General features: G+C 73.8%; 48 protein-coding genes, 1 tRNA gene and 1 pseudogene (1 of these 50 running past the window's edge). 18 read left to right on the plus strand and 32 right to left on the minus strand.

What is annotated here, in order from left to right:
• Window positions 1–100: 100 nt before the first annotated feature.
• The 4 genes from ACZ619_RS06325 to ACZ619_RS06340 form a co-directional block, all read right to left on the minus strand.
• Window positions 101–763 (minus strand): hypothetical protein, encoded by a 663-nt coding sequence (locus ACZ619_RS06325; protein ID WP_469594836.1) that lies wholly within the window; start codon window positions 761–763, stop codon window positions 101–103.
• 56 nt (window positions 764–819) lie between these two features.
• Entirely contained in the window at window positions 820–1665 is an 846-nt protein-coding gene (locus tag ACZ619_RS06330) for a class II fructose-bisphosphate aldolase (protein WP_469594838.1), read from the minus strand.
• Window positions 1666–1685: 20 nt separating this feature from the next.
• A complete protein-coding gene (locus tag ACZ619_RS06335; RefSeq protein ID WP_469594840.1) occupies window positions 1686–2576 on the minus strand; it encodes an SIS domain-containing protein in 891 nt (296 codons plus the stop codon).
• A gap of 123 nt (window positions 2577–2699) precedes the next feature.
• Window positions 2700–3926, minus strand: a complete 1227-nt coding sequence (locus ACZ619_RS06340; protein WP_469594842.1) for a Gfo/Idh/MocA family protein — start codon at window positions 3924–3926, stop codon at window positions 2700–2702.
• A 357-nt stretch (window positions 3927–4283) separates the two neighbouring features.
• Here ACZ619_RS06340 and ACZ619_RS06345 point away from each other — a divergent pair, with 357 nt between their 5' ends.
• The 5 genes from ACZ619_RS06345 (at window position 4284) to melA (ending at window position 9933) form a co-directional block, all read left to right on the plus strand.
• A complete protein-coding gene (locus ACZ619_RS06345; protein ID WP_469595268.1) occupies window positions 4284–5630 on the plus strand; it encodes an extracellular solute-binding protein in 1347 nt (448 codons plus the stop codon).
• A gap of 12 nt (window positions 5631–5642) precedes the next feature.
• Window positions 5643–6581, plus strand: a complete 939-nt coding sequence (locus ACZ619_RS06350; protein WP_469594844.1) for a carbohydrate ABC transporter permease — start codon at window positions 5643–5645, stop codon at window positions 6579–6581.
• The gene (locus ACZ619_RS06355; protein ID WP_469594846.1) at window positions 6578–7468 is read left to right on the plus strand and encodes a carbohydrate ABC transporter permease; all 891 of its coding nucleotides are present in this window, start codon (window positions 6578–6580) and stop codon (window positions 7466–7468) included. The genes ACZ619_RS06350 and ACZ619_RS06355 overlap by 4 nt, the downstream gene beginning before the upstream one ends.
• Before the next feature lie 150 nt (window positions 7469–7618).
• Window positions 7619–8626: a carbohydrate kinase family protein gene (locus ACZ619_RS06360; RefSeq protein WP_469594848.1), complete on the plus strand. Its 1008-nt coding sequence runs from the start codon at window positions 7619–7621 to the stop codon at window positions 8624–8626.
• A complete protein-coding gene (gene melA / locus ACZ619_RS06365) occupies window positions 8623–9933 on the plus strand; it encodes an alpha-galactosidase (RefSeq protein ID WP_469594851.1) in 1311 nt (436 codons plus the stop codon). The genes ACZ619_RS06360 and melA overlap by 4 nt, the downstream gene beginning before the upstream one ends.
• 7 nt (window positions 9934–9940) lie before the next feature.
• Here melA and ACZ619_RS06370 read toward each other — a convergent pair whose 3' ends face one another.
• From ACZ619_RS06370 to ACZ619_RS06385, 4 genes are read right to left on the minus strand one after another with little or no spacing between them, the layout of a single operon-like run.
• Complete coding sequence (locus ACZ619_RS06370; protein WP_469594854.1) at window positions 9941–10945, minus strand: ABC transporter substrate-binding protein; 1005 nt, start codon at window positions 10943–10945, stop codon at window positions 9941–9943.
• Between the two features lie 16 nt (window positions 10946–10961).
• Window positions 10962–11774 (minus strand): ABC transporter ATP-binding protein, encoded by an 813-nt coding sequence (locus ACZ619_RS06375; protein ID WP_469594856.1) that lies wholly within the window; start codon window positions 11772–11774, stop codon window positions 10962–10964.
• The gene (locus tag ACZ619_RS06380; protein WP_469594859.1) at window positions 11771–13012 is read right to left on the minus strand and encodes a FecCD family ABC transporter permease; all 1242 of its coding nucleotides are present in this window, start codon (window positions 13010–13012) and stop codon (window positions 11771–11773) included. The genes ACZ619_RS06375 and ACZ619_RS06380 overlap by 4 nt, the downstream gene beginning before the upstream one ends.
• On the minus strand, window positions 13009–14025 hold the full coding sequence (locus ACZ619_RS06385; protein WP_469594862.1) for a FecCD family ABC transporter permease: 1017 nt from the start codon (window positions 14023–14025) through the stop codon (window positions 13009–13011). The genes ACZ619_RS06380 and ACZ619_RS06385 overlap by 4 nt, the downstream gene beginning before the upstream one ends.
• 27 nt (window positions 14026–14052) lie before the next feature.
• Here ACZ619_RS06385 and ACZ619_RS06390 point away from each other — a divergent pair, with 27 nt between their 5' ends.
• Window positions 14053–14871, plus strand: a complete 819-nt coding sequence (locus ACZ619_RS06390; RefSeq protein ID WP_469594864.1) for a siderophore-interacting protein — start codon at window positions 14053–14055, stop codon at window positions 14869–14871.
• Between the two features lie 8 nt (window positions 14872–14879).
• Here the strand turns inward: ACZ619_RS06390 and ACZ619_RS06395 are convergent, their stop codons facing one another.
• The 12 genes from ACZ619_RS06395 to ACZ619_RS06450 form a co-directional block, all read right to left on the minus strand.
• On the minus strand, window positions 14880–15728 hold the full coding sequence (locus ACZ619_RS06395) for an alpha/beta fold hydrolase (RefSeq protein WP_469594866.1): 849 nt from the start codon (window positions 15726–15728) through the stop codon (window positions 14880–14882).
• Window positions 15729–15853: 125 nt separating this feature from the next.
• Window positions 15854–16417, minus strand: coding sequence for a GPP34 family phosphoprotein (locus ACZ619_RS06400; protein WP_469594869.1), 564 nt, complete (start codon window positions 16415–16417; stop codon window positions 15854–15856).
• The gene (locus ACZ619_RS06405) at window positions 16414–17337 is read right to left on the minus strand and encodes a histidine kinase dimerization/phosphoacceptor domain-containing protein (RefSeq protein WP_469594871.1); all 924 of its coding nucleotides are present in this window, start codon (window positions 17335–17337) and stop codon (window positions 16414–16416) included. The genes ACZ619_RS06400 and ACZ619_RS06405 overlap by 4 nt, the downstream gene beginning before the upstream one ends.
• Window positions 17338–17395: 58 nt before the next feature.
• Window positions 17396–18553, minus strand: coding sequence for a vWA domain-containing protein (locus ACZ619_RS06410; RefSeq protein WP_469594873.1), 1158 nt, complete (start codon window positions 18551–18553; stop codon window positions 17396–17398).
• 41 nt (window positions 18554–18594) lie between these two features.
• Window positions 18595–19842: an AAA family ATPase gene (locus tag ACZ619_RS06415; RefSeq protein WP_469594875.1), complete on the minus strand. Its 1248-nt coding sequence runs from the start codon at window positions 19840–19842 to the stop codon at window positions 18595–18597.
• Window positions 19839–21722, minus strand: coding sequence for an ankyrin repeat domain-containing protein (locus ACZ619_RS06420; protein WP_469594877.1), 1884 nt, complete (start codon window positions 21720–21722; stop codon window positions 19839–19841). The genes ACZ619_RS06415 and ACZ619_RS06420 overlap by 4 nt, the downstream gene beginning before the upstream one ends.
• Window positions 21719–22852, minus strand: coding sequence for a leucine-rich repeat domain-containing protein (locus tag ACZ619_RS06425; protein ID WP_469594879.1), 1134 nt, complete (start codon window positions 22850–22852; stop codon window positions 21719–21721). The genes ACZ619_RS06420 and ACZ619_RS06425 overlap by 4 nt, the downstream gene beginning before the upstream one ends.
• Before the next feature lie 108 nt (window positions 22853–22960).
• A tRNA-Arg gene (locus ACZ619_RS06430) sits at window positions 22961–23033 on the minus strand.
• A gap of 51 nt (window positions 23034–23084) precedes the next feature.
• On the minus strand, window positions 23085–23675 hold the full coding sequence (locus ACZ619_RS06435) for a TetR/AcrR family transcriptional regulator (RefSeq protein ID WP_469594881.1): 591 nt from the start codon (window positions 23673–23675) through the stop codon (window positions 23085–23087).
• 16 nt (window positions 23676–23691) lie between these two features.
• The gene (locus tag ACZ619_RS06440; protein ID WP_469595271.1) at window positions 23692–25707 is read right to left on the minus strand and encodes a galactose-binding domain-containing protein; all 2016 of its coding nucleotides are present in this window, start codon (window positions 25705–25707) and stop codon (window positions 23692–23694) included.
• 196 nt (window positions 25708–25903) lie between these two features.
• The gene (locus tag ACZ619_RS06445; protein WP_469594883.1) at window positions 25904–27130 is read right to left on the minus strand and encodes an aminotransferase class V-fold PLP-dependent enzyme; all 1227 of its coding nucleotides are present in this window, start codon (window positions 27128–27130) and stop codon (window positions 25904–25906) included.
• Between the two features lie 98 nt (window positions 27131–27228).
• The gene (locus ACZ619_RS06450; protein ID WP_469594885.1) at window positions 27229–28707 is read right to left on the minus strand and encodes a glutamate-cysteine ligase family protein; all 1479 of its coding nucleotides are present in this window, start codon (window positions 28705–28707) and stop codon (window positions 27229–27231) included.
• Between the two features lie 278 nt (window positions 28708–28985).
• Between ACZ619_RS06450 and ACZ619_RS06455 the strand changes: the two genes are divergently transcribed.
• Window positions 28986–29393 (plus strand): PPOX class F420-dependent oxidoreductase, encoded by a 408-nt coding sequence (locus ACZ619_RS06455; protein WP_469594887.1) that lies wholly within the window; start codon window positions 28986–28988, stop codon window positions 29391–29393.
• Between the two features lie 62 nt (window positions 29394–29455).
• Window positions 29456–30352, plus strand: a complete 897-nt coding sequence (locus ACZ619_RS06460) for a class I SAM-dependent methyltransferase (protein WP_469594890.1) — start codon at window positions 29456–29458, stop codon at window positions 30350–30352.
• A 366-nt stretch (window positions 30353–30718) separates the two neighbouring features.
• On the opposite strand, the gene ACZ619_RS06465 is transcribed toward ACZ619_RS06460, so the two are convergent.
• Window positions 30719–32218, minus strand: a complete 1500-nt coding sequence (locus ACZ619_RS06465) for a PucR family transcriptional regulator (protein WP_469594892.1) — start codon at window positions 32216–32218, stop codon at window positions 30719–30721.
• 153 nt (window positions 32219–32371) lie between these two features.
• Between ACZ619_RS06465 and speB the strand changes: the two genes are divergently transcribed.
• The 5 genes from speB to ACZ619_RS06490 all read left to right on the plus strand — a co-directional run bounded on the left by speB (window position 32372) and on the right by ACZ619_RS06490 (window position 36267).
• Window positions 32372–33340: an agmatinase gene (gene speB / locus ACZ619_RS06470; protein WP_469594894.1), complete on the plus strand. Its 969-nt coding sequence runs from the start codon at window positions 32372–32374 to the stop codon at window positions 33338–33340.
• Window positions 33337–34902, plus strand: coding sequence for a purine-cytosine permease family protein (locus ACZ619_RS06475; RefSeq protein WP_469594896.1), 1566 nt, complete (start codon window positions 33337–33339; stop codon window positions 34900–34902). Before speB ends, ACZ619_RS06475 begins: the two co-directional genes overlap by 4 nt.
• A 4-nt stretch (window positions 34903–34906) precedes the next feature.
• Window positions 34907–35560, plus strand: coding sequence for a cyclase family protein (locus ACZ619_RS06480; protein ID WP_469594898.1), 654 nt, complete (start codon window positions 34907–34909; stop codon window positions 35558–35560).
• Entirely contained in the window at window positions 35557–35964 is a 408-nt protein-coding gene (locus ACZ619_RS06485) for a YybH family protein (protein ID WP_469594900.1), read from the plus strand. Before ACZ619_RS06480 ends, ACZ619_RS06485 begins: the two co-directional genes overlap by 4 nt.
• 168 nt (window positions 35965–36132) lie before the next feature.
• Window positions 36133–36267, plus strand: coding sequence for a hypothetical protein (locus ACZ619_RS06490; protein WP_469594901.1), 135 nt, complete (start codon window positions 36133–36135; stop codon window positions 36265–36267).
• Window positions 36268–36468: 201 nt separating this feature from the next.
• Here ACZ619_RS06490 and ACZ619_RS06495 read toward each other — a convergent pair whose 3' ends face one another.
• The 4 genes from ACZ619_RS06495 to ACZ619_RS06510 are packed head-to-tail and all read right to left on the minus strand — an operon-like array spanning window position 36469 to window position 42758.
• Window positions 36469–39537: an alpha-mannosidase gene (locus ACZ619_RS06495; RefSeq protein WP_469594903.1), complete on the minus strand. Its 3069-nt coding sequence runs from the start codon at window positions 39535–39537 to the stop codon at window positions 36469–36471.
• A 31-nt stretch (window positions 39538–39568) separates the two neighbouring features.
• On the minus strand, window positions 39569–40459 hold the full coding sequence (locus ACZ619_RS06500) for a carbohydrate ABC transporter permease (protein ID WP_469594905.1): 891 nt from the start codon (window positions 40457–40459) through the stop codon (window positions 39569–39571).
• Entirely contained in the window at window positions 40459–41376 is a 918-nt protein-coding gene (locus ACZ619_RS06505) for a carbohydrate ABC transporter permease (protein ID WP_469595273.1), read from the minus strand. Before ACZ619_RS06505 ends, ACZ619_RS06500 begins: the two co-directional genes overlap by 1 nt.
• 5 nt (window positions 41377–41381) lie before the next feature.
• Window positions 41382–42758, minus strand: a complete 1377-nt coding sequence (locus ACZ619_RS06510) for an extracellular solute-binding protein (RefSeq protein ID WP_469594908.1) — start codon at window positions 42756–42758, stop codon at window positions 41382–41384.
• Between the two features lie 373 nt (window positions 42759–43131).
• Between ACZ619_RS06510 and ACZ619_RS06515 the strand changes: the two genes are divergently transcribed.
• Complete coding sequence (locus ACZ619_RS06515; protein ID WP_469595276.1) at window positions 43132–44370, plus strand: ROK family transcriptional regulator; 1239 nt, start codon at window positions 43132–43134, stop codon at window positions 44368–44370.
• Window positions 44371–44451: 81 nt separating this feature from the next.
• Here ACZ619_RS06515 and ACZ619_RS06520 read toward each other — a convergent pair whose 3' ends face one another.
• Complete coding sequence (locus ACZ619_RS06520; RefSeq protein ID WP_469594910.1) at window positions 44452–46488, minus strand: ATP-binding protein; 2037 nt, start codon at window positions 46486–46488, stop codon at window positions 44452–44454.
• A 274-nt stretch (window positions 46489–46762) separates the two neighbouring features.
• Here ACZ619_RS06520 and ACZ619_RS06525 point away from each other — a divergent pair, with 274 nt between their 5' ends.
• Window positions 46763–47485 carry a LamG domain-containing protein gene (locus tag ACZ619_RS06525; protein ID WP_469594913.1) on the plus strand — a complete coding sequence of 241 codons (723 nt, stop codon included), beginning with the start codon at window positions 46763–46765 and terminating at the stop codon, window positions 47483–47485.
• A gap of 19 nt (window positions 47486–47504) precedes the next feature.
• Here ACZ619_RS06525 and ACZ619_RS06530 read toward each other — a convergent pair whose 3' ends face one another.
• Window positions 47505–48359: an oxygenase MpaB family protein gene (locus tag ACZ619_RS06530; protein WP_469594915.1), complete on the minus strand. Its 855-nt coding sequence runs from the start codon at window positions 48357–48359 to the stop codon at window positions 47505–47507.
• 124 nt (window positions 48360–48483) lie between these two features.
• Between ACZ619_RS06530 and ACZ619_RS06535 the strand changes: the two genes are divergently transcribed.
• Window positions 48484–48657, plus strand: a complete 174-nt coding sequence (locus ACZ619_RS06535) for a hypothetical protein (RefSeq protein WP_469594917.1) — start codon at window positions 48484–48486, stop codon at window positions 48655–48657.
• Window positions 48658–48665: 8 nt separating this feature from the next.
• On the opposite strand, the gene ACZ619_RS06540 is transcribed toward ACZ619_RS06535, so the two are convergent.
• Both ACZ619_RS06540 and ACZ619_RS06545 read right to left on the minus strand, forming a co-directional pair.
• Window positions 48666–49940 carry a glycoside hydrolase family 3 N-terminal domain-containing protein gene (locus tag ACZ619_RS06540; protein WP_469594920.1) on the minus strand — a complete coding sequence of 425 codons (1275 nt, stop codon included), beginning with the start codon at window positions 49938–49940 and terminating at the stop codon, window positions 48666–48668.
• 143 nt (window positions 49941–50083) lie between these two features.
• Window positions 50084–50695 (minus strand): CocE/NonD family hydrolase C-terminal non-catalytic domain-containing protein, encoded by a 612-nt coding sequence (locus ACZ619_RS06545; protein WP_469594922.1) that lies wholly within the window; start codon window positions 50693–50695, stop codon window positions 50084–50086.
• Between ACZ619_RS06545 and ACZ619_RS06550 the strand changes: the two are divergent.
• Window positions 50676–50831, plus strand: a pseudogene (locus tag ACZ619_RS06550) (hypothetical protein); the annotation flags it as partial. The gene ACZ619_RS06545 and the pseudogene ACZ619_RS06550 sit on opposite strands and share 20 nt — an antisense overlap.
• A 62-nt stretch (window positions 50832–50893) precedes the next feature.
• On the plus strand, window positions 50894–52000 hold the full coding sequence (locus ACZ619_RS06555) for an MFS transporter (protein WP_469594924.1): 1107 nt from the start codon (window positions 50894–50896) through the stop codon (window positions 51998–52000).
• Window positions 52001–52211: 211 nt separating this feature from the next.
• On the opposite strand, the gene ACZ619_RS06560 is transcribed toward ACZ619_RS06555, so the two are convergent.
• The 3 genes in view from ACZ619_RS06560 to ACZ619_RS06570 are tightly spaced (at most 5 nt apart) and all read right to left on the minus strand, a layout consistent with a single transcriptional unit that may run on beyond the window.
• Window positions 52212–53111, minus strand: a complete 900-nt coding sequence (locus ACZ619_RS06560) for a hypothetical protein (protein WP_469594926.1) — start codon at window positions 53109–53111, stop codon at window positions 52212–52214.
• Between the two features lie 2 nt (window positions 53112–53113).
• Entirely contained in the window at window positions 53114–54865 is a 1752-nt protein-coding gene (locus ACZ619_RS06565) for a sulfite reductase subunit alpha (RefSeq protein WP_469595278.1), read from the minus strand.
• A 5-nt stretch (window positions 54866–54870) separates the two neighbouring features.
• Window positions 54871–56757: the 3' end of a glutamate synthase-related protein gene (locus tag ACZ619_RS06570; protein ID WP_469594927.1), read on the minus strand. 3633 nt of this gene lie beyond the right edge of the window; 1887 of the gene's 5520 nt are visible here — the last part of the coding sequence; its start codon lies beyond the right edge, outside the window — the gene reads right to left on this strand; it ends in the stop codon at window positions 54871–54873.

Here is a 56757-nt window from a genome sequence, read left to right on the forward strand (position 1 = left end):
CCCGGGCCCCGGCCCCGGCTCGGGCCACCCGCCTGGGGCGCGGGCCGGGCGGGGGGGGGGCGCCCCGCGCCCCCCGGGAGGCGGCCGGCCGCGGGACGCCTCACCCGGTCGGCCGCGGGACGCGGAAGGACCGTTCCACCTCGACCGTCGTGGTGACCCGGGTGAGCGCGGGACGGCGCGGTACCGAGCCGAAGCCGAACCGGACGGGAGGCTCGACCGGTGCGAGTCCGCCCAGGTCCTCGCCGTCGAGGTCGCCCGACAGCGCCCGGATCGCGAGCAGATCCCGTGCGCCGTACCACTCCCGGCGGCCGCCGCCCGCGCTGCCGCGGGTCCGTACGCCGGGCAGCAGCAGACGGGCGACCCCGTCGGTGACGGCGGACCAGGCCGGGCGGCGGGCGAGCGGTCCGGGAACGGCCCGCAGCAGGTGGCCGAGGGCGGTGCGCCGGCCGGTGGTGAAGCGCAGCCGGAGCGGTCCCGCGGTGACGGCCCAGGTGCCGGCGACGACGGTGACGTCGACCGGTACGACGCGGACCGTGTCGAAGCCGTAGGTGTCGCCGACGAATTGCGCCGTCGGCCGGGTCGGGGCGAGCAACAGCCGCTCTCCGTCGCTTCGTTCGAGCATCACGTCGCTGAACGGACCGAACGGCGAGCGGGGCCAGTGGCCCAGCACCACGCGGGTGCCGGAGGCCGTGCCGAGGCCCGCGATCCAGCCGTCGAAGCGCAGCCGGGGACGCCGGGCGCCCGGCCGGAAGACCCGCCTCATCCGTCCGCCCTCCGTTCCTGGTGGCCCCCGCCGAGGAATATACGGCGGGCGCCGCGTCAGGACGGCGCGGGCGCGGCGAGCCTCGTGAGGCAGTCCGCGATCGCGTCGGTCATGGCGCTCCGGGCGGGCGTCAGATAGCGGCGCGGATCGACCAGTTCCGGTGCGTCGTCCAGGGTCCGGCGGACCGCCCGGGTGAAGGCCACGTTGAGCAGCGTACCGATGTTGATCTTCGTCATGCCGTGGGCGACCGCGGACCTCAGCGCCTCGTGCGGCACCCCGGAGGAGCCGTGCAGGACGAGCGGTACGGGCACCTCGTCCCGCAGCCGGGAGATCAGGCCGAGGTCGAGCGCGGCGGTGCGGGTGACCATGGCGTGGCTGCTGCCCACGGCGACGGCGAGGGCGTCGACGCCGGTCTCGGCCACGAACCGGGCGGCGTCCCCGGGGTCGGTGCGCACACCGGGCAGGTGTGCCGAGCCCTTGCCGCCGATCTCGCCCAGTTCGGCCTCGATGAACAGGCCGTGGTCGTGGGCCCAGCGGGCGGCGGCCCGGGTCGCGGCGATGTTCTCCTCGTCGGGCAGCCGGGACGCGTCGTACATGACCGAACTGGCACCGCACTCGGCGGTGCGGTGCAGGAGCGCGTCGTCCTCGACGTGGTCCAGGTGCACCGCGAGCCTGGCCCCGCTGCCCCTGGCCGTCGCGGTCGCCGCGGCCGCGAGCGGCATGACGTCACCGCCGTGGTGGCGGACGGCGTTGTGGCTGATCTGCACGATCGCCGGGCGGCCGGTGCGCTGCGCGGCGTCGGCGACGGCCCGTACGTGTTCCAGGGTGATGACGTTGAAGGCGGCTATCCCGGAGCCCGAGGCGTGGGCTTCGGCGATCAGGTCCGCGCTGCGGCAGAGCATGACGTCCTCTCGGTGTGCGGTCAGGAGGCGGGCCGGTCGAGGATCACGGAGCGGCTCAGGGCCCGCGGCCGGTCGGGGTCGAGCCCCTTGCGTACGGCGGTGGCCTCGGCGAGCCGCTGTACGCGCACCAGGTCGGCCTGCGGGTCCTCGGGGTGGTCCACGAAGTGCGCGCCGGTGGCGGCGACATCGGGCCGCAGACCGTCCTCGTCGGGGCCGAAGTGCCACACCAGGCGGCCGGGCGCGGCGATGGCGATCGGGCCGTGCCGGTATTCGAGGGACGGGTAGGACTCCGTCCAGCTCTGGGTGGCCTCACGCATCTTCAGGGAGGCCTCGCGGGCGATGCCGTGGGCCCAGCCGCGGCCGAGGAAGGTGATCTGGTCGGCGGTGAGCCACTCCTCGGGCAGCGGCTCGTCGAGTGCCGTGCGCGCGGCCTGCGCGAGCGGCTCGACCGGCTCTCCCAGACCGGCGCGCAGGGCGGTGAGCGCGGTGGTCGCGAACACCGTCTGCACGACGGACCTCTCGTCCGCGAAGGACAGGTCGAGGACGTCCTCGGCGGCGTCGACGATCGGGGTGGTGGTGTCGGCGGTCAGCGCGACGGCGGGGAAGCGGCCGCGCCTGCGCTCCAGGAGTTCCAGGAGTTCGGTGGTGGTGCCGGAGCGGGAGATCGCCACCAGCCGGTCGTAGGTACGCCCGTGGGGGAACTCGGAGGCCGCGAAGTGGTCCGTCTCGCCCAGGCCGCGCCGTTCGCGCAGCGCGGCGTACGCCTCGGCCATGAACCAGGAGGTGCCGCAGCCGACGACGGCGACCCGCTCGCCCGGCCGGGGCAGCAGGCCGGACGACTCGGCGGCCACGGTCGCGGCCTTGAGCCAGGTCTGGGGCTGGCGGGCGATCTCCTCGCCTGTGAACGACATGTAGGTGCTCCTCGGGTGCGGGACGGCGCGCCTGGGCGGCCTGGTGGCTGAATCGGGAGAAGTGGGCTGGAAGGGTGGGGGAACAGGAAGGCCGCAACAGGTGGGCCGGACAGGGCGGTCGGTTCAGGGGGTGCGGGGGGCCGGGCCGCGTGAACCGGGCTGGTGGCGTGAGAAGTAGTCGGCGAGGTCCGGGGCGAGGGCGGGCACCTGGACGGGTGTGCCGCCCGCGCGCAGCGAGGTGGTGGCCGCGATGCCGGTGGCGACCGCCTCGCGGGCGGCGACGGGCGAGGTGTCGGTGGCACCGCCGTGCGCGACGAAGCGCAGGAACTCCTCGACGAGTGCCTGGTCCGCGCCGCCGTGCGGGCGGCCGGCCGCCTCGGCGGGGCCGAGGGTCCGGTCGGCCTCGGGACGGTAGCCGGACCGGCGCCGGTTCCAGACCTTGATCTCGGGTGGGTCGCCCTGGATGCCGTCCCCGAGGTTCTCGATGCGGCCCTCGTCGCCGATGACGGTGTAGTTGCGCCAGTAGTCGGGGGTGAAGTGGCACTGCTGGTAGCTGGTGAGCACCCCGTTGTCGAGGCGGGTCAGCACCATGCTGATGTCCTCGACGTCGACGACGGGGTTGAGGTCGCGCAGCGCGGACGGCGGCCAGACCCCTTCGTCGTACCAGTCCTGTACGCGTTCGGGGCCCTGCGGCCGGGTGCGGCGGTGCGGGTTGGCTCCGTGGACGGCGAGGTCGCCGAGGGCGGTCACCGTGCGGGCGCTGCCGCCTGCCAGCCAGTGGATCGCGTCCAGGTCGTGCGCGCCCTTCTGGAGCAACAGGCCGGTGGTCCAGGCGCGTTCGGCGTGCCAGTCCTTGAAGTAGTAGTCGCCGCCGTGGCCGACGAAGTGCCGGCACCACACGGCCCGCACCGTTCCGATCGCGCCCTCGTCGACGAGCCGGCGCATGGTGCGCAGGACCGGCAGGTGACGGAGGTTGTGCCCGACGTAGAGCCGGGTGCCGGTGCGGGCCGCGGCGGCGAGCACGCGGTCGCAGTCGTCGAGGTCGACGGCGAGCGGCTTCTCGACGAAGACGGCGACGCCCGCTTCGAGGAAGAACAGGGCGGGGGCGGTGTGGACGTCGTCGGGGGTCAGGACGAAGACGGCGTCCAGCCGGTCGCCGAGCATGTCCTCGTGGCGCTCGTGGACCCGGACGCCGACGCCGAACAGCCCGCGGGCGTCGGCGCGACCGCGTTCGGCGGGATCGGCGCAGGAGACCACGCGGGCCACGCCGGGCCGGTCGGCCAGGGCGGCGCGCTGGCCGACACCGACGACGCCGACGCGCAGTTCCGGCGCGGCCGACTGGTTGGTCATGGAGCACCTCTCCGTCGCGGCAGGGGGGACACCCATGAACAGTAGATGCTCGAAAACGCTCTATCAATGCCTACTTCAAGCATCTTCGAGCATTCTTGCCGCATGACGCTTCCCGGAAGCGGGTGCGTGATGATGCAGGTTTCGCAGGTGTTTCGCGCAGATCCAAACAGTCCGATGTCTTGACACCGGCCCGGCGACGTCGTTTAACTCCTGGCCAACGCCGTAGTCGAAGCACACGGCGGCAGAGGTACGCCCAGCCGGTAGCTGACCACGCGCCAGGAGTCCGGCCCGAGTCGCCAGGACCGCGTCGTCGGTGTCCGAGGCGGGGACGTGCCCACCATGTTCTGGAGCACGGACATGATCCGTATCCGCGCGACTCCCCGTGGCACCCGCCGTCCGCGGCCCGCGCGCCGTGACGTGCTGCGGACCGGCGCGGCTCTGGCGGCCACGGCCGCCGCGGGCCTGCCGGCCGCCGGCTGTGCGGCGGACGCCGGTGACGGTGTCGGCGCCGACGGCACCGTCACGATCGAGATGTGGCACGGTCAGACCGACACCGGCAAGAAGGCCCTGGAATCCCTGACCGCCGCGTTCATGCGCGAACACCCCCGGATCCGGGTCGAGCTGGGCGGCGGGGTGCTCGCCGACGCGATGCTCCAGAAGGTGACGGCCGCCCTCGCCGCCGGCTCCTACCCCGACATCGCCTACATCTTCGGCTCCGACCTGGCGAGCATCGCCCGCAGCCCGCAGGTCGTCGACCTCACCGACACGGTCGGCGGCTCCGCCACCCCCTGGCGGAGCTACTGGGCGCCGGTGCGCGAGGCCGTGACCGTCAACGGACAGGTGCGCGCCACGCCCGCGGTGGTGGACTCGCTCGCGGTGGTCTGCAACAGGAAGCTGTTCCGGCGGGCGGGCCTGGCGCTGCCCGAGGCGGGCTGGCGGTGGGACGACTTCGTCGCCACCGCCAAGGCGCTCACCGACTCGGGCGCGGGCCGCTTCGGCACCGGCTGGCCGGGAGTCGGCGACGAGGACACCGTCTGGCGCATGTGGCCCATGATCTGGGATCTCGGCGGGGAGGTGGTCGCCGACGACGGCAAGCACATCGGCTTCGGCGACACCGGGACCCGCGCCCTGGAGGTGGTCGCCGCCCTGGCCCGCGACAAGAGCGTCTACGTCGACACCAAGCCGGGCAGCGAGCAGATGTACCAGGTCTTCCTCTCCGGCCACATGGGCATGGCCGTCACCGGTCCCTGGGAACTGCCCGACATCCGGCAGGCGAAGGTCGACTACCACGTCGTACCCCTGCCGAGCTTCTCCGGCCGGCCGATGACCATCAGCGGACCCGACACCTGGACGGTCTTCGACAACGGCGCCGCCCGCAGACGGGCCGCCAGGACCTTCGTGAGCTGGCTCATGCAGCCCGCCCAGGACGTGCGCTGGGACATCGACGCGGGCAGTCTGCCGCTCAGCCGCCGCACCCGCGAACTGCCCGCCTGGCAGCGCCAGGAGAGCACCACCGACGGACTCGACGTGTTCACCAAGGCCCTGGACTCCGCCCGGGTACGGCCCGTCCACGCCGCCTATCCGCAGATCTCGCAGGCCCTCGGACAGGCCGTCGTCGCCGTGCTGCTGGGGCGCAGCAGCCCCGCCCAGGCGCTGCGCACCTGCGCCGCCGACGCCAACGCCGCACTGCTCATACCGCGTTGAGGAGCATCCGTCATGTCGCGACTGCCCACCCCGATCACCGTGTCCGGGCCACCGGACAACCGGCGCGCCCTGCGCCGCAGACGAGCCGGTGAGGCCGCCGCGGCCTGGACGTTCGTCTCCCCCGCCGTCCTGATCATCATCGGGCTGAGCGTGGTGCCGATCGTCTGGTCGCTGCTGCTGTCCTTCCAGGCCGACGACCTGGTCACCCCGAGCCGCTGGGTGGGCCTGGACAACTACCGCGCCCTCGCCCAGGACCCGCACTTCAGCCAGGCCCTGCGCAACACCGTCCTCTACACCGCGCTGTACGTGCCCGCGAGCATGGCGGTGGGGCTGTTCCTCGCGCTGGCCCTGAACCGGCGCATCCGCTTCGTCGGGCTCTACCGCACCCTGTACTTCGTGCCGTTCGTGGTCTCCGCGACCGCGCAGGGCGTGCTGTTCTCGTTCATCCTGGACCCGCAGTTCGGCGCGGCCAACGCCGTGCTGCACCACCTCGGCATCCCGTCCCAGGGCTTCCTCGACGACCCGTCCCAGGCGTTGCCCGTGCTCGTCGCGATCAGCCTGTGGAGCGGTACGGGCTTCTGTCTGGTGATCTACCTCGCGGCGCTCCAGGACGTGCCCGCCTCGCTCACCGAGGCGGCCCGGCTGGACGGCGCCGGCCGTCTCCAGCTGCTGCGCCACGTCACGCTGCCCGTGCTCAGGCCGGTCACGGTCTTCCTGGTGCTCTGGCAGACCATCCAGTCCCTCCAGGCGTTCGACCTCGTGTACGTCACCACCAAGGGCGGCCCGCTCGGCTCCACCACGGTGATCGTCTACTTCATCTGGGAACAGGCCTTCAAGAACGCCACCGCCGGGTACGGCGCCGCCTCGGCGTACGTGCTGGCCGTGGCCCTGGGCCTGATCGGCCTGGTCTTCCAGGTCGCCCGCCGCCGCAGCCGGGAGGCCGCCGTATGACCGCCGTGTCCGCCCCGCCCGAGGCCGCCCAGGCGGCGCCCTCCGTCCGGTCCGGTGTGCCGCGCCGGCGCGGGCGGCTGCCGTTCAGCCCCTGGCACCTGGTGCTCGCGCCGAGCGCCCTGCTCTTCGCGGTGCCGCTGATCTGGCTGGCGGTCAGCTCGGTGATGAGCAACGCCGAGATCAACCGCTTCCCGCCCGCGCTGTTCCCCTCCCACCTGGACCTCGGCGGCTACCGCTATGTGCTGGGCAACGCGATGTTCCCGCGCTGGTTCGCCAACTCCTTCCTGGTCAGCCTGGTCACGGTCACCGCGAACCTGGTCCTCGGCACGCTCGGCGGATACGCCTTCGCCCGGATGCGGTTCGCCGGCTCCCGGCTGCTGCTGGGCCTGATGCTGGCCACGATGGCGATCCCGTTCCAGCTCACGATGATCCCCACGTTCCTGGTGATGAAGCAGCTCGGCCTCATCGACACCCTGGGCGCGCTGATCGTGCCGTCGCTGGTGACGCCCTTCTCCGTGTTCCTGCTGCGGCAGTTCTTCCTCTCGCTCCCCCGCGAGCTGGAGGAGGCCGCCTGGATCGACGGCTGCTCACGGCTGCGCGTGCTGTGGCGGATCGTGCTGCCGCTGTCCCGGCCGGCCCTCAGCACCGTCGCCGTCCTGACGTTCCTGAGCACGTGGAACGACCTGACCTGGCCGCTGATCGCCATCAACCACGACACGCAGTACACGCTCCAGCTGGGCCTGACGACCTTCCAGGGACAGCACCACACCCAGTGGGCGGCCGTGATGGCCGGGAACGTCATCACCGTGCTGCCGGTCCTGCTCGCCTTCCTCGGCGCGCAGAAGGCGTTCATCCAGTCCGTCACCAGCTCCGGCCTCAAGGGCTGACCCCGGCCGCCGCTCCCCTCTTCCCCTCTTCCCCTTTGCCCCTCTGCCCCTCTGCCCCTCTGCCCCTCTGCCCCTCTGCCCCTCTGCCCCTCTGCCTCTCTGCCCCTCTGCCCCTCTCCCCCGATTCACCACCCAGTCAGGAACACCCGCATGCCACACGCCTTCGACCTGCTCGTCATCGGCGACGCCAACCCCGACGTCGTCGTCGGCCCGCTCGACGGCCCGCTCGAGTTCGGCCAGCGCGAACAACTGGTTCCCGCCGGCACCCTGACCGTCGGCGGATCCGGCGCGATCGTCGCCTGCGGGGCCGCCCGCCTCGGCCTGCGGGTCGCCTTCGCCGGGCGGGTGGGCGACGACGACGCCGGCCGCTACATGCGGGACCGGCTCGGCGCCCACGGGGTCGACACCGAGGCGCTGCGCACCGACCCCGCGCACCCGACGCCGGTCACGGTCGCGCTCACCCGCGGGGACGACCGCGCCATCCTCACCGCCCCCGGCACCCTCGCCGCCACCACCGCCGAGGACGTGCCCGCGGCGCTGCTCGGCGCGGCCCGCCACGTCCACTCCGCCTCCTACTTCCTGATGCCCCGGCTCGCGGCCGGCCTGCCGGAACTCCTGCGCACGGCACGCCGGCACGGCGCCACCACCTCCCTGGACACCAACGACGACCCGGCCGGGCGCTGGGAGGCAACCGGTCTGAACGCCGTCCTGGCCCACACCGACTACCTCCTGCCGAACGCCGCCGAGGCCCGGCGCCTGGCCCGCCTCGACACGGACGGTGACGCGGCAGGCATCCTCCCGGCCGACGGTGTCTTGGCCGCCGCCCCGGACCCCGCGGCGGCGGCCGAACGGCTGGCGCGCCGGGGCCCGGTCACCGCGGTCAAGAACGGCGCCGGGGGCGCGCTGTGCCACGACGGCGAACGCCTCTTCACCACCCGGGGCATCCGGGTCCGCGCGGTCGACGCGGTCGGCGCCGGGGACAGCTTCGACGCCGGGTTCATCGCCGCCCTGCTCGACGGGACGCCCCTGCCGGACGCGCTCCGCTTCGCCGCGGTCTGCGGCGCCCTGTCCACCCGGGCCCCCGGCGGCACCACCGCACAGCCCACGCGGGACGAAGCACTCGCCCGCCTTCCCGAGACCGAGGAATCCCCGGTATGACCACCCCCAAGATCGTCTTCATCGGCGCCGGCAGCGTCGTCTTCACCCAGGGACTGCTCGCGGACCTGCTCGCGTTCCCCGAACTCGGCTCCGCGCGGGTCGCGTTGCACGACATCGACACCGAACGGCTGGCCACCGCGTACGGCGCCGCCGTCCGGATCGCGGAGGCCCTCGGCGCCCGTCCCGCCATCACCGCGCACGCCGACCGCCGCGAGGCCCTGGCGGACGCCGACTTCGTCATCAACATCGTGCAGATCGGCATGGGCGAGGCCACCCGCACCGACTTCGAGGTACCCGCGCGCTACGGCGTACGGCAGACCATCGGCGACACCCTCGGGATCGGCGGCATCTTCCGGGCCCTGCGCACCTTCCCGTTCCTCAGGGAACTGGGCCGGGACATCGCCGAACTCTGCCCGCAGGCCTGGCTGCTGAACTACACCAACCCCATGGCCATGAACGTCCAGTACCTGACGCAGGCGACCGGCCTGACCCGGGTGGTGGGCCTGTGCCACTCGGTGTACTGGACGATGCGCGACCTCGCGGACCTGGTCAAGGTCCCCTACGACGAGATCAGTTACCTCGCGGCCGGCGTCAACCACCAGGCGTGGGTACTGCGTTTCGAGCACCAGGGGCGCAGCCTCTATCCGAGGCTGGACGAACTGATCTCCTCCGACGAGCAGTTGCGGCGCCGGGTCCGCGTCGACATGTACCGCAGGCTGGGCCACTACCCGACCGAGACCAGCGAGCACTCCTCCGAGTACGTGCCCTGGTACCTGCACCACGACAGCGAGGTCGAGCGGCTGCGGCTGCCGATCGGCGCGTACCTCGGGATCGTCGACGAGAACGTGGCCGAGTACGAGAAGACCCGCGACGCGCTGACCGCCGGGGCGCCGATCACGGTCGAGGGGACGATGGAGTACGCGCCCCAGATCATCCACAGCATGGTCACCGGCACCCCGCGCACGGTCTACGGCAACGTCCCCAACCGGGGCCTGATCGACAACCTCCCGGCGCACGGTGTCGTCGAAGTGCCGTGCCTGGTGGACACGCTGGGCGTCCAGCCCACCCGGGTGGGCTCGCTGCCGCCCCAGCTGGCCGCGCTCAACCGCACCTACCTGAGCGCCAACGACCTGGTGGTGCGGGCGGCGGTCGAGGACGAGCCGCGGCACATCAGGCACGCGGCGATGACCGACCCGGCCACCGCCGCGGCCCTGCCCGTCGAGGACATCTGGCGCCTGTGCGACGACATGGTCACCGCCCACGGCGACCTGCTCCAGCCGGCGTTGCGCGTCCGGCTGGGGTACTGACCTCAGGTCACTTCGTGACCGGCTCGGCGGCCTTGATCCAGCCGGCGAGCCGGGTCATGTAGCCGGCCTGGGAGACGTAGTCCATCCCGGACGACTCGTAGGTGTGTATCTGGCCGGCCTCGAGCGCGGGGGTGTCGGCGAAGGTGGGCTGCTTCCTGAGCTCCGCGACCGTGTAGCCGGACTGCTGGAGGAGGAGCAGGTCGCCGCCGACCTTGCCCGCGTTCTCCCAGCTGTAGACGCCCCAGTAGTAGCCCTTCGGGGTGGGCACGGTCAGCGGTACGCCGAGGTCCCGGTACATGCGCAGCGCCGGGTCGTCGGCGGGCTTGGCGACGTAGACGCCGTCCGCGTCGGCGTACATGACCGTGACGGTGATGTCGGTGTCCTCGCCGACCTCGGCGAGCGCCTGCCGCGCGGTGTCGAACTTCTTCCTCGCGGCGTTCACGACCGACGCCTTCGCGCCCAGCGAGGTGGCGAGGTCGGTGGTCCGTTCGACGACGTCGGCGCCGTCGCCGCCCATGTACAGCGTGACGACCGGGGCGATCTGCTCGGCCTGCTTCTGCTGGGCGAGGTTCTTGAAGCCGTACGCGGGCTGCGTCTTGTCGACGGTGCCCTTGCTGTCCGTCGGGTAGACGTCGGTGACGATGACGTCGGGCTTGGCCTCGGCGAGCTTCTCCAGGTCGATCTCGCCGTAGGAGGTGCCCACCTGGGTGATCCCCTCGGTGTCCAGGCCGTCGAAGCGGTGGTCGTCGCCGAGGGAGGAGTAGCCGAAGGAGGCGACCGGCTTCAGACCGTAGTTCATGAGGGACGCGAGGACGTCGTTGAGGCCGGCCACCCTGGTCGGGGTGCGGTCGAGCTTCACGGTCCTGCCGAGGTCGTCCTTGAACGTCCAGGAACTCGCGGCGGCCGTGCCGGAGGATCCGGTGTCCGAGGAGCATCCGGTCAGCAGGAGCGCGGTCGCGGCGACGAAGGCCACCGCGGCGGCGCGCGGGGCGCCTAGGCGAAGGGATCTCATAGAAGGTTAGGCTAACCTAACTTCCCGTGAGCGTGCGGGTCAGGTCGTCCGCCTCCGGCACGACGAGCGGAGTGCCGGTCACCGGGTCAGGTACGACCCTGGCCCGCAGGGCGAACGCGGTCCGCAGCAGCTCGGGGGTGAGCACCTGGGCGGGGGGTCCGTCCGCGACGATCCCGCCCCGGTGCAGGACCACGAGCCGGTCCGAGTAGCGGGCGGCGAGCGAGAGGTCGTGCAGGACCATCACCACGGTGGCGCCGCGTTCGCGGTTGATCCGGCGCACCAGCCGCAGCACCTCCAACTGGTGTGTGAGGTCGAGGAACGTGGTCGGCTCGTCGAGCAGCAGCGTTCCGGCCTCCTGCGCGACCACCAGGGCGATCCAGGCGCGCTGGCGCTGCCCGCCGGAGAGCGAGGCGACGTCGCGCCGGGCCACGTCGGCGAGTCCGGTGGCCTCGATGGCGCGTTCGGCGATCCCGGCGTCCTCGGGCGTCCAGGGGCGGGCCCAGCTCTGGTGCGGGTTGCGGCCCCGCATCACCAGGTCGAGGACGCTGGTGCCGGCGGGGGCCACCGGGCTCTGCGGCAGGATCGCCAGCCGCCGGGCGACCTCGCGGCCCGGGATGCGGCGGATCGGCACGCCGTCCAGCAGGACCTCCCCCGCGGCCGGGCGCAGGATGCGGCCGAAGGCCTTCAACAGGGTCGACTTGCCGCAGCCGTTGGCGCCGAGGAACGTGGTGACGCTGCCGGGCGCCACGGACAGGTCGATGCCGTCGATCACGGTCTGCCGGTCGTAGGCGAGGCGCAGACCGCGCGCCTCCAGGACGGGGACGGTCATGCGGAGGTCATCTCCCTGCGGTGACGGACGAGGAGCCAGATGAGGTAGGGGGCGCCGACGGCGGTGGTGAGGATGCCGACGGGCACCTCCCACGGGAAGAGGGTGCGGCCGGCCAGGTCGGCGGTGAGGACCAGGCAGCTCCCGAGCAGCCCGGACAGGGCGAGCGGCGGGCGGGCGGTGCCGCAGAGCCGCACCGCGATCTGCGGCACGACGAACGCGACGAATCCGACCGGTCCCGCCGCGGCGACCGCGCCCGCGGTCAGCACCACCGCCAGGGCGATGACCAGCAGCCGGTGCCGCTGCACCGCGAGCCCGACGCCGGTCGCGACGTCGTCGCCGAGCTGGCCGAGGGTCAGGGCGGCGGAGCAGGCGAGCGCGAGGGGTACGGCTGCCGCCGTGGTGGCCAGCAGCGGCCACAGGCTCGTCCATGAGGTGCCGGACAGGCTGCCGACGAGCCACTGCGAGGCCGCCGTCGCCTGCGTGATCTGGGCGCGGACCAGCAGATAGCTCGTCAGCGCGTCGAGGGTGGCGCCGACTCCGATGCCGATGAGGACGAGCCGGAAGCTCTGCACCCCGCCCCGCAGTCCTAGCCCGTAGACGAGGGCCGAGGCCGCAAGGGCGCCGGCCGTCGCGGCGGCGGGGACGGTCCCGCCGAGGACGGAGGCGCCGACCGAGTAACCGCCGCCGCCCAGCACGATGGCGGCCACCGCGCCGGCGGACGCGCCGGAGGTGACGCCGAGGATGTCCGGCGTCGCCAGGGGGTTGCGGGTGAAGGTCTGGGTGAGGGCGCCGGCCACACCGAGGGCGAGGCCGGCCAGTGCGCCGGTCAGGGCGCGGGGCAGACGCAGCGTCACCACCACGAAGCGGTCCGCCCCGTCACCGCCGCCGGCCAGCGCCCGCACCACGGTGAGCGGCGCCAGGTCCGTCGACCCCAGGGCGACCGCGGCCACCAGGAGGACGAGAGCGGCGACGAGGGCCACGACGGTGACGGTCAGCACCCGCGGCCGCCAGGCCAGCCCGACCGGCCCGATCCGCACCCCCCGACTGCGCGTCCGCACCCCCGCACCGTCCGGCTTCGCGGAGCCGGAGCCGGAGCCGCGCCCGTCGAGAGCTCCGGCGGGGTCGCTCGCGCGGTCGCCGCGGTCGTCGCGGTCGTCCGGAGCATCGGCGGTGGCGGCGGTGTCGTTGTCGGTGTCGGTGGCGTCGGGCCACGCGTCCGCGCGTCCGGGGCCGTTCACAGGGTCACCAGCGACCTGCGGCGGGCGACCGCGACGAAGACCGGGCCGCCGAGCACCGCGAGGACGATGCCCACCTCGACCTCGGCGCTGCCGGCGACGAGCCGGCCCACGACGTCGGCGGCCAGGACGACGACCGCGCCCGCCAGCCCGGCCGCGGGCAGCGCCCAGCGGTGTCCGGTGCCGACCAGCGCCCGCGCCACGTGCGGCACGGTGAGACCGACGAAGCCGACCGGACCGGCGACCGCGGTGGCCCCCGCGGTGAGCAGGGTGATGGCCAGGAGCCCGACGACCCGGGCCCGCAGCACGTCCTCGCCGAGGCCCCGGGCGACCTCGGTGCCGAGCGAGAGGTTGTCCAGGGCGCGGGAGTTGGCGACGGCCAGCACCAGCCCGGCGACGATGAACGGCCAGGCGGGCTCCAGCACGTCCAGGCGCCGCCCGGCGAGCGATCCGACGATCCAGAGCCGGTAGGCGTCCAGCGTGTCGCGGTCGGTCAGCACGACGAACGAGGTGAACGCGCCGAGGAGCGCGGAGACGGCCGACCCGGCGAGCGCGAGCGGGACGGGACCGGCGGCGGCGCTGCCCGCGGCGGTGATCCCGAAGACCGCCACGCTCGCGACGAGCGCGCCGGCCAGCGCGAACCACACGGTCGCGCCGGTGTCCCGCACGTGCAGCACGTACGCGCCGAGGACCACCGCGAGGCCCGCGCCCGCCGACACCCCGAACAGGCCGGGATCGGCCAGAGGGTTGCGGGTGTGCCCCTGCATCACGGTGCCCGCGACGCCCAGGCAGACGCCCACCACGGCACCGAGCACGGTGCGCGGCACACGCGAGCCCCAGACGACGGCCTGGTCGGCGGCCGGTCCGGAACCCGTCAGGCCGTGCAGGACGGCGGAGAACGGAAGGCGGTTGCTGCCGAACAGGATGCCGGCCGACGCGGCGGCCAGCAGCAGGAGGACGAGGAGCGCCAGGGTCCCGCCTCGGCGGAGGGTGAGGGCGCGATGCAGATCAGGCACCGGGTTAGCTTAGGCTAACCTTCCCTCATGTCGAAGACTCCCCGGCTGATGCCGACCCGACCCACCCTTTTCCGCGGCGAAGTCGTCAGGAGCGTGCGCTACTCGCCGTCGATGCAGCGCGTCACGGTGACCGGTGACTCGCTCGCCGACTTCCCGTGGCAGGGCTACGACCACTGGTTCCGGCTGTTCCTGCGACTGCCGCACCAGGACGGCTTCGAGCTTCCGGAGCTGGCCGGCTCGAAGTGGTGGGAGCCGTACCTGGCCCTTCCCGACGAGGTCCGGCCGCACTGCGCCAACTACACGGTCGCCGACCACCGGCCCGAGGACGCGGAGCTGGACATCGACTTCGTCGTGCACTGCGGTCCGACGGGCGAGCCCGAGGGCGCCGCGGCGATCTGGGCGTGCGCCGCGCGCCCCGGTGACCCCATGGCCCTGCTCGACCAGGGGCTCCTCTTCGACCGTCCCGGCGACGCCACCGAGGTCCTGGTGGTCGCGGAGGAGAGCGGGCTGCCGGCGACCGCGGGCATCCTGCGCTCGCTGCCGCGCGACACCGTCGGGCACGTCATCCAGGAGGTGCCGCTGGCGGGCGACCGGCGCGACCTCGACGCGCCCGAGGGCGTCCGCGTGGACTGGGTGGTCCGCGACGACACCGGCGCGGTGCCGGGCGCCGCCGCGCTGGCCGAACTCCGCCGCCGCGAGCGGGTGGACGCCTCGGGCTACGCCTTCGTCGTGGGCGAGTCGACGCTCGCCACGGAGGGCCGCCGCCATCTGCACCGGGCGGGCCTGCCGAAGGACCGCATCACCTTCTCCGGCTTCTGGAAGCACGGCCGAGCGAAGTCGGCCTGACGACGCCTCTAGAGCCCCTGCTCGTCCAGGAAGGCGCGCAGGAGGCCGTCGTAGGTGGCCGGGTCCTCCAGGAACGCGGCGTGGCGTCGGCCTTCGAGGACCGTCGGCGCGCCGCGCCAGAGCGCCGCGTAGGGCAGGGACGCCACGTAGTCGTGGTTGACGAAGGGATCGTCGCGGCCGTCGATGATCGCGAGCGGGACCGTCGAGGTCGCGACGAGTTCCTTCTGGTCGGAGTCCCGGCCGGCCACGAAGGACTCGAACATGACGCGCCGGGCCCGGCCGTCGGTGCGCAGGACGTCCTCCAGCACCCCCTCGGGCGCCGGCGGGACGGTGATCTGCACCGCGAACTCCGCCGCCTGCTCGGCCGTGATGGACTCGACGCCGGCGTAGCCGAGGGTCGGCAGGAAGCCGTCCGCCAGGGTGTCCTTGCTGACCGGCGGCGTGCCCGTCAGCACGAGCCCCGCGAGCCCCGGGAACCGCGGGACGAGTTCCAGGCCGATGTGGCCGCCGAGCGACCAGCCCACGACCACGGCCCGGTCGATGCCCAGCGCGCCGAGGAACTCGACGAGCGTGGCCGCGTGACCGCGCTGCGTGTAGGCGAGTTCGGGGTCCCGGGCGTCGTCGGACTCGCCGTGGCCCAGCAGGTCCGGGGCGAGCAGTCGGCGCGGCCCGAAGTCGTCCGCGAGCTGCGCGCGAAAGACCTTCCGGGAGGACGAGTTCCCGTGCACGAACACCAACGGCGTTGCGGAGAGGGAGCCTTGCGGATCGGTGTCCGTGTAGGCGACCCGGCCGTGACGGGTGTCGACGTGGCGGGTGGCCCCGGGCTCGGACGCGTTGGATTCAAGATCTCTTCCCATGCCGGAATGCTACCTATGGCGGATCGGCGCCGACTGTGCCGGTCCGTGCCGCCGTCGTCCCCCCACCGTCCGTCCCCTCACCGTCCGTCCCGTCGCCGTCCGTCCCGGTTCGTCTCCCGGTCCGGTCAGCTGCCGCCCATGCCGCCCTGGGCGGCGACCATGGTCACCGGCAGCGCGCGTACGGCCGTCTCCAGGCCGGGCGCGAGGGTGGCCAGGCGCCGCGTGCACTCCTCGACACGGGCCCGGAAGGCCTTTTGGTCCGCCCGGGACACCACCGCGCGGACGCGTCCCGCCGCGGCCAGCGCCAGCAGCGCGGCGTCGGCGACCGGAACCTCCCGCACGGGCCCGTTCCCGTGCAGGACCGCGGTCACCCGGGCGCGCGGGGCGGCGGCGACGGCCGGGTCGGTGAGGTGCAGCCGCCGGCCGCCGGACCGGGTGAGGATCCCCGCCGCGGTGAGCCGGTCCTCCACCTGTGTCAGGGTGCGCCTCCGGTGGCGGCGTACGAGCCGCTTCCAGCCGTACCCGGCGGCCGCGTCGCGCAGCACCCCGTCCAGGACGGGGTCACCGGTCGGTTCCGTGCCGGAGACGGCGACCCTGCCGTCGTCCTCCACCAGCCGGCCGCGCGAGGCGAGGTCGGCCAGGGCGGCGGCACGGACCAGCAGCCCCTCCCGGTGGACGTGCACGGTCATCCCGGTCGCGCGCACCCGGTCGGCCAGCTCGTCCAGCCGTCCGAGCGTCGGCCCCGGCCCACGGCCCAGCGCCCCGTCCCGGTCCCTCCGCAGGGCCCGGCCGCTCCCCAGGGTCCCGCCTCTCCCCCGGTTCCGTCCTCTCCCCGGGCTCCGTCCTCTCCCCCGGGTCCCTCCGCTTCCTCCTCCTCGGGCCGGAACGCGCGCAGCAGCAGGCGCAGTTCGCCCAGGGCCGACCGGGCTCCCGTCTCGATGGCGCGCAGCGCCTGGCGGGCCTGTTCGGGCCGTTCGGCGAACACGTCGTCGGCGGCGCCCGCCTGGACGACCATGACGGCCAGGGTGTGGGCCACGACGTCATGGACCTCGCGTGCGATCCGGGCCCGCTCCTCCACCACGGCCCGGCGGGTCTCGGCCCGCCGCCGCGCCTGCTGCGCCCCGCGCCACTGGCCGGCGGTCCACGCCAGGAGCACCGTCAGGAGGTAGACCGCGAGCCCCGCGGGACCGCCCGCCGCCTGCGCCACCGGCGCCGGCAGGCACATCGACGCGAGCGCCGCCACCGAGACGCGCCGCGGGCAGACGGCGGCCAGCACGCAGAGCGTGACCTGCGCCGCGAGCAGCGCCCCGGTCAGACTCACGGCGGGCAGCAACGCCCACACGGCGAGCCCGGTCACGGCGTTGACGGCGAGGACGGCGACCGGGGCGCGGGTCTGCCACCTCAGGGCGCAGACCTGCGCCAGGACCAGGGCGACGGCCACGGGCAGCCGGCGGGGTTGCTCCGTGCCGGCGACGAGCACCGAGGTGCCGAGGACGGCGAGCACCAGGCCGGCCGACCCCCACCACAGCGCCCGCGCCGTCCGGGCCGGCGGCCCGCTCACCGCTTCCGGGCCGCGCGCGCCGTCGGCCTGTCTGCTCCAGCGGTCCACCCCGCGACCCTGCCCAGCGGCACCCGCCGTACGGCTCGGCGCACCGCCCTCGCGCGTGTCAGCCGGGGACGCGGACCGTCTCCACCCAGCCCGGCGGCTCCGGCGCGTCGGCGCCGATCAGGGCCGCGACGACACGGCAGGGCGGGGTCCGGTCGGGCCAGGGGGTGTAGCCGTCGGTGAGGACGACCACGATGCTCGGGCGGTCCGGCGTCGCCAGGGCGGCCTCGATCCCGACCCGCATGTCGGTGCCGCCACCGCCGGCCAGGGTGATCTGTTCGGCCGCCGTCACCCGGGACACGGCGTGCACGTCGGCGTCGCACGCGAGCACGCTCACGCGGTTGCCCCGGATGCCGACCTCGCGCAGCACACCCGTCACCTCCGCGAGCGCGGCGCCCAGTTCGTCGTCCCCCATCGAGCCGGAGGTGTCGATGACGACGGCCACCCGGGGCAGCGGGCGGCGCAGGCTCGGCAGGACCACGCCGCGCAGCGCCGGGGTGCGGCGCGAGGGGCGGCGGTAGGTGTAGTCGACGGCTCCGGCGGCCCAGGCGGCGGCTTCCCGGACCGCTCCGGTCAGTGCCCGCCGCCAGTCCACGGTGGGTTCCAGGATCTCCTCGGCCCAGCGCTGCCAGCCCGCGGGCAGGGTGCCGCGGCTGCGCCGGTGGGCGCGCATCGCCTCGGCGGTCTGCCGGCGCAGCGCCTGCGCCTCGACGTCGCCGAGCCGTGCCGGACCGCCGGGGTCGGACAGCTCCCAGGGCGCGGGCCGACCGTGGGCGCCCGAGCCGCAGTCCGGTGTGCGCACGCGCGCGGGCAGCGCGTCGACGTAGGCCTCGAACAACTGGCCCTCGGGGAGGCCGAAGAGACGGGGTTCCATCCGTCCCTCGGGCAGCCGCAGGCCGTCGCCGAGCAGGTCGTCGTTGATCTCGCAGTCCTGGGCCACGTTGACGCGGTGCCGGTCGCCCTGGACGGCGGCGGGGAGCCGGTCGGCCCGGCCGTGGTGGTCGCGCAGCAGGTGGGCCGCCTCGTGCACCCACACGCCCGCGAGTTCGGGCACCGGGGTGGCGTCGACGAAGGCGGGCGACACGTAGCAGCGCCAGTGGCGGTCGACGCCCATCGTCGGCACGTCGCCGCTCGGGACGACGGTCAGGGCGTACAGCGCGGAGGCGAGGTAGGGCCGGTCGCTGGCCGCCCGGTAGCGGGCGGCCAGCAGTTTGGTCATGTCGAGGGCGGCACGGGCGTCCTGCGGCCTCCCCGCGCGGCTCACCGGCCGGCGCCGGGCAGCGCTCCGGACATCTGGAGCAGGTCCAGGAACGCGTCGATGCCGGACGGCACGGGCCAGTCGAGGTGGCGCATCGTCGCGAGGTCGGTGGCGGCGCGGGCGGCCACGTCCGGCACCCCGGCGTCCACGGCCTTCGCCAGTACGGCCCAGCCCGCCTCCCAGCGGGGCCGGGTGAGGTCGCCCTGGACGGCGGCGACCACCGCGATGAGGAAAGCCAGTTGGCGGTCGCCGCGGTCGGGGAGGGCGAAGGCGTCCGGGTCGGCGAGGACCCGGTCCGGGTCGGGCAGGTCGAGGTGTTCGAGATAGGACAGCAGCTCGATGCCGGCGCCGTCCCCGACGGCTCCGGTGAGCGCGGCGGCCAGGGCCTCCCGGCCGACGCCCGCCGCGTACCCCGCGGCGAGCAGCCTCAGTGCCATCTCCCAGGTCCGGGGCGACGGCCACGACCGGCCGCGGTTCTCGGCGTCGCCGGGGATGTGGTGGACCAGTCCGGGCCGGGCGGTGAGGAAGCCGGAGATCGCGCCCCGCGCCCGTGCCACCGCACCGGGCACCCGGCCCGCCTCGACGACGGGCACGGCCGCCTCCGGCCAGGTGCCGGCCATGCCGCGGGCGACCGTCCGGGGGTCGTGGGTCCATTCGAGGTGGACGAACCGGTTGGCGAGCGGCGGGCTGAGGTGCCAGCCGTCGGCCGCGCTGGAGGGCGGGTTGGCGGCGGCGACGATGCGTACCGCGTCCGGCAGTACCAGGCTGCCGACGCGGCGTTCGAGGACCACGCGCAGCAGGGCCGCCTGCACGGCCGGCGGCGCGGAGGACAGTTCGTCGAAGAAGAGCAGGCCCTGTCCGGCGCGGGCGAGGCGGACGGCCCAGTCCGGGGGTGCCATGGGCACGCCGGTGACGGCCGGGTCGTCACCGACGACGGGCAGTCCGGCGAAGTCGGAGGGCTCGTGGACGCTGGCGATGACGGTCTCCAGCGCCAGGCCCAGTCCGGCGGCGAGCTGTTCCAGGGCGGCCGACTTGCCGATGCCCGGTTCGCCCCAGAGCAGGACGGGCTGATTGGCCGTCACGGCCAGGGCGAGCGCCTCCAGCTGCGGGTTCGCGGCGGGTTCGGTACGGCGGGTACGGAGCCTGCGGTTGAGCTCGTCCGCGGCCGCGAGCGGGCCGGCGGACGCGGCGGGGGCGGCCGGGGCGGTGCGGTCGGCGCGCTCGGTGCGCTCACTGCGGTCGGCGCTCAAGAGACCGGGTCTTCCTCGTCGTCGGGGTCGTCGGAGTCGTCCGCTTCGTCGGCGCCATCATCGGAGTCGCCGTCGCCGTCGTCATCGCCGTCGCCGTCGCCGTCGTCATCGGAGTCGTCGTCGGCGTAGTACTGCTCCTGCTCGTCCATCCACTCGTCCCACCAGTCGGCGCCGACGTCCGGGTGCTCCGTCTGCACGCGCTCCCGGAGGAAGGCGAGGTCGGGGCGCTTGTAGCGGCGGACGAGCTGGGCGAGGGAGAGTTCGGACTCGTCGCTGACGTCGATCCGGGCCCCGGCGGCGAGCAGCGCCTCCACCAGTGCCTTCGAACCGAGGTCGTTGACCGCGGTGTACAGCGGGGTGCGGCCGCGCCGGTCGCGGGCCTCCAGGTCGGCTCCCGCGGCCAGCAGCCGGGGCAGGAGCGGCTCGTGGTCCAGGAGGTTCAGCACGTGCAGCAGGGAGCGCCCGCCGGCGTCCCGTACCCGGGGGTCGACACCGGCGTCCAGGAGTTCCAGCACGCCGGGGGTGTCTCCGTGCTGGGCGCGCAGGAACAGTTCCGCGCGCTGCGCCCGCAGCGCCTTGGGCAGGCGGCCCTTGCCGGACGTCCAGGTCTGTTCCACGGCGAAGCATCCGGCGACGGCGCCGCCGAAGGCGCGCAGGGCGCGTTCGCGCTGCTGTTCGTCGTCGCTGTGCGGCATGCGCAGCAGGCCGCCGGGCCGGAAGCCGACCTCGTGCCAGGTGCCGCGGCACCTGACCCGCACGGGTGCGGGGGCGGTCGGCGCGGGCGGGCCGCCCCGGTCCCGCGGGACCCGGAGGGCGGGGAAGAGCGCCTCGCGGACGAGCGGGTGGAGCCGGTCCGCGGTGAGGTCCCCGTCCCGCAGGAGATCGAGGTCGGGGAGCCTGCGCCAGAGGGCCTCGGCGAGGAACGGCAGGCCCTCGGCGTCCTCCCGGTCGACGGCGCGGACCAGCAGCCCGCCGCCGTCGGCGGTCTCCAGCTGGATGTACGTCCGCCAGTGCGCGGCGACGAGGAACCGGCTGCCGGCGCCCGCGGCCCGCTGGCGCCTGATCTCCGGTTCCAGACGGGTGTGGTTGAGCGCGATCGCGCCCAGCAGCCGCTCCGGGTCCGCCTGGTACCAGCCCGACTTCCGCGGAGCCGTCAGGTCCAGTTCGATGCCGGCCGCGGCGAAGGCGGCCGGGGAGCCGCCTTCGCGGCGGGTCAGCTCGGTCCATTCGGTGCGCGCCGCCGGGTCGTCGGCGCCGGGTTCTGCCGTCGGCAGGCCGTCGGGGCCGAGCACGGTGCCGTCGGCCCGGAAGAACGGCGACCGGTCCGGGCCGCCGCCGCACCGCTCCCGCAGTTCCGCGGTGTGCCGGGCGTCCCAGAGGTGGCGGGCGAGGCGCCAGTCGTCGGTCTCGGACCCGAAGACGCCCGCGGCCCGTTCGTCGTCGACCGTCCGGAACCGCAGCGCGATCCGCTGCGGTCCGTCGACCATGGGCGGGGTGGTGAGGTGCAGGTAGGGCGTGGTCCCGGAGCCCTCGCCGGTCGTCACCGGCCGGTAGCGGGCGAGAACGACGGTGCGGTCCGTGGCGAGCGTGGTCCGCCCGCCGAGGGTGCGCGGCAGGTGCCAGCGCAGCAGGTCGGGGGCGAGGTGGCCGAGGTCGTCCGCGAGGGCCTCGGCGATGTCGGCGCCGCACTCCTCGGCGACCTCGGCCAGGTCGAAACCGATGTCCACGTTGGCCGCCGCGCAGGCGCCGCGCCAGTCGCCGGCCAGCCGGCGTTCGGTGGCGCGCTCGATCATCCAGCGGGGCACCGCGTACCGGCGCACCCGGCGTCTGCCGGACGCCTCGTCCGGCGGGAGGCAGCGCAGTTCGCCCGGGGAGCTCACCGGTAGACACTTCCTATCGCGTGCAGGTCCGGATGGGCCGTGCCGTGCGGCCGCAGCCGCCGGGTGAAGGAGCGCTTCACCTTGCGGGGCAGGCCGGGGCCGAGGCCGACGTACTCCAGGGGCGAGCCGTCGGCCACCGCGGCCAGCAGGGTCTTGGCGCCCCGGCCGGTCAGGCCGGTGTGGCACAGCTCCAGCCGGCGCAGCGGGCTGCCCGGCAGGGCGGCGGCCAGCGCGTGGGCGCCTTCGTCGCCGGTGGTGTTGGCGGGGGCGCCGAGGCTGCGTTCGGACAGGGGGCGGCCCAGGTCGAGGACCTCGATGCCGGCCAGGGAACCGGCGAGGGCCCGGGCGCCGGCGGGGCCGATGCCGTTGCCGCCGAGGCCGAGGCGGACCGGCCGGCCGGGGTCGGCCGCGGCGGCGAGGATCGCGGCGCCCTCGTCGCCGAGGTGGTTGGCGGGGAGGTACAGCTCGCGCACGCCCGCGTCGCGGATCAGTGCCGCCAGCAGCGGGGCGGCCTCGGCGGTCAGGCCGTTGCCGCCGAGGAAGAGCCGTTCCACCGGGGCGGGCCGCCCGGTGAGGGCGTCGAGCAGGGCGCGCAGACCGTCGGTGGTCAGGCCGGTGTTGACCAGGTCGAGGGTGCGCAGCGCGGTGTTGCGGCGGAGCGTCGCGGCGAGCGCGCGGGCGCCCTCGTCGCCGACCGGGTTGCGCTTGAGCCACAGCGCCCGGACGGTGTCGTCGGTGGTGAGGGCGTCGGCGAGCGCGGCGACGCCCGCGGGGCCGATGCGGTTGCAGCCGAGGTAGAGCGTGCGCAGGCCGTGGCCGTCGGTGAGTGCGTCGGCGACGGTGCGGGCGCCCTCGTCGCCGATGGCGTTGGTGCCGAGCAGGACGTGCGCGGCGTGCGGGGAGGCAGCGGCGGCCGGCATCAGCCGGGCGGCGCCGGCCGCTCCCAGGCCCTGCTTGCACAGGTCGACCCGGCCGTCCGCGCGGACGGTGCCGAGCGGGAAGGTCTCGTCGCCCGCCGGCGGCCGCGCTGACCGCAGCCGGATCAGCAGCGGTTCCAGCGCGGCGGGGTCGCTGATCGGGATGTCCGGATGCTCGATCGCGGGGCAGCGTACGGGTGTCGGCTGCGTCATCACCACTCCACCGGTCCGTGGCCGGCGCCCGGGCCGCCGGGGGTGGCATCGCCCTCCGCCCGCCCAGGACGAACCGACGCCAGTCGACTTTCCTCCACGAATAGGCGGCAAGACCGGTCGGATTCGAACCGACGTCCTCCAGCTCGCTGCTTGGGCGCGACGACCTCTGCGCTACAGCCTTGCCGCGGTGATCATAGCGGGTTTCGGCCGTGTGTTCGGCACACATCGCACATCAGGCCACGAGGCTCGCGATATGGGCGGTGACCGTGTCGAGGATGCCGGTCCAGGCCGATTCGTCGCCCAGGACCAGGTAGTTGAGGGTCAGGCCGTCGGTGACGGCGGCGAGGTAGCGGGCCAGTACGGTGACGGGGACGCGGAGTCGGAGGTCGAGGCTGTCGCGCAGTCGCTCGATCAGTTCGGCGTAGGCGGTGCCGTACAGCTCGTGCTGGCGCCGGGCCAGGTGCTCGAACCCGGGCTCGCGCAGGGCGTACTGGGTCAGTTCGTAGGTGAGCATGTGCTCGTCGGGGTGCGCGCGGACGTGGTCCCAGTACGCCTCGAAGCCGGCCCGGACGGTCTCCTCCAGGGTGGCCCTGGGGCGCAGCGCGTCGCGCACCACGCTCACCGAGTGGTCGGTGAGCGTGGTGATGACGGACTCGATCAGGGCCTGCTTGGAGTCGAAGCAGTAGTGGAAGACGCTCAGCGAGACGCCCGCCTCGGCGGCGATGGCCCGGGTCGTCGCCTTGGCGACGCCGTCCCGGGTCATCGTCCTGATCGCCGCTTCCGTCAGCTGCCTGCGCCGCTCGGCCGACGGCATGCGTGCCATCCGTTGAACCTCCGCCTCAGGCGCTGTGGACCCCGACCTCGTACAGCGAGTATCCCCAGTCGGTGCCGCGGCCCAGACCGTGGACGCGGACGTAGCGGGCCGGGGTCCCGGTGAACCGGGCGGTGTCCAGGCCGCCGTCGCCGCTCGTGGTGGACCAGGCGGTCTGCCAGGTGGTGCCGTCGGTGGAGAGTTCGACGCGGTACGACTTGCCGTACGCGCGTTCCCAGGCGAGCGTCACCCGGGAGACCAGGTGGGTGGAGCCCAGGTCGACCTGCCACCACTGGTCGTCGCTCCAGTCGCTGGCCCAGCGGGTGGTGTCGTCGCCGTCGACGGCCCGGCCGGGCTGGTAGCTGGTGAACGGGTTGGACTCGGACGAACTGGCCGTCGCCGGCTGCCCCTTGGCGAGGTTCACCGAGGCCTGGTGCTGTTCGGTGGCGCCCCAGGTGTCCAGGTAGGACTCGGCGCCCCGGAACAGGTCGTCCACCACGTCCTGGCCGCCGACCTGGCGGATGTCCTCGATCCAGTCCGGGATCAGCCCGGCATGGGCCGCTCCGTCGGTGTTGATGTCGAAGGTGCGCTCGCCGGAGGTCTGCCGGTCGATGACGGAGCCGCCGTCGACGCTCCTGAAGGGGTACGTCACCTTGTTCGCGGCGTCCGCGCCGCGCGGGGCGGGGTGGTCGCCGATGCCGTTGAAGTCGGTGCCGTAGCCGTAGCCCACGTCGTACTTGTCGCGCAGCGCCTCGGTGCGGGCCGCTTCCGCGACGAACCCCTCGGAGCCGTGCATGTACTGGGCGACGAAGCCGCCGAGGGAGTAGACCCGCTCGGTCCAGTCGAGGTCCATCCAGCTGTGCGAGGAGAGCACGCCGGGGTAGGACTGGGACTCCAGGATGTCCAGTGCCTGGCCGACCGCCTTGACGCTCATGTGGTCGATCTCCAGCATCATCTTGCGCTTCATCATGCCGCGCACGGCGTACTCGCCGAGTGCGGTCAGACCGCGCTTGTTGCACTGGGCGTCCGAGTCGTACGAGGGGACGTCCACGCCCGCCGGCAGGTCGGACTCGGCCTCCGAGGAGGCGGTCCCGATGGGGTTGTCGTGCTGCGGGCCGGTGCACTTCTCGGTCTGCCAGAAGGTGCCGGTCGACAGGAACTGGCCGACGTTGATGGCGGTTCCGAGGCCGCCGGAGTCGAACCGGACGCCGCACAGGGCGTTGTCGAGCTTGTGGCACAGGAACATCGAGCGGACGCCGAGCGCGTAGAGCTCGTCGAGTCCCTTGTCGATGTCCGCCTTGCTGCACTGCGCGATGTCGAGGATCTGCTTGCACCCGAAGGGTTCGGAGGTCTCCACGCCGAGGATGACGGCGAGCTTGCCCTCCTCGATGACCTGCCGCGCCTGCGCGCTGTCGGTGACGACGCGGAACCAGCCCTTGCCGGTGCCGCCGTACATCTTGTCGATGTACGCCTGGAGGTCGTAGGTCAGCTTCGCCTGCAGCCGGATCGACGTCATCTCGTCGCAGCTGCGGTCCTTGAACGGGTAGACGGAGCAGATCACGCCGTTGGTGACGAGGTCGTTGACGAGTACGCGCTGCCCGCCGCGCCAGGCCCGCTCCACCCAGGCGTAGTAGTCGGCCTGGTGGGTCATCGAGTCGTACGCCGGCCAGTCGGCGAAGGTCGGCCAGCCGACCGGGTCGTGCTTGCCGTCGCCGCCGTGGGTGATGTAGTCGAAGATCGCGAGGGTGCCGTCGGGGTAGTGCTCGGGGCAGTCCTTGAGGGCGTCGGCGACACCGGCCTCGGAGAAGACCTTGCCGCAGATCAGCCGGCCGCCGAAGGCCTCGTTGCCGAAGAGGTGGTTGTGCGCGTCGACGAACCCCCGTACGTCTCCTGCCGAGTCGGTTCCGGTGAACGGCTCGCCGGTGACGTCGACCTCGACGTCCGGGGCGGGCCGGGAGGTGGGCAGCCACCAGCCGCCGGACGCCGCAGAGCTGGGCGTGGGCCCGAGGGCCATGGTGAGCACCAGGAGCAGCAACGACAGCATGGTGACGTTTCTGCGTCTGCGGTACGAGCGTCGGATCGGCGTCACGGGCCACGTCCTCTCGGTCGACGGTAGGGCGCGGTTGGCGAAACCTTGAGGTTGTCATGAACCGCGCAATACCTGGGGACGAGGATCGGGCCGCGCGCCTGCCGAGTCAAGTGTCCGGGACGCTTGACCTGATGACCCGGCGGCCGATCGCTCAGCGGCCCGACTCCCTTGCCCAGGCGCCGAGTACGGGCACGCACCGGTGGGCGAAGTGCTCGTAGTCGGCCGGGGTGTTGTAGACGTGGGCGGAGACCCGCAGGTAGCCGGTGCCGTCGAAGCTGGTGAAGGCGGCCTCGACGGCGAGTTCGCGGGCGACCCGGTCGCGCAGCGCGTCGGCCGCGATCCGGCTGCGCCCGAGGCCCTCGGGCAGCCGCACCAGGCGCATGCCGGGGACCGGCATCCCGACGTCGGCCCGGCTGTCCGCGCCGGTGAGCCGCTCGAAGGCGGCGCCGATGACGTGCGCGGCGTGGTCCGCCAGTTCGTCCATGTAGCGGCGGGCGGCGGACCAGCCCCAGGCCCGCTCGACGAAGGCGAGGGACGCCGGCGCGGCCAGGTAGGAGGTTGCGTCGAGGGTGCCCTGGTGGTCGAAGCGGTCGGGGTAGGGCTCCCCGGCGCCCCAGGAGTCGATCAGCGGATGCAGCCGCTCGCGCAGCGGCCCGCGGGCGACGAGCGCCGCGGTGCCGCGCGGGGCGCAGCCCCACTTGTGGAGGTTGCCGGTCCAGAAGTCGTACGTCGCGCCGGCCAGCGGCTCGGCGAGCAGCCCCGGGGCGTGCGCGCCGTCGACGAGCACCGGCACGCCCCGGCGGCGGGCCTCCGCGCCGATCCGCTCGACCGGCAGGCGGCGGGCGGTCGCCGAGGTGATCTGGTCGACCACGACGAGGTCGGTCGCCTCGCCGATCTCGGCGGCCACGGCCTCGTACGCCTCCCTCTCGTCGGCGCCGAGCGGCACCCGCGCCGTGCGCACCCGGCCGCCCCAGCGGCGGGCCAGCCGCTCGGCTCCCATGGTGACGGCCCCGTAGCCGTGGTCGGTGACGACGATCTCCCCGCCGCGGCGGCGTTCGAGCGCGCCGTAGACCACGCTGGCGCCCGCGCTGGCGTTCGGCACCAGGGCGAGGTCGGCCGCGTCGACGCGGAGGAAGGCGGCGAGTTCGGCCCGGGTGGCGGCGAGCCGGCCGGGCAGCCCGGGGAACCACACGACCGGGGCCCGCTCCATCTCGGCGCGCAGCTCCGCCTGCCGTTCCTGCGCCGCCAGCGGGACGGCGCCGAACGAGCCGTGGTTCAGGTGCCGCAGCGCCGGGTCCAGCGACCACGCCTCGGCGGCGGGCCTGCCGTCGGCCAGCAGAAGGGGGTGCGGCGCGACGGCCACGTCGGTCTCGCTCATGTCAGCAGGCCTCCGGGAGCACGGATGATCGACCGGCATACTGACACGCCGGCGGTCACCGGCCGGGGCCGGGCCGGCCCTGCCGCACGGCGGTGCGGTCAGTCCACCGGCCAGGTGTGCGCGGCCGCGTTGAGGTGCATGTAGTCCATGTAGGTGGTGGTCATCCGGCGCAGCGCCTCTTGGCGGTCGAGGCTGCCGGACCTCTCCAGGTGGTGGACCGTCTCCGCCTGCCACAGGGCGCCGTTGCGGGCGTCGACGCAGCGCCGCTCGATGATGCCCAGCATCGGCTCGCGCCAGGAGGCGTCCAGCCCGGCCAGTTCCAGGCCCCGGTGCGCCAGCGGCAGCAGGCGCCTCAGCACCAGTTCCGTGACCGGTACCTCACCCGCGCCGGGCCAGTACAGGCGGGCGTCGATGCCGTCGCGGGCGGCCGTGTGCAGGTTCTCCTCGGCGACCGCGAAGGACATCCGCGACCACACCGGGCGGTCCTCGTCCACCAGGGCGCGGGTGAGGCCGTAGTAGAGGGCCGCGTTGGCGATGATGTCGGCGACGGTGGGGCCGGCGGGCAGCACCCGGTTCTCGATGCGCAGGTGCGGGCCGCTGTCGGTGACGGCGTAGACGGGACGGTTCCAGCGGTAGATCGTGCCGTTGTGCAGGGTGAGTTCGCCCAGCTGCGGCACCCCGCCGGCGTCCAGGGTCCGCTGCGGGTCCTCGTCGTCGCACAGCGGCAGCAGCGCCGGGAAGTAGCGCACGTTCTCCTCGAACAGGTCGAAGACGCTGGTGATCCAGCGTTCCCCGAACCACACCCGCGGCCTTACCCCCTGGGCCTTGATCTCCTCGGGACGGGTGTCGGTGGCCTGCTCGAACAGGGGGATGCGGGTCTCGCGCCACAGCTCCCTGCCGAAGAGGAAGGGCGAGTTGGCGGCGAGGGCGGTCTGGACCCCCGCGATCGCCTGGGCCGCGTTCCAGTAGTCCGCGAACTCCCGCGGTTCGACCTGGAGATGGAACTGGGTGCTGGTGCAGGCGGCCTCGGGGGTGATCGCGTCGGCGTACATCGACAGGCGCTCCGGGCCCTCCAGGCCGATCCGCAGGTCCTCGCCGCGGGCCGCGAAGATCTGCTCGTTCAGCAGCCGGTAGCGCGGATCGCCGGACAGGGACGTCTCGCCCACGTCCGACTCCCCCAGCGTCGGCAGGATGCCGATCATGATGAGGTGGGCGCCCACGCTCGCGGCGCGTTCCTCGGCGTGGTTGAGCGCGTCCCGGATCGTCTGCTCCCAGGCGCCGGGGCCGCCGGAGGTCAGCTGCCGGGGCGGGATGTCGATCTCCAGGTTGAAGCGGCCCAGCTCGCTCGACCAGGCGGGGTCGGCGATCGCCCGCAGCACCTCGGTGTTGCGCATCGCCGGCCGCCCGTCGCCGTCCACCAGGTTCAGCTCGATCTCCATGCCGACCTGGGGGCGCTCGCTCTCGAAGCCCGAGCCGCGCAGCATCTGCGCCAGCACGTCGAGACAGGTGTGCATCTTCTCGCGGTAGCGCCGCCGGTCCTCCCGTGTGAACACCCGGGCCGGCACATCACGTCCCATCGGGCCCTCCCGGGTCCCCTCGGCGGATGCCTCCGGTCCCAGCGTCGCACCTCACCGGCGTCCCGGACACTCGGCGGCGGCCGGCGCCCGGACCGGATAAAGGACGTTCCACACGGCCCGGCCCCCGGCCCCCGGCCCGGGGCCCGCGGTACGGCGCCGCGGGCCCCGGGAGGCGACACCGGCGTGTGCGCGGGCAGGTCCGCGGGCGCGGGCGCCATGGTCGCGTACGGTGAGCAGGCCGAGCGGCAGTACACGATCGAGGAAAGGGGCCTCCCGCCTTGTCCGCCACATTCTCGGATGATCTGAAGCAGCTCATCGACAAGACGCCGGTCTTCGCGGTCGTGGCGACCGTCCAGCCCGACGGCAGCACCCAGCAGTCCGTCGTGTGGCTCAAGCGTGACGGCGAGGACCTGCTGTTCTCCACGACCGTCGGCCGCCGCAAGGAGCGCAACCTGCGCCGCGACCCGCGGGTGAGCATCATGATCAACCCGCCGAACGCGCCGTACACCTACGCGGAGGTCCGCGGCGCGGCCGAGCTGACCACCGAGGGCGGCGAGGAGCTGATCGACGAGCTGTCGCTCAAGTACACCGGCAAGGCGTACGCCGACTTCAACCCGGCCTCGCGGGACGACGCGCAGCGGGTCGTCGTCCGGGTGGTCCCCCGCAAGGTCGTGGGCGGCATCTGAGGCCGCGCGCACGGGCCGCGGCCGGCCGGTGACACCGGCGGCGTGGTGTTGAATGCGGCCTCATGAGCGAGAGCGGACGTGCGGCGAGCCGGACGGCGGTGCTGGTCTGCCAGGGGCGGGCGGCGGCGGACGGCACGCCCGCCGCCGGACGGTTCTCCGATCCGGTGGCGGTACGGCTGCTGCGCGCCGCGGAGCGGGTGCCCGTGGACGAGGTGCGCGCCGGTGCGGCGCCGGAGGGCAGGTCTGCGCGGGTCGCGTACGAGGGCGTGCGGGCGTGTGCCGAGGTGATGGCGGTGCGGTCGGTGGCGATCGACGAGGCGCTGCGGGCCCGTCCGGCCGGCCAGCTCGTGATCCTCGGTGCCGGTCTGGACACCCGTGCGTGGCGGCTGCCCGGTCTCGCGCGCACGGATGTGTGGGAGGTGGACCATCCGGCCTCCCAGCGGGACAAGCGCGACCGTCTCGCGCACGCCGCGCCGACGGCCGTCGCCCGCTCCGTACGGTTCACCCCCGTCGACTTCGCCGTCGACGAACTCGGCGCGGCGCTGGAGGCGGCCGGGCACGACGCGGCGGCGCCGACCGTCTGGCTGTGGGAGGGCGTCGTGCCGTACCTCACCCGCGACCAGGTGCGGACCACGGTGGCCGCCCTCGCGGCCCGGACCGCGCCGGGCGGCGCACTCGTCGTCAACTACCAGGCGCCGTCCGCGCGGGCGGCCGCGGGCCGGCACCTCGCACGCGTTCTCGGCGGTTCCATGACCTCGGGCGAGCCGTGGCGCTCGCTGTGGCGGCCGCGGCGGATGGCGGAGCTGCTGGCGGAGCACGGCCTGCGGGTGGTGTCCGACGACGACCTCCTCACCCTCGCGCACACCTGGGGCAGCCCGGCCTCACGCCGCTCGTCCCTCCGCTCGGGCCGCGTGGCCGTCGCCCTCGCCGAACCCCGGGGAGCCGAGCAGGCGGCCTAGCCGCACGTCGGTGTCGGCGTCCCGCGTCCCACGTCCTCCGGTCACCGTGGCCGCCGACCGGGTCCACGCGTCCGAGGCGGATCGGCTGGACCCTGCCGCCGGAGGCAACGGAGGCAGCCGAGTACGTGCCGGTACGCGTGGCGCCCGTCCCGTGACCGGCTGCCACGTCCGGTGCCCTGCCCGGCGGGGCGGAGCCGGGACGGCCGGGACGGCCCGGCCGACGACCTGACGTTCCCTCCGTCGTCCATCGGCGTCGGCGGGCGGACCCCCGGAGACGGCCGTCCGACCACCGCAACCGCTACCGCTACCGGCCGCACCGGGCCGGCCCGCCGCCTCCGACGACGCGCCCGGCGCTGCTCGTGGCCGTCAGGGGCCTTCCGCCGCGACGCCGAGTTCGGTGGCGGCGCGGACGGCGAACCAGACCTCGGTGAAGGCCGCGGTGGTGGACAGGTCGCGGCCGGTCACCTCGGCGAAGCGGCGCAGCCGGTAGGAGAGGGTGTTGGGGTGGATGTGCAGGGCCGCGGCGGCGTCCTCGGTGCGGCGGTCGCGTTCCATCCAGGTGCGGACGGAGACCAGCAGCTGTGAGCCGTGCGCCGCGTCGTAGCGCAGCGCCTCGCCGAGTACCTGCTCGACCAGCGCGGCCAGCAGCCGGCGGTCCTCGGGCAGCCAGCGGCCGGTGGCGTCGTCGCCGTAGTGGACGAGCGGCTTGCCCGCCTCCTCCGCGCGGCCCGCCGCCCACTCCGCCTCCTGGCGGGCGACCCGCGGCGGGTCGCCGACGGTGAAGGGGCGGCTCACCCCGCACACCGCGCCGGGCAGAGCGGCCATGGCCTCGGTGAAGCCGGGTTCGGCGAGGACCAGCCGGTCCTCGCCGCGGCGCAGGGTCAGGTGCGGATGGTCCAGGAGCGCGGCGTCCAGCAGGTCGTCCCGGGTACGGCGGACCACCGCGAGGACGACGGGCCGCCGGGCGTCGAGACCGTGATGGGCCAGCCGGCGCTGGGCGCCGGCCGGGTCGAGGGTGTCCTGGAGCATCTCGGCGAGGGTCTCCGCCCCCTCCCGGCGGAGCACCTCGCGCTCCTGGCGGACCATGGCGAGGCGCAGGGCGGCCACGGTGGCCAGGTGCTGGACGACGGCCAGTCCGGCCGGGCGGGCGCCGGTCTGCTCCAGGGCGACCAGGTAGCCGGCCGCGCCGCCCGGACCGAGGACGGGGAGCACGAAGCCGCCCGGCACGGTCGGCGGGGCGTCCGGGTCCGCGGGGAGCACCGAGAGGTCCTCGGGTGCCGCGACGCCGGGCAGCAGCGGGCGCCCCTGGGTGGTGCAGAGGAAGATCCGGTAGCCGCTGAGCTGCTCCAGGCGGTCGAAGAGCGCGGGGATGTCCAGGTTCTCCTCGGCCATCCAGCGCAGCGCGCCGAAGACCTGGAGCTGGGCGCCGAGCCGCTCGGCGGACTTCTCGCTGACGGCGGCGGCGACCTCCTGGGCGATGGTGACGAAGGGCACCGCGAGGGGCACCTCCAGCACCGGGAAGCCGCGTTCCTCGGCCGCGGCGAGGAAGGCCTGGCGCAGCGGCGGGGTCCGCAGCTGGGTGCTGAGCACCAGCGCCGCGACACCCGCGTCGTCGAGCCGCTCCAGGTAGCGCCGCTGGCCCTCGCCGCTGCGGGGCACGGCGAGGCCGACGGTCATGATGACCTCCGAGCCGTGCAGCCAGGGGGTGGGGTCCTCCAGCTCGCTGACGTGCGCCCAGGAGACCGTGCGGCCGAGGCCGCCGCCGCCCGCGAGCAGCCGCATCTGGAGCGCCGGGAAGGACAGCAGGTCACCGACGGTGAGGACGGAGCGGGCCGGACCCGAGGCATCGTTTTTGTGGTCGGACACAAGACAACTGTAGTTCTTCGTGTCGCCAACAATTGACCCCACCGGCCGCCGCTTCGCAGACTGAGTCATCCCCCGTTATCGGAATCTTCTCCTCCGGTCCGGGGTCCGTTCTCTCCCGGCGGTGCTCGTCCGGGCCAGACAGGAAGGTGCCCGATGACGACCGAGCCCCGTGGACCCGTGGATTCCTCCCGTGTCCCCCGCTACGCGGGACCGGCGACCTTCGCCCGGCTGCCGCGTCTGGACGAGGTGGAGCGCGCGGACATCGCCGTCGTGGGCGTGCCCTTCGACACCGGTGTCTCCTACCGGCCCGGTGCCCGGTTCGCCCCGTCCGCGGTGCGCGAGGCCTCGCGGCTGCTGCGCCCGTACCACCCGGGGCTGGACGTGTCGCCGTTCGCCGCGGCGCAGGTCGCCGACGGCGGCGACATCGCGGTGAACCCCTTCGACATCAACGAGGCGATCGAGACCGTCCAGGCCGAGGCCTCCCGGCTCCAGTCCGACGGCACGAAGCTGGTCACCATCGGCGGTGACCACACCATCGCGCTGCCGCTGCTGCGCGCGGTCGCCGAGCGGCACGGACCGGTCGCGGTGCTCCACTTCGACGCGCACCTCGACACCTGGGACACCTACTTCGGCGCCGAGTACACCCACGGCACCCCGTTCCGCCGCGCCGTCGAGGAGGGGATCGTCGACACCGAGGCGCTCAGCCACGTCGGCACCCGCGGGCCCCTGTACGGCAAGCGGGACCTGGAGGAGGACCGGCGTCTCGGCTTCGGCATCGTCACCTCCTCCGACGTGCTGCGCCGGGGCGTCGACGAGACGGTGGACGCGCTGCGGCAGCGCATCGGCGACCGGCCGCTGTACGTGTCCATCGACATCGACGTCCTCGACCCCGCACACGCCCCCGGCACCGGCACCCCGGAGGCCGGCGGCATGACGTCGCGCGAGCTGCTGGAGATCCTGCGCGGGCTCGCCGGGCTCAACCTGGTCGGCGGTGACATCGTCGAGGTGGCCCCCGCCTACGACCACGCCGACATCACCTCCGTCGCCGCGTCCCACGTGGCCTACGACCTGATCAGCCTGTTGACCCTGGACTCCGCCGGCCCCCGCGAGGAGCAGAGATGACCACCAGCACCCACGGCAAGCAGGACGCCCCGGCGCTGACCGAGATCGAGACGTACGGCGTCGAACGCATCCCGGACGCCGACCGCACCGCCCGGCCGCTGGACCTGTTCCGGGTCGCCTTCGGCGGCGCGAACACCTTCGCCACCTGTGTGCTCGGCGCCTTCCCGATCCTGTTCGGGCTCTCCTTCTGGCAGGGCCTGGCGGCGACCGGCCTCGGGCTCGCCGTCGGCGCGCTGATCCTCGCGCCGCTCGCCCTGTTCGGGCCGCTCAACGGCACCAGCAACTCGGTGTCCTCCTCGGCCCACCTGGGCGTGCACGGCCGGGTCGTCGGCTCCTTCCTGTCCCTGCTGACGGCGATCGCCTTCTTCTCCATCTCCGTGTGGTCCTCCGGCGACGCCCTGGTCGGCGGCGCGCACCGGATGTTCCACCTGCCGACGAACGACGGCGTGTACGCGCTCGCGTACGGGCTGTTCGCCGCGCTGGTGCTGACGGTGTGCATCTACGGCTTCCGGTTCATGCTCTTCGTGAACAAGATCGCGGTGGCCGCCGCCTCCCTGCTGTTCGTGCTCGGCCTGTTCGCGTTCGGCGGCGACTTCGACCCCGGCTACCAGGGCAGCTTCCACACGCTGAGCACGCCCGGCTTCTGGCCGGCGTTCATCGGCTCCGCGCTGATCGTGCTCTCCAACCCGGTCTCCTTCGGCGCCTTCCTCGGCGACTGGGCCCGCTACATCCCCGCCGACACCCCGCGCCGCCGGGTCATGGGCGCCGCCTTCCTCTCCCAGGTCGCGACGATCCTGCCGTTCTTCTTCGGTCTGGCGACCGCCTCGATCATCGCCGCGAAGGCGGGGGACTTCCTCGACCCGAACGCCCCGGACTACGTCGGCGGTCTGCTGGCCGTCTCGCCGTCCTGGTACTTCCTGCCCGTCTGTCTGCTCGCGCTGATCGGCGGCATGTCCACCGGCACCACCTCGCTGTACGGCACCGGCCTCGACTTCGCCAGCGTGTTCCCCCGGTTCAGCCGGGTGCAGGCCACGGTGTTCATCGGTGTCCTGTCGATCGGCTTCATCTTCGTCGGCCGGTTCGCCGCCAACCTGACCCAGTCCATCTCCACCTTCGCGACGCTGATCATCGTCTGCACCGCGCCGTGGATGGTCATCATGACCCTGGGCTTCCTCACCCGCCGCGGCTGGTACGACCCCGACTCGCTCCAGGTCTTCAACCGCCGTCAGCGGGGCGGACGCTACTGGTTCACGCACGGCTGGAACTGGCGCGGCATGGCCGCCTGGCTGGCCTCCGCGCTGCTCGCGGTGCAGTTCGTCAACCTGCCCGGTCAGTTCGTGGGCGCCCTGGGCGACCTCGCGGGCGGGGTGGACATCTCGCTGCCGGTGGGCCTCGGCCTGGCCGTGGTCAGCTACCTCGCGCTGCTGTGGTTCTTCCCCGAGCCCCGTGCCGTCTTCGGTCCCGAGGGCCCGCGGCTGGTGCGTGCCGTCGACACCCCGGTGCCGCCGATCACCGCCGCCGACGGCGCGATCGTCAGCGCCCCGGAACCCGCCGAGGTGTGAGCGGATGCGCCTGATCGACCTGTCTGTGCCCCTGCGTACCGGCATGCCGGTCTACCCCGGGGACCCGGAGGTGGAGATCCGGCCCGCGCTCACCGCCGCCGAGGACGGCGTCAACGTCCTCCATGTCCGGATGGGCTCGCAGTCCGGCACCCACGTGGACGCCCCCTCGCACATCGAGGACGGCCTGCCCACGCTGGACCAGCTGCCGCTGGACCGTTTCGACGGTCCAGCCCACGTCGTCGACGCCCGGGGCCTGCCGCCCCGGGCGGCCATCGGCGCGGAGCTGCTGGCCGGTGTGCCCGAGGGCCGGATCGTGCTGCTCGCCACCGGCTGGTCGGCCCACTGGGGCACCGACGCCTACCACGGTCACCCCCATCTCACGGAGGAGGCGGCCGCGCTGCTGGTCGCCCGGGGCGTGCGGACGGTCGGGATCGACGCGCTGAGCGTCGACCCCACCCCCGGCGAGACCCTGCCGGCCCACCGTGTCCTGTGCGGCGCCGGCGCCGTCATCGCCGAGAACCTCACCGGTCTCGCCGAGGTCCTCGACGCCCAGGACGCGGGTCACGACGTCCGTGTCAGCCTCTTCCCCCTTCACCTGCCCGGCGCGGACGGCGCACCCGTCCGCGCCGTGGCCCGGATCTCGGAGCCGCAGCCATGAACAACGACCACGACGCCGCCCTCGCCGCGGCCGACGCGCTGATCGCCGCCTTCGCCGAGGGCCGCACCGACGACTACTTCGACGCCTTCGCGGCCGACGCGACCTTCGTCTTCCACACCACCGACCGGCGGCTCGACTCCACCGAGGAGTACCGCTCCCTGTGGCGCACCTGGAGCGAGGAGGACGACTTCCGCGTCCTCGGCTGCGACTCGAAGGACCGCCGGGTCCAGCTCTTCGGCGACACCGCCGTCTTCACCCACTCGGTGACCACCCGCGTCTCCACCAGGGCCGGGGAGGAGACCGTACGGGAGCGCGAGACCATCGTCCTGCACCGCGCGCAGGACGGCACCTGGCTCGCCGTCCACGAGCACCTCTCGGCCGATCCGGCCGCCACGGCCGCCTGACCGGCCGGACGGCTCGACCTCAAGTCCGGTGGAGTTCCCGGGTCCGGTTCCGTCGAGGCCGGCGGGCCGGAAGGGAACGGACATGAGGACGCCGGTGCGGGGAAGGACGCCCGCCAGGGTGACGGCCGTGCCGGACACGCTGCGCGCGGACGGTTTCCACGCGGGGGCGTGAGCACGGACGACGAGGCGCGCAAGCTGCTGGAGTCCGGGGAGTCCGGCGTGCTGATCATCGGTGGCGGCGTGGGCCCCGGCTCCGCGCCGAGATCAAGGCGCTCGCGGCGGAGCACCGGGTGCGGCGCGTGATCGACGGCGCCCTGACCGCGCCGTTCGGCGTCTACGTAGGGCGTGAGTTCGAACCGCTGATCCGCGAGACCGCGGCCGCATCCTGACACACGAGGCGCCCTCACCGTGACGGGCGCCCGCGCGTACGGCGCGTACGGCGCGTCGAAACCGTGAGACCCGTCGGTCCGCCCTCGTGAGGGCGGGCCGACGGGTCTTGCCGCCCTACTGGGCCCGGCGCAGCCGCAGCGTCAGGATCTGGAACGGGCGCAGGGTCAGCCGCACCCGGCCGTCCTCGGTCCGCTCGCAGTGCGGGGCGTCCGCCTCGCGGGGCCGTTCCAGGAGGTCGGTCGCCTCGGCCGCCGCCATCGCGAAGGCCGGGGTGAGGGTCGCGCTCGCCCGTACTCCGCGCGCCTCGTACAGCCGTACCACCACGTCGCCGCTGCGGTCGTCGGCGAGCTTGACCGCTTCGACGACCACGGCCTCGTCGTCCACCGTGACCAGCGGGGTCACGGCCTCGCTGCCCGCAAGGGCGCGCTCGGGCAGGTTGAGGCGGTAGCCCTCGCGGCGGGCGTCGTCGAGTCCGGCGCCGACGACGAAGGCGTAGCGCAGCCGGTGCGTGCCCTGGTCCTGGTCCGGGTCGGGGAAGAGCGCGGCGCGCAGCAGGGAGAGGCGGACCGTGGTGGTCGTGCCCCCGTCCGCGCGGACGTCGCGGGTGACGTCGTGGCCGTACGTCGAGTCGTTGACCAGCGCGGCGCCCCAGTCGGGCTCGCCGACGTGCAGGAACCGGTGGGCGCAGACCTCGAACTTGGCGGCGTCCCAGCTGGTGTTGGTGTGGGTGGGCCGGTCGACGTGGCCGAAGGGGATCTCCGCGCTGGCGTGCGCGGCCCGGACGTCCAGCGGGAAGGCGGCCTTGAGGAGCTTCTCCCGCTCGTGCCAGTCGACCACCGTGTCCACCAGCAGCCGGCGCGAGCCCGCCGCGAGGGTCAGCGTCTGCTCGATGCGGGAGTCGCCGAACACGCGGACCACCCGGACCCCGCCGCCCGGTACGGCCGTCACCGACTCGGCGGCCGTGAGGTCGCGCACGTTGTTGCGGTAGAAGGAGTCGATGTCCCAGGCGTCCCACTGGTTGGGGAAGTCCTGGTGGAGCTGGAGCAGGTTGCCCCGGGTGCCGGGGACGAGGGCCTCGCGGCCGGCCGTGAGGTCGTAGGCGGAGGTGATCAGACCGTCCGCGTCGACGACGATGCGGACCAGCTCGTTCGCCAGGACGAAGCCGTCGGCCTCCGCCACGGCGGGGACGTTCTCCTCGTCCGCGTCGCGGACCGCCGCGCCGAGGGCCGGGACACCGGCGCGGGCCTGCGGGGCCGCGTTGAAGACGAGACGCTTGTCGCCCGAGCCGTCGCCGGCGAGCGCCCGCTGGGCGTCCTCGATGATCTGCTCCAGCTCCCGCGCCACCGCGGCGTAGGTCTCCTCGGCCTCCCGGTGCACCCACGCGATCGAGGTGCCGGGCAGGATGTCGTGGAACTGGTGGAGCAGAACGGTCTTCCAGATGCGGTCGAGGGCTTCGTACGGATACGGCCGGCCGTGCCGTACGGCCGCCGTCGTCGCCCACAACTCGGCCTCGCGCAGGAGGTGTTCGCTGCGCCGGTTGCCCTGCTTGGTGGCGAGCTGGCTGGTGAGGGTGCCGCGGTGGAACTCCAGGTACAGCTCCCCCGACCAGACGGGGGCGCCGCCCGCGTCCGCGTACTCGCGTTCCGCGCGGGCGAAGAAGTCCGCCGGGCCCTCGATCTCGACGCGGGCCGAGCCCTCCAGGTCGGCGAGGCGGTCCGCGCGGGCCAGCATCTCGCGGGTGGGACCGCCGCCGCCGTCGCCGTAGCCGAACGGGATGAGGGAGCTGTTGACGGCAGCCTTGTCCTGGAAGTTCCGGACGCTGTGGGCGACTTCGGCGCCGGACAGCTCGCCGTTGTAGGAGTCGACGGGCGGGAAGTGGCTGAAGATCCGGCTGCCGTCGATGCCCTCCCACCAGAAGGTGTGGTGCGGGAACTTGTTGGTGGTGTTCCAGGAGATCTTCTGGGTGAGGAACCAGCGCACGCCGGCCAGCTTCATCAGCTGCGGGAGCGCGGCGTTGTAGCCGAAGGTGTCCGGCAGCCACATCTCCTCGGTCTCGACGCCGAACTCCTCCAGGTAGAACCGCTTTCCGTGGACGAACTGGCGGACCAGCGCCTCTCCGCCGGAGATGTTGGTGTCGGGTTCGACCCAGAGGCTGCCGGTGGGCAGGAACTGCCCGGCCTTCGCCTTCTCCTGGGCGCGTGCGTACACCTCGGGACGGTGCTCCTTGAGCCAGGCGAGCTGCTGCGCCTGGGACATCACGAACTTGAACTCCGGGTGGTCGTCCATGAGCTGGGTGACGTTGGAGACCGTCCGGGCCACCTTGCGGACCGTCTCGCGCAGCGGCCACAGCCAGGCGGTGTCGATGTGCGCGTGGCCGACCGCGGAGATCCGGTGGGCGCTGGCGTTGGCGGGCGCGGCGAAGGCGGGGGCGAGCGCCTCGCGGGCGGCGACGGCCGTGCCGGAGACGTCCTGGAGGTCGACGGCGTCCAGGGCCTGCTCGACGGCGCGCAGGATCTGCCAGCGGCGCGGGGTGTCCGGTGACAGCTCGTGCATCAGCTCGCCGAGGACCTCCAGGTCCTGTACGAGTTCGTAGACGGGGCGGTCGACGACGGCGAGGTCGAGGCGGCGCAGCCGGTACAGCGGTTCGCCGGGGTCGGCCGCGGGGTCGCCGAGCCAGGGGGCGCGGCCGCCGACGGCGGTGGGGCCGAAGGAGAGTTCGCCGGGCGCGGTGTGCATCACCACGGGGTTGGCGGCGGCCTCGATGTAGGCGGTGAACTCCTCGCCTCCGGCGGCGGATTCGGCGACCGGCAGCCAGATGTTGCGCGGGTTGAGGGCCTTCACGGCGGTGCCGTCGGCGCGGTAGACGAGGCCCTCCGCGGAGAAGCCGGCGGAGTGGGTGGCGAAGCCGAGGTCGAGGACGGCCTCGACGGGCAGTCCGGCCCACTCGGCGGGCACGGTGCCGCTGACCCTGAACCAGCTGGTCGTCCAGGCCGGCCCCCAGCGGTCGCCGGTCCTGGCGGGCCGGTAGGGGGCGGCGATGCCCTCGGCGACGGGGACCGGTTCGCCGTGGACGTCCCAGACCTCGACCTGGAGGGGGACCGCCCGGGCGTGCACGGCGGGCCGGATGCGCTGGTTCAGCACCCGCTCCAGCCGCTGCTCGGTGACTTCGCGGTCGTTGTGCATGGGTTTCCTTCTTGGTGGGGGTGGGGGCGGTTCAGCCCTTGAGCGCGCCGCCGAGGGCGAAGCCGCCGCCGAGCTTGCGGGCGAGCAGCAGGTAGAGCATCACGACGGGCAGGGAGTAGATGATCGAGAACGCCGACAGCTGTCCGTACTGCGTCTGGTCGTGTGCGCTGAGGAACGTGAACACGCTGACGGAGGCGGGGAGTTTCTCCGGGGACAGCAGCAGGATGAAGGGGACGAAGAAGTTCCCCCACATGCCGATGAAGGTGAAGATGGTGACGACCACGACGCCGGGGCGCATCAGCGGGAGCACGACCCGCCACAGGACGGTCATGCTGCCGGCGCCGTCGATGCGGGCGGCCTCCTCCAGGACGAGCGGCACCCCGTCCATGAAGCTCTTCATCAGCCAGATCCCGAACGGCAGCGCGGACGCGGCCAGGAACAGGGTGGTGCCGGGCATCGAGTCGATGAGCTCGACCTGCACGAACATGCTGTAGACCGGGATCATCACGGCGGTGATGGGCAGTCCGGTGGAGAACAGGATGGTGTAGAGGAACGGGCGGCGCAGCCGGGACCGGTACCGGGAGAGCGGGTAGGCGGCGAGGATCGACACGACGACGGTGACGAGGGTGGCGAAGCCGCACAGCAGCAGGCTGTTGAGCATCGGCCGGTAGGTGGTGTCGACGTCGAGGACGGCGTCGAAGTTGTCCAGGGTCAGCGCGTCGGGGAGCCGGAGCCGGAAGCTGTTGAGGTTGCTGACGGAGGCGATCAGCATCCAGACCAGGGGCAGGACGTAGACCAGCGAGACGGCGAGCAGCAGGACGTTGACGAGTGTCCCGCCGAGCCGGGGGCGGCGGCGCGGGGCGGTCCGGGGTGCGGCCGCGGCCGGGGTGCCCGCGGTCTTGGCGGTGGTGGCGACGGCCATCAGTCGTCCTCCAGTTTGAGCAGCCGGATGTACACGGCGGAGAACAGGGCGCCGACCACCAGCAGCACCAGCGCGATCGCGGTGCCGTACCCGATGAGGCTGTTCTGGAAGGCCTGCTGGTACATGAAGACGGGCAGGGTCTGGCTCTTGTTGCCGGGGCCGCCCCGGGTCATGGTGTAGACGAGCCCGAAGACCGACAGGGTCTGGAGCGTGATCAGCATCAGGTTGGTGAGGATCGAGCGCCGGATGACCGGCAGGGTGACCCGGAAGAACCGCTGCCAGGGTCCGGCGCCGTCCATCTCGGCGGCCTCCATGAGTTCCTGGGGCACGTCGTTGAGGGCGGCGGAGAACACCATCATGGAGAAGGCGGTGCCGCGCCACACGTTGGCGAGGCAGACCGCCAGGATCGGCATGGTGTACAGCCAGTTCTGCTGCGGCAGGTGCAGGGCCGACAGGACCGAGTTGAGCGAGCCCTGGTTGTAGAAGAAGGCGTACATCAGGTAGCCGGCGACGACTTCGGGCAGCACCCAGGCGGCGATGACCACCCCGGTGACGATCGAGCGGACCGGCTTGGCGGCCTTCTCCATGAGCACGGCGAGGGCGAGGCCCAGCGTGTTCTGGCCGACGACGGCGGAGCCGACCACGAACACCAGGGTCAGCCATACGGCGTTGAGGAAGTCGGCGTCGTGGAAGGCGCGGGTGAAGTTGGCGAAGCCGGTGAAGTGGGTGCCGGCGGCGCCGGTGAGCTGCATGTCGGTGAACGCGTAGTACACGCAGTACCCGATCGGCCCGGCCAGGAACACGGCCAGCAGCACGATGGAGGGCAGCAGCGGCAGCCCGCGCAGCAGGCTCTGGGCGGCGGGGGGCACCCCCCGGGACCGGCGCTTGCCGTCGGTCCCGGAAGGTGCGGTGGTCAGGGTGCTCACGAGGTGCCCTTGACCGTCTTGTCGTCGCCGACAGCCGACTTGACATCGTTGTCGAACGTAGATGCCGCCTTGTCGACGGACGCCTGCCCGGTGGTCACCGACTCCATCGCCTTCTGGATGGCGGTCGAGACCTGGTTGTAGGCGGGCAGGCCCGGCCGGTAGTGGGTGTCGGCGACCAGCTCGGTGAAGAACTTGTTGGTCGACACGGCGTCCAGGTAGGTGGAGTCGCTCGCGACGTCGGTGCGGGTGGCGATGGTCGCGTTGAGCGCGTTCCACTTGGCGGAGTTGGTCTTGGTCTGGATGGACTCCAGGAACTTCCAGGCCAGGTCGGCGTTGCCCGCCTTGGCCGGGATGGACCAGGCCCAGCCGCCGGACATGCTGGTCTTGCCGGGCTCCTGGCCGTTCTGGGTCGGCATGGCCGCCGTGCCCATCACGGACTCCCAGTCCTTCCACGGCTTGGCGCTGGAGGAGCCCCAGTTGTTGGGCATCCAGGAGCCGTCGATGTCCATGGCGAGCTTGCCGGAGGGGATCAGCTCGGTGCCGACGGTGGTGCCGAAGTTGGCGCCGAGGGCGTCCGAGACGGACGGGCCGAGCTTCTCGCTGTAGACGGTGTGGACGAAGTCGAGCGCGTCCTTGAAGCCCTGGCTGCCGACGACCCACTTCTTCTTGCTCGCGTCGTAGAGGGACTTGTCGCCGGCCGAGGTGCCGTACAGGAGCATCTCGAAGCCCTGCATGGAGGAGGCCTCGCCGCCGGCGGTGCCGGTGTAGAGGTTGAGCGGGGTGACGCCGGGCAGCTTCGCCTTGATCTTGCGGGCGGCGCTCAGCACGTCGGCCCAGGTCTTGGGCTGCCAGGGCACGGAGATGCCGGCCTTCGCGAAGAGCTGCTTGTTGTACCAGATGCCGCGGGTGTCGGTGTTGTCGGGGACGCCGTAGACCTTGTTGTCGGAGGCGCCGGTGACCGCGGTCTTGGCGGCGGACGCGTACTGGGACCAGTCGGACCACTTGGCGGTGTAGGCGTTCAGCGGCTTGAGGTAGCCGCCGGCTATGTCGGAGTTGATGAGGGCGGTGTCCTCGTAGACGAGGTCGGGGGCGGTCGAGGGCGACCGCATCATGAGCTGGATCTTCGTGTAGTAGTCGTTCTCGGAGGCGGTGACCGGGACCAGCTGGACCTTGGTGCCGGGGTTGGCCTTGGTGAACTGCTTCACCATCGAGGCGAGGTAGGTCGCCTGGAGCTTGCTGGTGCTGTCCAGGTTCTGCCAGTACACGACCTTGATCGACTTGCTCGAACTCCCCGAGGAGCCGGAGCCGCAGCCGGTGGCGGCGAGAGCGGTGGCGGCGGTGATGGCCGCGGCGGTGATGAGTTTGGAACGCACGAAGTCCCTCCGGGAACGCGAAACCTAGGGAAGCCGCGATGGATGCGGGTCGCGACGCCTACCACCGGGAGGGCGTCCCCTGAGCGCCACCCCGCGCGACCCGACCATCTTTTGGCCAGGTTCTGTGGGCGGTAGCTAAATCCAATGGATGGATGAAGTCAATGCTTCCGGCGTGTAAAGTCCACGGCAGATGAAGGGTTACCGGGGGTGGAAGGCGGTCTGAACCAGCTGGATTTCGGCTGCTGACAGCCATTTCTCACCTGGGGAGGACGGACTTCCGGCCACTGCTCAACACCTCGGACGTGGCCCCCGTCACAGCATTGGTGCGGCGCCGGACCGGCGCCCCGAGGACAGCGGAGGCGGCACGGTGACGATGCACGGCGGGACGAACCTGCCCCGGGTCGGCGGCTACAACCAGGCCGTCGTGCTGGACGCCATCCGGACCAGGGGCCCGGTCAGCCGGGTCGAACTGGCCGCGCTCACCGGGCTGACCAACCAGACGGTCTCCAACGTCGTGCGCAAACTGCTCGACGCGGGGCTGGTCACCGAGACCGGACAGGCGCCCTCCAGCGGCGGCAAGAGACGCACCCTGCTCTCCCCGCGCGCCGACGGCGCCTACGCGCTCGGCGTCCACCTCGACCCCGACTCCGCGGTGATCGTCGTGGTGAACCTGGCCGGCGAGGTGATCGCGGGCCGCCGGCACCGGCTGCCCAGCCCCGAGGACCCGGAGCAGGTCGTCGACCGTGTCTCCCGCGCGGCCCTGCGGCTGCTCGCCCGGTCCGAGGTCGACCCGGACCGGCTGCTGGGCCTCGGCATCGCCGCGCCGGGACCGCTCGACGGAGCCCAGGGCGCCGTGGTGTCGCCGCCGAACCTGCCGGGCTGGGGCAGGGTGCCCCTGGTCAAGATGTTCGAGGAGGCCACCCGGCTGCCCGTCGCCCTCGACAACGACGCCACGGCCGCCGCGATAGGCGAACGCTGGATCGGCGGCGAGGCCCGCGCGGGCAGCTTCCTGTTCGTCTACCTCGGCACCGGGATCGGCGCCGGGATCGTCCTCAACAACACGGTCCTGCACGGGGACTCGGGGAACGCCGGGGAGTTCGCCCACATGCCGGTCGAACCCGGCGACCGGGTCTGCCCCTGCGGCGGCACCGACTGTCTCGGCCCCTACTGCTCCCCCGCCGCGATCATCGACGACCTGCTGGGACGGTACGGCCCCGGGGCCGCCGGCCGCATCGGCCTCACCGGCACGCCCGACGCCCTCCACGACGACTGGAAGGCGCTGCGCCGCGCCGCCCGCGCCGACGACCCGGACGCGACCGACGTCGTACGCCGTGCCGCCCGGCGGATCGGCCAGGCCGCCCGGGGCGCGGCCAGCCTGCTCGACGTCGACCGGATCGTCCTCGGCGGCGAGGCCCTGCGCGGCATCGAACCCATCCTGTGCTCGGAGATCGAGACCGCCGTGAACCGCACCGCGGTGGCCCGCGCCCTGCGCCGGATCACCGTCGAACAGAGCGTCATCGGCGACACGGTGGGCGCGGTGGGCGCCGCGTCCCTGATCCTGCACGGCAACTACGCGCCGGGGTGGCGGATGCTGACGGATCCGGCGGGCTGAACGCGCGCCGGGCGCCCGCCGGCCGCCGATGCCCGGGGCATCCGGCCCGGCACGCGCCGTCCGGTCCCGCCGCCGGGGACGTCACTCCCCCGGGACGGGTCCGCCGAGCGCTCCCCAGGACACCAGTGCCCGCGCGTCGCTCGCGGTCGCGCGCTCGAAGGTCCGGTCGTAGCGGCCCCTGCCCATGCTGCGGACCAGCCTCCGCTCGCACTCGTCGCGCAGCGACGCGAGTTCCGGCGTCCCCCGCTGCGGGTGGCCGACCGTCTCCCAGAAGCCGGCCGCCGCGCCGAACGCGTAGGCGGCGGCGGGTTCGTCGCCCGTGTCGGCGAGCGCGATGGCGAGGAGATCCATGACCATGGCGATCCCGAAGGCGTCCCCGATGTGCCGCTTCGCGTCGAGGGCGGCCCGCGCGTGCCCCACGGCGTCCTCGGGCTGCCCTTCGAGGAAGGCGACGAGGGCGAGCTGGTGCTCGGCGTAGGAGCGGGTCCAGTGCTCGCCGGAGGCGGCGCAGATGTCGCGGAGTTCGAGCGCCTCCTGCCGGGCACCGTCCAGGCGGCCGGATCCGGTGAGCCCGAAGACATGGACCAGCCGGCACAGCGCCCCGGACGCCGTCAGCCGCCGCGGGGAGCCGGCGTCGGAGCCGGTGTCCAGCCTCTCGACGCCGCTCGCCGCCGCCAGGGGGCGTCCCTCCAGCAGGTGCAACAGTCCCTCCAGATAGGCGACCCGGCCCAGTCCCTCGTCGTCGGAGGTGTCCGTGACCGCGCGCCGGCACGCTGCCGCCGTGCGGTGCGCCGCCTGCTGCTCGCCCTGAAGGGTCAGGGTCAGCCCGAGGCTCCACAGCCCCCGCACCAGGGTCTCGCGGCGCACCGCGGCGGCCTGTGCGGTGGCCTTCTCCAGGTACTGGCGGGCCTCGTACAGATAGCCGGAGCAGACCCAGAAGAAGGTGACGTTGCCGATCAGGTCGAGGGCGGCGGCCGGGTCGGTGGCCAGGAGGTGATCGGCCGCCAGCCGGATGTCGGCGTGCAGGGACCCGATCCGCCGGTACCAGCCGCGCTGGGCCGGGCCGAACCACTCCTGATGGGCCTGCCGGGTCAGGTCGAGCACGTACGCGGCGTGCCGGTCGGCCAGTTCCCGCTCGGCACCGAGTTCGGTGAGCCACATCCGGCCGTACTCCCGGACGGCGTCCAGCATCCGGTAGGTGCCGTCCTTGCTGACGACGACGGACTTGTCGCACAGCGAGTCGAGGGTCGGCCCGACGCCGTCCGGCGCGAGCGGGCCGCCGCCGGCGAGCCGGCGGGCCGTCACGCCGTCGAAGGAGGCGGGCAGGAAGGACAGCCGTGCCCACAGCAGCCGTTCCAGCGGGGTGCACAGTTCGTGGCTCCAGCCGATGGTGGTGCGCAGGGCCGCGTGCCGTGGCGGCCAGCTGCGCGCCGGGGCCGGCGGCAGGTCCACCACCGCGTACGGGCCCGCGCACAGCCGGGCCAGCGGCATGACCCGTAACTGGGCGGCGGCCAGTTCCAGCGCCAGCGGCAGCCGCTCCAGCTGGTCGCACAGGCTCGCGGCCATCCGCTGGTCGGCCTCGTCCCCCAGCGGGCTGCCCGCGTCCGCGGCGCGGTCGGCGAACAGCGCGACGGCCTCCCGCACGGAGGCGAGCGGCTCGATCCCGACGACCGTCTCGGCGCGCACGCGCAGCGGCTCCCGGCTGGTGGCCAGGATCCTCAGGTTCGGGCAGGCCGTCAGCAGGTCGCCGACCAGGTTGCGGCACTCGGCGGACAGGTGCTCGCACGAGTCGAGGACCAGCAGGGTGCCGCGCTCGCCGACCCATGCGCAGATCGCGTCGACGGGCATGCGCGGCGTGTGGTCCGACAGACCCAGCGCGTCCGCGACGGTGGCGGCCAGGAGCTGCCCGTTGCTCAGGGGGGACAGGTCCGCCCAGGCGACGCCCGCCTCGGCCGGCTCCCCCGCGGACACGATCCGCCGCGCGAGCCGGGTCTTGCCCACCCCGCCCGCGCCGCTGAGGGTGACCAGCCGGCTCTCGCGCATCGCCGCGCCGATCAGGCCGAGCTCCTCGGCCCGGCCGATGAAAGAGGTTTCCTCGTCCCACGACATCCACACCATGCCCCTCATCCTGGTGCGCGAGCCGGCCGGCGATGGGCAGATGACGCATTGCCAGGTGGCGCGCGGCCCGGGCGCCTACTCTGGGAAGAGCGCCCCCGCGCGCTTTCGACCGGGCCGTTCACCTGTCCCATCCGTGTTCGGGCCGGTACGGCGCGCCTGTCACCCACTCGTGCGAAGAGCGCTCCCTTTCCCCCTGGCCCCGCATGCCCGACCGGGCATCCGGGCAGCAATCCGGCATTTCGGCGCGGTGTCCGGCCAGCGAGGGAGCATGCACATGAGCGATGTCGTCTTCACCGCCGATTTCACTTCCGAACGCCAGTGGGTGGCGGGGCGGTCCTGGGCCTATCCCGGCGGCGGCCCCACCAACCCCGGTGACAACAAACTGGACTACCTCACCGCGGACCCCTCCTACTCCCGCACCGGCACGTTCCGCGCGACACGCAGGACGGACGGCTGGTGGAACGCCGGGCTGCTCACCACGGAGGGCAGCGCCGAGGGTTTCGCGGTCCGCACCGGCGACCAGCTCCGGGCCACCGTCCGGCTGCCGACCGGGACCGGCGCCTGGCCCGCGATCTGGACCTGGCGGGACGGCGGCAACGAGGTCGACGTCTTCGAGTACCACCCCGACAACCCCGACCTGCTGGAACTCACCAACCACGTGCGCCAGGCGAACACGTACCTGCGCAACCCGGCGGTGCGTCCGGGCGGGACCGTCGACCTGGGCGTGACGTTCGGGCGGCGCAGCGTCGACTGGACGCTGAACGGCACCCAGGTCTTCGCCGACGGGCGGGGCGTCGGAAGCGGCTGGTACGCCTATCTGATCGTCAACCTGTCGGTCTGCGCGGGCCGTTACCATCCGCGACCCGACCCCACGACCAGCGAGCTCTCCTTCCGGGTGGAGAACCTGGTGGTGCGGCGCCCCACGGTGCCGCACGCGGCGGAGCCCCTGGACGACGAGTCCGTGGAGGAGGCCGGGGAGGAGGCCGGCTCGTACTGAGCGGCGGCCGTCCGGGACGTCACAGGACGCCGGGCGGCGGGCTCATGGCCCAGCGGATGGTGCGGGTGAGCAGGTGCCCGGCCGGACGTACGGTGATGTCCTCGACGAGCCCGAGGCGCGGCAGCCGCAGCAGGGTCCGGGCCCAGGAGGGCAGCAGCGTCACGGCGTTGGCGGCGAGGACGCCGTACAGGGGCCGGACGGGCAGCGGCAACGGGGGTTCCAGGAGCAGGAAGCGGGCCGCCGACCGGGCCTCGGGCGTGGCCGCGAGTTCGGGCCGGTAGCCGGCCAGCCGCGCGGACAGGGCGGCGCGGTCGCGCGGCGGGTCCTCGGCCCCGAGCGCCTCGGCCACCCGCGCGGTGTCGGCGACGTAGGCGTCGTACCCGGCCCGGTCCAGCGGCGCGCGGCCGTAGCGCTCGTGGGCGCGCAGGAAGCACTCCGTCTCGGCCGCGTGCACCCAGCCGAGCAGACGCGGGTCGGCGGCGTGGTACGGCTCGCCACGCGCCGTCGTGCCGCGCACCCGGGCGTGGACGGACCGCACCCGGGCCACGGCCGCCTCGGCGTCGTCCGCCACGCCGTAGGTGGTCACGGCCAGGAAGGCGCTGGTGCGCTGGAGCCGTCCCCAGGGGTCCCCGCGGTATCCGGAGTGCGCGGCGACGGCGGCCATGGCGAGGGGGTGCAGGGACTGAAGGAGCAGCGCGCTCAGCCCGCCGACGAACATGGCGGCGTCGCCGTGGACGACGCGGATGGGGCTCCCTGGCGGGAACCAGCGCGGGCCGGGAGTCCCGTGGATGCGGGCGCGCACGGCCGGTCCGTCGGGGCCCGCCACCCGGCTGAAGAGCAGCGCGCCCAGGGACGCGCGGACGTCTGGGACCACGGCGGGCCACCCTTCCTCGGCTCCCGCATGGTGGCACCGGGCGGCGGGTGTGTCACCCCGGTGCCGGGCTTGTGAACGGGATGTGCGGGCAGACGGGATGCACGCCTACGAGAGGAGACGGACCATGCTCGGTCCCATAGCGGCGGTGCTGTTCTTCATCGCCTTCCTGGTCAACGCGGCGGACATCGCCACCAATGACGTGTTCACCTCCACGAACCTGATGCTGCTGGGACTGACCGCCCTCGCTCTGCACGTGGCGGGCATCGGCGCGGGCTGGCGGTACCGCGGCCGGCGCTGAGCCGGACCTCACCCGCAGCCGAGGCGGCCCGCGTCCGCCTTGGCGGTGAGGACGCGGTGCACGGCGGCGGTGACCTTGGCGCGGAAGGCGGTGTCCGTGGTCATCCGGGACTGCACCGCCTGCGCCATCGCCGGCACGGTCGACGGCTTGACGGTGAGGATCATGTCACCGCCCGCCTCGACGAAGCCCACCGCCCGCTGTGCCGGGGTGTACGCGCGCACCGCGACCGCCTGGCCGATGTCGTCGGAGATGACGACTCCCTTGAACCCGAGCTTGCTGCGCAGCAGCGAGTCGATGACGGCCGGGGAGAACACGGCCAGGTGCGACGGGTCGATCTTGGTGTACTTCGCCGAGGAGACCATCACGAACGGCGAGCCGGCCGCGATCCCGCTGCGGAAGGGTTCGAGGCTCGCGCTGGAGGCGGTGGTGACCGAGTCGACGACGTTCGCCGTGGTGTCGGTGTTCCCCGTGACCTGCCCGAGGCCGGGGAAGTGCTTGAGGGTGGTCATGACCCCGGCCGCCCGGAACCCGGCGGCGAAGGCCCCGCTGTGCGAGGTCACCACGGCGGGGGTGTGCCCGTACTCGCGGTGGTAGCGGCCGATCGGGGCGTTGGCCGTGCCGAGGCTCGCGGGCACCACGTCGGCGACCGGCGCGAGGTTGAGGTCGAGGCCCGCCGCCTTGAGCTGCTGGGCCCAGGTGGTGGCCCGGCCGCGCAGGGTGGCCGTGCTCCAGGTGCCCTGGGTCAGCGCCTCGGGGATGGCCGAGAAGCCGGGGCCGTTGAGGACCTGGACCTGTCCGCCCTCCTGGTCGGTGGAGACGAGCATCCCGACCTTCCGCCCGGCGACCGTGTCCGCCTGCGCGCGGATGCCGTCGACAATCTTCTTCGTGGCCGCGGTCCCGGCGGAGCCGCGCCCGGTGAGCATGACCGACCCCACGTGGTACGTCCGCAGGGTGCGCAGGTCCGCCGCGCTGGGGGCGGAGGCGGCCACACCGCCCATGAAGAGCTGGCCGACCCGCTGGGCCGCGGTCATCCCGGCGTAGACCTTGTCGACGCAGGTGGCGGTCGGGGTGGCCGCGGTCGCGCTGGCGGCCGTGGTCGCGGCCGGTGTCCGCGAGGTGGCGGAGTCCGCCGTGGCCGGTGTGCCGGGCACGCGGTGGGCGGCGCTCTCGCCGCTGGCCGAGACGGTGCACGCGCCGGTGGCGAGCAGGGTGACGGCGAGAGCGACGGCGGTGCGCCGGGCGGCGGAGCGGCCGTCCGCGCGCCGCCGGACAGGTGTACCCATGGTGCGCTCCTGGCTCCTGAGGGTGCAGGACACGGCGCCGGCCGGCCGGGCCGCGGTCCGGGACCGCGCACGCCTCTCACTGCCGCCGCGCTCCCACACGCTACGCCGAACGGGTGCCGAGTGCGCGCTGTGGGCGCGGCGGGTCAGCCGGACCGGGTCGGCGGGACCGGCCCTCGGGACCGGTCCTCGGGACCGGCCTTCGTGAACGGCAGGACCAGGCGGGAGGGGTGGGCGGCGTCGCGGTAGATCTTGTGGGTGACGGGGCGGCCCACGGGCAGGTGGAAGGCGTCCGGCGGGAGCAGCGCGTTGTGCGCGTCGGCCAGGGGTTCGTCGTTGGAGAGCTCCGCGACCAGGCGGTGGCCCTGCCGGAGGGTGGCCGCGAAGGGGTACAGGCGCAGCACGTACTCCTCGATCCTGCCGGGTTCCACCGGTACGGCACGGGTGTGGGGGTGGTACGGGTTGCCCTCGGTGGTGCGCTCCTCGTCCAGTTCGCGGTGGGAGGCCTTGAGGTAGCCGGTGGTGATCAGCCGGCGGGTGCCGCCGGGGGCCTCGTCCCACAGGCGCAGGATGAAGTTGGTGTCGTCCTGGTCGATCTCGGCGAACAGGTGGGCGGCGCCGGTGCCGATCAGTTCGGCGGGCCGACGCCGTGGTAGGCGTCGACGGCGAGTTCGACGCCGTCGCGCATCGGGACCCGCAGTCGCGGCCGGCACGGTCCTGGTCGCCGTGGGCAGCGCCGTGGCCGCGCTGGCGCCCACCGTCCAGGTGCTGTGGATCGGCGCCGCGCTCAACGGACTGGGCGCGGGCGCCATGTTCCCGGGGTCGCTGACCGCGGTCACCGCCGTCACCAGCGGCCCCCGGCAGCGGGCGCACGCGGTGGCGGTCTGGAGCGGGTTCCTGTCCGCGGGCGCCGCGGTCTCCCCGCTGCTCGGCGGCATGTTCGCGAGGATCGGCTCGTGGCGCGGTTCCTTCTGGGTACTGGTCGGGCTCGCGCTGGTCAGCATGGTGCTCACCCTGGTCCTGGCCACGGAGTCCACGGCGCCCGAGGGCCGCCGGTTCGACGTACCCGGCCAGATCACCTTCGCCCTCGGCCTCGTCCTGGTGCTGTACGGCGCCGTCGAGGGCCGGAGTCGGGGTGGACGACCCCGCTCGTCCTGGCCGCGTTCGCCGTCGGCGCCTGTCTCCTCGCCGGGTTCGTCGTGGTGGAGCTGCGGGCCGAGTCCCCGATCCTGGACCTCACGCTGTTCCGCAACCGGGCGTTCGCCGTGGTGTCCGTCGTCGCGGTGATCGGCATGCTGGCCTTCCTCGGCGCCTGCTTCGCGACCAGCATGTGGCTGGGCCCCGTTCAGCACCAGGACCCGATGCGGGTGGCGGTGCCGTTCCTGCTGCTCCAGGGTCCGGCCTTCGTGCTCATCCCGGCCGTCTCGCGCCTCCTGCACCGGGTCGCCCCGGCCACGCTGCTGACCTGCGGACTCGCTCTCATCGCGGTCGGCTGCCTGCTGTGCACCCGGCTGGACGTCACCGACCCGGGGCTCGGCGCGTTCGCGGTGCCCGCGCTGCTCATCGGCATCGGGTTCGCCCTGACCGTCAGCCCCGTCACGGCCGTGGCGCTGAACAGCGTGCCCCTGAAGCTGGCGGGCATGGCCAGCGCCACCACCAACATGCTGCGCGACCTCGGCTTCGCCCTCGGCCCGGTCGTGGTCAGCGCCGTCGCCCTGAGCCGGGCGGGGTCGGCGTTCACGGCGCACCTGTCCGGCGCGGGGCTGCCGGCCGGCCAGTCGGCGGCGGCGCGGGCTGTGGCCGAGGCCGGCGGCCCGATCGCCGTCAACGGCCTGCCGTCCGGCGCCGCCGGGTCCGCCGCGCACGGGCTGGCCCTCGACGCCCTGGGCAGCGGCTTCGGCACCGCGTTCCTGGTCTGCGGGATCGCGGCCGCGGTCGCGGCGGCCCTGGCCGCCTTCGGCATGACCGGAACCCGCCCGCACGGCGCCGCCGCGCACGAGCCGGCCGCACCGCGGCTCACCGGCACCACCGACGACAGCCCGGAGCCGGCACCCGCCGCGTGACGGGTCCCGGAGACGGCCGCGGCCCTCACGGACAGCGGTGACCGCGTCCCCGGTCGGGGCCCGGCCACCCGGTGCGGCGAACGGCACCGCGGTCACGGGCGACGCCCCCGCTCCCCCGGGACCATGCGCCCCTCCCCCGGGACCACCCGCCGACACCCCCGCACGGCCGGCTTCGCGCCGTCGCCCTCCGGACCGGCCAGCGGGACCCTCGCTAGGCGTCGGGCAGGGACGCCGCCAGGTGTTCCCACGCCGTGTGGACGTCCTCGCCGACGATGCCGAACTGGGTGACGGCGGCGACGCAGTTGCCGTCCTCGTCGTCGAGTTCGAGGGTCGAGGTCGGGCCGTGGGCCGCGGTGGAGCGGACCAGGTGGCAGGACCGGACGCCGGCCAGGTCGATCTCCACCGAGCTCTGCGCGACCGCCGCGAACACCCGGCCGCCGACGGTGCGGTCGGTGACGTGCACCCGGCCGCCGCAGGCCTGGAGGGCGGCCGGGGCGAACACCGCGACGCCGACCGGCAGGCCGACCGAGCAGACGTGGTCGAGGACCGCGGGCACCACGTCGGGGTCGATCGGCCGGTGCTCGCCGCGGTACCGGTCGAACGCCCCGCGCCGGGCCCGGCCGCCGTCCGTGAGGATCGCGTCGAACTGGGCGAGCTGGTCGCCGTTCTCCCACGCGGGTACCCCGGGCGCCGGGGCCTGCCGGGCGGCCGGCGCGCCCGCGTCGACCGTGCCGGCGAGGCCGGCCAGCAGCCGGTCCCCCTCGGAGAGCAGCCGGCCCTGGTGCACGGTCCGGCCCGCCGGATCCAGCAGGCGTACGGCGACCGAGCCGGTGCCCTCGTCGCGGGCGACCAGCGCCGAGGCGACACCGTCGGCGTCCAGGCGCAGCGCGATGGCGCCCGGGCGGACGGCGAACGCCTCGCCGCGCAGGCTCGGCACCGCGTAGCTGCCGGCCTGGTCGATCCGGGCGACCGGGCCTCCGGTGACCGCCTGGACGTACTGGAAGAGGGTCAGGCAGCGCGCCAGCTCCGGCATCCGCGCGTCGATCAGCCGTGCGCTGCGCCCGCGCCGGCCGCAGCAGCCCTCGAACGCGCAGCCATCGTGATGGGTCATCCTCAGTACACGTCCCGTACGTAGCGCTTGGCCCGGCGCAGCTCCGCCAGGTACTCGGCGGCGTCGTCGTCCCCGCGTCCGCGCTGTCCGGCGACGACGTCCAGCAGGGCGGCCTCGACGTCCTTGGCCATCCGGGAGGCGTCGCCGCAGACGTAGACATGGGCGCCGTCCTCCAGCCAGCCGTACAGCTCGCGCGCCCGCTCCCGCATCCGCGTCTGGACGTACACCTTCTCGCTCTGGTCGCGGGAGAACGCGAGGTCCAGTTCGGTGAGCACGCCGCGGTCCCGGAAGGCGGTCAGCTCGTCCTCGTAGACGAAGTCCGTGGCGCGGTGCCGGTCGCCGAAGAACAGCCAGTTGCGTCCGGTGGCGCCGCGCGCGGCGCGCTCGTGCAGGAAGCCGCGGAACGGCGCGATGCCCGTACCGGGGCCGATCATCACCATCGGGGCGCCGTCGTCCGCCGGGACGCCGAAGGAGGCGTTCGGCTGCGGGTAGATGCCCACGGCGGTGCCCTCGCCGGCACGGTCGGCGAGGTACGTCGACGCGACGCCCCCGTGACGGCGCCCGCCGGTGCCGTACCGGACGGACGCGACGGTGAGGTGGACGCGGCCCGGGTGGGCGAGCGGGCTCGACGAGACGGAGTACTGCCGTGCCTGCAACGGCCGCAGCAGCGGCAGCAGTTCGGCAAGTCCCGGGGCGGCGGACCCGGCGTCCCCGAGCAGGTCGAGCAGGTCACGGCCCCGGAGCCAGGAGTCGAGCTCGAAGCGGTCGCCGTGCGCGAGGACCGAGGCCAGTTCGCTCTCCGGCGCCCGCCCGGCGAGGTCGGCGACCAGTTCCCTGGACGGGATGCGGATCTCCCGTCCGGTGCGCAGCACTTCGGCGAGCGGAACCCCGTCGACGTCCTCCTCGCCGCTCGCCCGCAGCCGCGCCAGGAGCGCGCCGACGACGGCGTCGTCGTTCACCGGTACGACGGCGAGCGCGTCGCCGGCCTCGTAGGTGATGCCGCTGTCGCCGAGGTCGAACTCGTAGTGGCGGACCTCCTTGGCGCTGCCCGGCGCCGACAGCAGCCGGTTCACCGCGAGGCGGGAGCGGTACGGGGTGCGCCGGTTCCACCGGGAGCGGGCCGGCCGGGGGGCCGTCGTGGCGGCCGTCGTGCCGGACCGCTCCCCCGGCGCGGCTCCGGTCTCGGCGCCGAGGCGGTCCAGGACGGCGGCCGTCCAGCGCGCCGCGGGGTCCTCGAAGTCGACGTCGCAGTCGACGCGTTCGTGCAGCCGGACCGCCCCGAGCTGCTCCAGGCGGGTGTCGATGAGCTTGGCGGCCCGGCAGAAGTCGTCGTAGCCCCGGTCGCCGAGCCCGAGAACCGCGTACCGCACGCCCTCCAGGCGGGGTGCCGCGTCGGCCTGGAGCGCCTCCCAGAACAGCCCCGCGTTGTCGGGGAGTTCGCCCTCGCCGTAGGTGGAGACGACGACGAGGACGTGGGACATGGCGGCGAGCCGCTCGGGTGTGACGGCGTCGAGCTCGGTGGCGGTCGCGCCGAGGCCGCGGGCGCGGGCGCCTGCGACGAGTTCGCCCGCGAGGTACTCGGCGTTGCCGGTCTGGGTGCCGAAGAGGATCTCGACGGTCGCCCCGGGCGGGTCGCCGGCCGCCGCGTCCCGGCGGCCGGCGGCCGCGATGCCGGCGATGAACCCGGCGAGCCAGGACTCCTGTTGGGCGGAGAACGGGGCGTCGGCGGGGATGAGGGATCCGGTCGGGGGCATGAGGGTCACGCGGTCACCGCCTCGGTCGGGGCCTGCGGGGTGCGGCGGCCCGCGATGTCGGCGAGCGCCGCGGTGGCGAGCAGCTCGTCGAACCGGGCGGCGCGCACACGGCCGGCGTTCCTGGTGTTCTGGTGGACGATCCAGCCGTAGGTGCCGGGCGCGTCCACGCTGAGGTTGTTGCGCTGTGCGAGGGCGCGCTTGTAGTCGTCGAGGCGCTTGACGGCGATGAGCGTGGCCAGTTCGCCGTCGTCGAACCGCTCCAGGGTGCCGCGCAGGTACTTCACCACCCGCTGTTTGACGAAGAAGTCCTCGGTGAGCACGAGGTTGCGGACGGCCGCGGCGACCCTGGGGTCGTCCGGGCCGCTCGCGCCGGGCACCCGCCGGAGGGCGAGGTCCTGTGCGACGCCGAGCACGGTGTACGACGACAGCAGGGAGAACATGTCGTCGCCGCCCTGGTCGCCGAAGGCCGGGGCGCGTCCGTCGAGCACGGTGCGCCCCTCGCGGTAGTCGACCTTGAACGCGCGCAGCTTGTCCGTGGCGATGGAGGTGGCCAGTTCGTCGAGGAGTTCGGTCCGGGTGGCCGCGGCGAGGATCTCCCCGGCGTCCTGGTAGAGCAGCAGGGCGCGGGGCATCCCGCAGTACACGTGGCGCCGTTCGGACTCCCAGTCCGCCAGCAGCCGGGCCGCGCGCGGGGATCCGGTCGCCTCGTGGTGCCAGGTCAAAAGGGAGCGTACGGCCTCCTCGTGGAAGGCGCCGTGCCCGGTGTCGGTGACCGGGAACACCAGGAGCGAGTCGGCGCTGACCCGGCCGGGCAGCTCGCCCGTCGGGTCGTACTGGTACAGGAACCCGCCGCTCATGCCGTTGCCCAGGCCCTTGCCGAAGCCGCCGAGGTTGAGCACGGTGCCGCCGGTCATGTACTCGCAGCCGAAGTCGCCGATGCCCTCGACCACGGCGGTGGCGCCGGAGTTGCGGACGGCGAACCGGTCACCGGCCTCGCCCTGCACGAAGGTCCGGCCGCCGGTCGCGCCGAACAGCGCGAAGTTGCCGACGAGCACGTTGCCACCGTGCTCGGCGCTGCCGCCGCCGGGGGCGCGGACGACGATCCGGCCGCCGCTCTGGCTCTTGCCGACGCCGTCGTTGGCGGTGCCGGTGTGTTCGAGGGTGATGCCGTCGTTGCAGAAGACGCCGTAGGACTGGCCGGCGGAGCCGGTGGTGCGCACCCGTACGGCGTCGTCGACGAGACGGCGGCGGCCGCGGTCGTCGGTCGTGACGGCGGGCACGCCCGTGAGGTCGTCCGGCCCGTGGTTGAGGAGGCGCTCCACGTCGATGCCGAGCTGTCCGCCGACCGACTTGTCGCTGTTGCCGAGGCGGACGCCGGTGACCAGGACGGACGGCTCGCGGCGGTCGAGGAGCGCGGCCCGGACCCGTTCGATCAGGGCGTCGTCGGTGGTGAAGTCCTTCTCCAGGTATCGCGGGTCCGCCACCGTCTTCTCGGGCACGCGGGCGAGCAGACGGCGGACGTCGAGGCGGCCGACGCTCGCCGGGTGGTCCAGGAGCTGGAGCAGGTCGGTGCGGCCCCGGGCCTCGCGCAGGGAGCGCAGGCCGAGGCGGGCGAGGATGTGGCGGACGTCGTGGGCGATGTTGAGGAGGTACTGGGCGAGGGCGCGGGGGTCGCCCTCGAAGGCCTCGGCGTTGGTGGTGAGTCCGGCGGGGCACTTCACGTTGCAGTTCTTCGCCATGACGCAGCCGAGCATCATGAGCGCGGTGGTGCCGAACTCGAAGCTGTCGCCGCCGAGCAGCGCGGAGGTGACGACGTCGCCGCCGGTCTGGTGCGCGCCGGAGCAGCGCAGGACGACCTTCTGGCGCAGGCCGTTGGCGAGGAGGGCCTGGTG

The sequence above is a fragment of the Streptomyces sp. NPDC104367 genome (assembly GCF_055583825.1).

Excerpts from the sequence above, each read along its gene's own strand:
- ACZ619_RS06325 (WP_469594836.1), bottom strand. The coding sequence starts at position 763 with ATGAGGCGGGTCTTCCGGCCGGGCGCCCGGCGTCCCCGGCTGCGCTTC.
- ACZ619_RS06330 (WP_469594838.1), bottom strand. The coding sequence starts at position 1,665 with ATGCTCTGCCGCAGCGCGGACCTGATCGCCGAAGCCCACGCCTCGGGC.
- ACZ619_RS06335 (WP_469594840.1), bottom strand. The coding sequence starts at position 2,576 with ATGTCGTTCACAGGCGAGGAGATCGCCCGCCAGCCCCAGACCTGGCTC.
- ACZ619_RS06340 (WP_469594842.1), bottom strand. The coding sequence starts at position 3,926 with ATGACCAACCAGTCGGCCGCGCCGGAACTGCGCGTCGGCGTCGTCGGT.
- ACZ619_RS06345 (WP_469595268.1), top strand. The coding sequence starts at position 4,284 with ATGATCCGTATCCGCGCGACTCCCCGTGGCACCCGCCGTCCGCGGCCC.
- ACZ619_RS06350 (WP_469594844.1), top strand. The coding sequence starts at position 5,643 with ATGTCGCGACTGCCCACCCCGATCACCGTGTCCGGGCCACCGGACAAC.
- ACZ619_RS06355 (WP_469594846.1), top strand. The coding sequence starts at position 6,578 with ATGACCGCCGTGTCCGCCCCGCCCGAGGCCGCCCAGGCGGCGCCCTCC.
- ACZ619_RS06360 (WP_469594848.1), top strand. The coding sequence starts at position 7,619 with ATGCCACACGCCTTCGACCTGCTCGTCATCGGCGACGCCAACCCCGAC.
- melA (WP_469594851.1), top strand. The coding sequence starts at position 8,623 with ATGACCACCCCCAAGATCGTCTTCATCGGCGCCGGCAGCGTCGTCTTC.
- ACZ619_RS06370 (WP_469594854.1), bottom strand. The coding sequence starts at position 10,945 with ATGAGATCCCTTCGCCTAGGCGCCCCGCGCGCCGCCGCGGTGGCCTTC.
- ACZ619_RS06375 (WP_469594856.1), bottom strand. The coding sequence starts at position 11,774 with ATGACCGTCCCCGTCCTGGAGGCGCGCGGTCTGCGCCTCGCCTACGAC.
- ACZ619_RS06390 (WP_469594864.1), top strand. The coding sequence starts at position 14,053 with ATGTCGAAGACTCCCCGGCTGATGCCGACCCGACCCACCCTTTTCCGC.
- ACZ619_RS06395 (WP_469594866.1), bottom strand. The coding sequence starts at position 15,728 with ATGGGAAGAGATCTTGAATCCAACGCGTCCGAGCCCGGGGCCACCCGC.
- ACZ619_RS06400 (WP_469594869.1), bottom strand. The coding sequence starts at position 16,417 with ATGACCGTGCACGTCCACCGGGAGGGGCTGCTGGTCCGTGCCGCCGCC.
- ACZ619_RS06410 (WP_469594873.1), bottom strand. The coding sequence starts at position 18,553 with ATGACCAAACTGCTGGCCGCCCGCTACCGGGCGGCCAGCGACCGGCCC.
- ACZ619_RS06425 (WP_469594879.1), bottom strand. The coding sequence starts at position 22,852 with ATGACGCAGCCGACACCCGTACGCTGCCCCGCGATCGAGCATCCGGAC.
- ACZ619_RS06435 (WP_469594881.1), bottom strand. The coding sequence starts at position 23,675 with ATGGCACGCATGCCGTCGGCCGAGCGGCGCAGGCAGCTGACGGAAGCG.
- ACZ619_RS06440 (WP_469595271.1), bottom strand. The coding sequence starts at position 25,707 with ATGCTGTCGTTGCTGCTCCTGGTGCTCACCATGGCCCTCGGGCCCACG.
- ACZ619_RS06445 (WP_469594883.1), bottom strand. The coding sequence starts at position 27,130 with ATGAGCGAGACCGACGTGGCCGTCGCGCCGCACCCCCTTCTGCTGGCC.
- ACZ619_RS06450 (WP_469594885.1), bottom strand. The coding sequence starts at position 28,707 with ATGGGACGTGATGTGCCGGCCCGGGTGTTCACACGGGAGGACCGGCGG.
- ACZ619_RS06460 (WP_469594890.1), top strand. The coding sequence starts at position 29,456 with ATGAGCGAGAGCGGACGTGCGGCGAGCCGGACGGCGGTGCTGGTCTGC.
- speB (WP_469594894.1), top strand. The coding sequence starts at position 32,372 with ATGACGACCGAGCCCCGTGGACCCGTGGATTCCTCCCGTGTCCCCCGC.
- ACZ619_RS06475 (WP_469594896.1), top strand. The coding sequence starts at position 33,337 with ATGACCACCAGCACCCACGGCAAGCAGGACGCCCCGGCGCTGACCGAG.
- ACZ619_RS06480 (WP_469594898.1), top strand. The coding sequence starts at position 34,907 with ATGCGCCTGATCGACCTGTCTGTGCCCCTGCGTACCGGCATGCCGGTC.
- ACZ619_RS06485 (WP_469594900.1), top strand. The coding sequence starts at position 35,557 with ATGAACAACGACCACGACGCCGCCCTCGCCGCGGCCGACGCGCTGATC.
- ACZ619_RS06495 (WP_469594903.1), bottom strand. The coding sequence starts at position 39,537 with ATGCACAACGACCGCGAAGTCACCGAGCAGCGGCTGGAGCGGGTGCTG.
- ACZ619_RS06500 (WP_469594905.1), bottom strand. The coding sequence starts at position 40,459 with ATGGCCGTCGCCACCACCGCCAAGACCGCGGGCACCCCGGCCGCGGCC.
- ACZ619_RS06515 (WP_469595276.1), top strand. The coding sequence starts at position 43,132 with ATGCACGGCGGGACGAACCTGCCCCGGGTCGGCGGCTACAACCAGGCC.
- ACZ619_RS06520 (WP_469594910.1), bottom strand. The coding sequence starts at position 46,488 with ATGGTGTGGATGTCGTGGGACGAGGAAACCTCTTTCATCGGCCGGGCC.
- ACZ619_RS06525 (WP_469594913.1), top strand. The coding sequence starts at position 46,763 with ATGAGCGATGTCGTCTTCACCGCCGATTTCACTTCCGAACGCCAGTGG.
- ACZ619_RS06535 (WP_469594917.1), top strand. The coding sequence starts at position 48,484 with ATGCTCGGTCCCATAGCGGCGGTGCTGTTCTTCATCGCCTTCCTGGTC.
- ACZ619_RS06540 (WP_469594920.1), bottom strand. The coding sequence starts at position 49,940 with ATGGGTACACCTGTCCGGCGGCGCGCGGACGGCCGCTCCGCCGCCCGG.
- ACZ619_RS06560 (WP_469594926.1), bottom strand. The coding sequence starts at position 53,111 with ATGACCCATCACGATGGCTGCGCGTTCGAGGGCTGCTGCGGCCGGCGC.
- ACZ619_RS06565 (WP_469595278.1), bottom strand. The coding sequence starts at position 54,865 with ATGCCCCCGACCGGATCCCTCATCCCCGCCGACGCCCCGTTCTCCGCC.